Origin of the sequence: Siminovitchia sediminis (genome assembly GCF_042680885.1) — a bacterium.
GTDB lineage: Bacteria > Bacillota > Bacilli > Bacillales > Bacillaceae_C > Siminovitchia > Siminovitchia sediminis.
On record NZ_JBHUEO010000005.1, the window covers coordinates 115,344 to 173,014 of the forward strand.

The 57,671-nt window shown below is 42.1% G+C and carries 61 protein-coding genes and 1 pseudogene (2 of these 62 cut by a window edge); 49 read left to right on the plus strand and 13 right to left on the minus strand.

Going from position 1 to position 57,671, the window contains the following annotated elements; all coding sequences use genetic code 11:
* Both rnjA and ACFSCZ_RS03100 read right to left on the minus strand, forming a co-directional pair.
* On the minus strand, positions 1-899 hold the 5' portion of the coding sequence (rnjA, locus tag ACFSCZ_RS03095; RefSeq protein WP_380772280.1) for a ribonuclease J1. 769 nt of this gene lie to the left of the window's left edge; only the first 899 of its 1,668 coding nucleotides appear in the window; its start codon is at positions 897-899; its stop codon lies off the left edge, out of view.
* 3 nt (positions 900-902) lie between these two features.
* Positions 903-1,112, minus strand: a complete 210-nt coding sequence (locus tag ACFSCZ_RS03100) for a DNA-dependent RNA polymerase subunit epsilon (protein WP_380772281.1) — start codon at positions 1,110-1,112, stop codon at positions 903-905.
* 753 nt (positions 1,113-1,865) lie between these two features.
* Here ACFSCZ_RS03100 and ACFSCZ_RS03105 point away from each other — a divergent pair.
* Complete coding sequence (locus ACFSCZ_RS03105; RefSeq protein ID WP_380772282.1) at positions 1,866-2,657, plus strand: Cof-type HAD-IIB family hydrolase; 792 nt, start codon at positions 1,866-1,868, stop codon at positions 2,655-2,657.
* 194 nt (positions 2,658-2,851) lie between these two features.
* Here ACFSCZ_RS03105 and def read toward each other — a convergent pair whose 3' ends face one another.
* Positions 2,852-3,406, minus strand: a complete 555-nt coding sequence (def, locus tag ACFSCZ_RS03110; RefSeq protein ID WP_380772283.1) for a peptide deformylase — start codon at positions 3,404-3,406, stop codon at positions 2,852-2,854.
* A 148-nt stretch (positions 3,407-3,554) separates the two neighbouring features.
* Here def and ACFSCZ_RS03115 point away from each other — a divergent pair, with 148 nt between their 5' ends.
* The 11 genes and pseudogenes from ACFSCZ_RS03115 (at position 3,555) to ACFSCZ_RS03165 (ending at position 14,206) form a co-directional block, all read left to right on the plus strand.
* A complete protein-coding gene (locus ACFSCZ_RS03115) occupies positions 3,555-4,196 on the plus strand; it encodes a YkyA family protein (protein WP_380772284.1) in 642 nt (213 codons plus the stop codon).
* A 467-nt stretch (positions 4,197-4,663) separates the two neighbouring features.
* Entirely contained in the window at positions 4,664-5,779 is a 1,116-nt protein-coding gene (gene pdhA, locus ACFSCZ_RS03120; RefSeq protein ID WP_380772285.1) for a pyruvate dehydrogenase (acetyl-transferring) E1 component subunit alpha, read from the plus strand.
* A gap of 3 nt (positions 5,780-5,782) precedes the next feature.
* Complete coding sequence (locus ACFSCZ_RS03125) at positions 5,783-6,760, plus strand: alpha-ketoacid dehydrogenase subunit beta (RefSeq protein ID WP_380772286.1); 978 nt, start codon at positions 5,783-5,785, stop codon at positions 6,758-6,760.
* Positions 6,761-6,801: 41 nt separating this feature from the next.
* Positions 6,802-8,166 carry a dihydrolipoamide acetyltransferase family protein gene (locus ACFSCZ_RS03130; RefSeq protein WP_380772287.1) on the plus strand — a complete coding sequence of 455 codons (1,365 nt, stop codon included), beginning with the start codon at positions 6,802-6,804 and terminating at the stop codon, positions 8,164-8,166.
* A gap of 3 nt (positions 8,167-8,169) precedes the next feature.
* Entirely contained in the window at positions 8,170-9,579 is a 1,410-nt protein-coding gene (lpdA, locus tag ACFSCZ_RS03135) for a dihydrolipoyl dehydrogenase (RefSeq protein ID WP_380772288.1), read from the plus strand.
* A 359-nt stretch (positions 9,580-9,938) separates the two neighbouring features.
* Positions 9,939-10,193 carry a hypothetical protein gene (locus ACFSCZ_RS03140; RefSeq protein ID WP_380772289.1) on the plus strand — a complete coding sequence of 85 codons (255 nt, stop codon included), beginning with the start codon at positions 9,939-9,941 and terminating at the stop codon, positions 10,191-10,193.
* Positions 10,194-10,277: 84 nt separating this feature from the next.
* Entirely contained in the window at positions 10,278-11,093 is an 816-nt protein-coding gene (locus ACFSCZ_RS03145; RefSeq protein WP_380772290.1) for a polysaccharide deacetylase family protein, read from the plus strand.
* A gap of 183 nt (positions 11,094-11,276) precedes the next feature.
* Positions 11,277-12,228 (plus strand): annotated as a pseudogene (locus ACFSCZ_RS03150) (NAD(P)H-dependent flavin oxidoreductase).
* Positions 12,228-12,515 (plus strand): UPF0223 family protein, encoded by a 288-nt coding sequence (locus tag ACFSCZ_RS03155; protein ID WP_380772291.1) that lies wholly within the window; start codon positions 12,228-12,230, stop codon positions 12,513-12,515. The pseudogene ACFSCZ_RS03150 and the gene ACFSCZ_RS03155 overlap by 1 nt, the downstream one beginning before the upstream one ends.
* Positions 12,516-12,690: 175 nt before the next feature.
* Entirely contained in the window at positions 12,691-12,885 is a 195-nt protein-coding gene (locus tag ACFSCZ_RS03160) for a hypothetical protein (protein WP_380772292.1), read from the plus strand.
* Positions 12,886-13,402: 517 nt separating this feature from the next.
* On the plus strand, positions 13,403-14,206 hold the full coding sequence (locus tag ACFSCZ_RS03165; RefSeq protein ID WP_380772293.1) for an inositol monophosphatase family protein: 804 nt from the start codon (positions 13,403-13,405) through the stop codon (positions 14,204-14,206).
* Positions 14,207-14,271: 65 nt separating this feature from the next.
* On the opposite strand, the gene ACFSCZ_RS03170 is transcribed toward ACFSCZ_RS03165, so the two are convergent.
* A complete protein-coding gene (locus ACFSCZ_RS03170; protein ID WP_380772294.1) occupies positions 14,272-14,457 on the minus strand; it encodes a YlaF family protein in 186 nt (61 codons plus the stop codon).
* 116 nt (positions 14,458-14,573) lie between these two features.
* Between ACFSCZ_RS03170 and typA the strand changes: the two genes are divergently transcribed.
* On the plus strand, positions 14,574-16,412 hold the full coding sequence (typA, locus tag ACFSCZ_RS03175; RefSeq protein WP_380772295.1) for a translational GTPase TypA: 1,839 nt from the start codon (positions 14,574-14,576) through the stop codon (positions 16,410-16,412).
* An 80-nt stretch (positions 16,413-16,492) separates the two neighbouring features.
* Positions 16,493-16,855 carry a YlaH-like family protein gene (locus ACFSCZ_RS03180; RefSeq protein ID WP_380772296.1) on the plus strand — a complete coding sequence of 121 codons (363 nt, stop codon included), beginning with the start codon at positions 16,493-16,495 and terminating at the stop codon, positions 16,853-16,855.
* Positions 16,856-17,080: 225 nt separating this feature from the next.
* Here the strand turns inward: ACFSCZ_RS03180 and ACFSCZ_RS03185 are convergent, their stop codons facing one another.
* Together ACFSCZ_RS03185 and ACFSCZ_RS03190 are read right to left on the minus strand one after the other, a co-directional pair.
* Positions 17,081-17,281, minus strand: coding sequence for a YlaI family protein (locus ACFSCZ_RS03185; RefSeq protein ID WP_380772297.1), 201 nt, complete (start codon positions 17,279-17,281; stop codon positions 17,081-17,083).
* Positions 17,282-17,360: 79 nt separating this feature from the next.
* The gene (locus tag ACFSCZ_RS03190) at positions 17,361-17,948 is read right to left on the minus strand and encodes a YhcN/YlaJ family sporulation lipoprotein (protein ID WP_380772298.1); all 588 of its coding nucleotides are present in this window, start codon (positions 17,946-17,948) and stop codon (positions 17,361-17,363) included.
* 184 nt (positions 17,949-18,132) lie between these two features.
* On the opposite strand from ACFSCZ_RS03190, the gene ACFSCZ_RS03195 reads away from it, so the two are divergent.
* Positions 18,133-19,464, plus strand: coding sequence for a PhoH family protein (locus tag ACFSCZ_RS03195; protein ID WP_380772299.1), 1,332 nt, complete (start codon positions 18,133-18,135; stop codon positions 19,462-19,464).
* A gap of 31 nt (positions 19,465-19,495) precedes the next feature.
* On the opposite strand, the gene ACFSCZ_RS03200 is transcribed toward ACFSCZ_RS03195, so the two are convergent.
* Complete coding sequence (locus ACFSCZ_RS03200) at positions 19,496-19,990, minus strand: peptidyl-prolyl cis-trans isomerase (protein WP_380772300.1); 495 nt, start codon at positions 19,988-19,990, stop codon at positions 19,496-19,498.
* 221 nt (positions 19,991-20,211) lie between these two features.
* Here ACFSCZ_RS03200 and ACFSCZ_RS03205 point away from each other — a divergent pair, with 221 nt between their 5' ends.
* Together ACFSCZ_RS03205 and ACFSCZ_RS03210 are read left to right on the plus strand one after the other, a co-directional pair.
* Complete coding sequence (locus ACFSCZ_RS03205) at positions 20,212-20,499, plus strand: Fpa/YlaN family protein (RefSeq protein ID WP_380772301.1); 288 nt, start codon at positions 20,212-20,214, stop codon at positions 20,497-20,499.
* 178 nt (positions 20,500-20,677) lie between these two features.
* The gene (locus ACFSCZ_RS03210) at positions 20,678-21,886 is read left to right on the plus strand and encodes an FtsW/RodA/SpoVE family cell cycle protein (RefSeq protein WP_380772302.1); all 1,209 of its coding nucleotides are present in this window, start codon (positions 20,678-20,680) and stop codon (positions 21,884-21,886) included.
* 65 nt (positions 21,887-21,951) lie between these two features.
* On the opposite strand, the gene ACFSCZ_RS03215 is transcribed toward ACFSCZ_RS03210, so the two are convergent.
* Positions 21,952-22,932, minus strand: coding sequence for a COX15/CtaA family protein (locus tag ACFSCZ_RS03215; protein WP_380772303.1), 981 nt, complete (start codon positions 22,930-22,932; stop codon positions 21,952-21,954).
* Between the two features lie 484 nt (positions 22,933-23,416).
* On the opposite strand from ACFSCZ_RS03215, the gene cyoE reads away from it, so the two are divergent.
* The 7 genes from cyoE to ACFSCZ_RS03250 all read left to right on the plus strand — a co-directional run bounded on the left by cyoE (position 23,417) and on the right by ACFSCZ_RS03250 (position 30,118).
* A complete protein-coding gene (gene cyoE / locus ACFSCZ_RS03220) occupies positions 23,417-24,322 on the plus strand; it encodes a heme o synthase (protein ID WP_380772304.1) in 906 nt (301 codons plus the stop codon).
* A gap of 100 nt (positions 24,323-24,422) precedes the next feature.
* The gene (coxB, locus tag ACFSCZ_RS03225) at positions 24,423-25,496 is read left to right on the plus strand and encodes a cytochrome c oxidase subunit II (protein ID WP_380772305.1); all 1,074 of its coding nucleotides are present in this window, start codon (positions 24,423-24,425) and stop codon (positions 25,494-25,496) included.
* A 30-nt stretch (positions 25,497-25,526) separates the two neighbouring features.
* Positions 25,527-27,395: a cytochrome c oxidase subunit I gene (gene ctaD / locus ACFSCZ_RS03230; RefSeq protein WP_380772306.1), complete on the plus strand. Its 1,869-nt coding sequence runs from the start codon at positions 25,527-25,529 to the stop codon at positions 27,393-27,395.
* Positions 27,395-28,024: a cytochrome c oxidase subunit 3 gene (locus ACFSCZ_RS03235; RefSeq protein WP_380772307.1), complete on the plus strand. Its 630-nt coding sequence runs from the start codon at positions 27,395-27,397 to the stop codon at positions 28,022-28,024. Before ctaD ends, ACFSCZ_RS03235 begins: the two co-directional genes overlap by 1 nt.
* A gap of 3 nt (positions 28,025-28,027) precedes the next feature.
* Positions 28,028-28,360, plus strand: coding sequence for a cytochrome c oxidase subunit IVB (gene ctaF, locus ACFSCZ_RS03240; protein WP_380772308.1), 333 nt, complete (start codon positions 28,028-28,030; stop codon positions 28,358-28,360).
* 185 nt (positions 28,361-28,545) lie between these two features.
* Positions 28,546-29,457 (plus strand): cytochrome c oxidase assembly factor CtaG, encoded by a 912-nt coding sequence (gene ctaG, locus ACFSCZ_RS03245; RefSeq protein WP_380772309.1) that lies wholly within the window; start codon positions 28,546-28,548, stop codon positions 29,455-29,457.
* A 199-nt stretch (positions 29,458-29,656) separates the two neighbouring features.
* A complete protein-coding gene (locus ACFSCZ_RS03250) occupies positions 29,657-30,118 on the plus strand; it encodes a DUF420 domain-containing protein (protein WP_380772310.1) in 462 nt (153 codons plus the stop codon).
* 310 nt (positions 30,119-30,428) lie between these two features.
* Here the strand turns inward: ACFSCZ_RS03250 and ACFSCZ_RS03255 are convergent, their stop codons facing one another.
* The gene (locus ACFSCZ_RS03255; protein WP_380772311.1) at positions 30,429-30,788 is read right to left on the minus strand and encodes a YugN family protein; all 360 of its coding nucleotides are present in this window, start codon (positions 30,786-30,788) and stop codon (positions 30,429-30,431) included.
* A 187-nt stretch (positions 30,789-30,975) separates the two neighbouring features.
* Between ACFSCZ_RS03255 and ACFSCZ_RS03260 the strand changes: the two genes are divergently transcribed.
* From ACFSCZ_RS03260 to coaD, 10 genes are all read left to right on the plus strand, one after another.
* Complete coding sequence (locus ACFSCZ_RS03260) at positions 30,976-31,410, plus strand: CBS domain-containing protein (RefSeq protein WP_380772312.1); 435 nt, start codon at positions 30,976-30,978, stop codon at positions 31,408-31,410.
* Positions 31,411-31,663: 253 nt separating this feature from the next.
* Positions 31,664-32,731, plus strand: coding sequence for a CAP domain-containing protein (locus ACFSCZ_RS03265; protein WP_380772313.1), 1,068 nt, complete (start codon positions 31,664-31,666; stop codon positions 32,729-32,731).
* 76 nt (positions 32,732-32,807) lie between these two features.
* The gene (locus tag ACFSCZ_RS03270) at positions 32,808-33,218 is read left to right on the plus strand and encodes a YlbD family protein (RefSeq protein WP_380772314.1); all 411 of its coding nucleotides are present in this window, start codon (positions 32,808-32,810) and stop codon (positions 33,216-33,218) included.
* 18 nt (positions 33,219-33,236) lie between these two features.
* A complete protein-coding gene (locus ACFSCZ_RS03275; RefSeq protein WP_380772315.1) occupies positions 33,237-33,470 on the plus strand; it encodes a YlbE-like family protein in 234 nt (77 codons plus the stop codon).
* 358 nt (positions 33,471-33,828) lie between these two features.
* On the plus strand, positions 33,829-34,218 hold the full coding sequence (locus ACFSCZ_RS03280) for a hypothetical protein (protein WP_380772316.1): 390 nt from the start codon (positions 33,829-33,831) through the stop codon (positions 34,216-34,218).
* A gap of 158 nt (positions 34,219-34,376) precedes the next feature.
* On the plus strand, positions 34,377-34,823 hold the full coding sequence (locus tag ACFSCZ_RS03285) for a YlbF/YmcA family competence regulator (RefSeq protein ID WP_380772317.1): 447 nt from the start codon (positions 34,377-34,379) through the stop codon (positions 34,821-34,823).
* 25 nt (positions 34,824-34,848) lie between these two features.
* Complete coding sequence (locus ACFSCZ_RS03290) at positions 34,849-35,124, plus strand: YlbG family protein (protein ID WP_380772318.1); 276 nt, start codon at positions 34,849-34,851, stop codon at positions 35,122-35,124.
* 242 nt (positions 35,125-35,366) lie between these two features.
* Positions 35,367-36,752: a stalk domain-containing protein gene (locus tag ACFSCZ_RS03295; protein WP_380772319.1), complete on the plus strand. Its 1,386-nt coding sequence runs from the start codon at positions 35,367-35,369 to the stop codon at positions 36,750-36,752.
* A 290-nt stretch (positions 36,753-37,042) separates the two neighbouring features.
* On the plus strand, positions 37,043-37,615 hold the full coding sequence (gene rsmD, locus ACFSCZ_RS03300; RefSeq protein WP_380772320.1) for a 16S rRNA (guanine(966)-N(2))-methyltransferase RsmD: 573 nt from the start codon (positions 37,043-37,045) through the stop codon (positions 37,613-37,615).
* Complete coding sequence (gene coaD, locus ACFSCZ_RS03305) at positions 37,612-38,091, plus strand: pantetheine-phosphate adenylyltransferase (protein WP_380772321.1); 480 nt, start codon at positions 37,612-37,614, stop codon at positions 38,089-38,091. Before rsmD ends, coaD begins: the two co-directional genes overlap by 4 nt.
* Positions 38,092-38,098: 7 nt before the next feature.
* On the opposite strand, the gene ylbJ is transcribed toward coaD, so the two are convergent.
* On the minus strand, positions 38,099-39,307 hold the full coding sequence (ylbJ, locus tag ACFSCZ_RS03310) for a sporulation integral membrane protein YlbJ (protein ID WP_380772322.1): 1,209 nt from the start codon (positions 39,305-39,307) through the stop codon (positions 38,099-38,101).
* Between the two features lie 91 nt (positions 39,308-39,398).
* On the opposite strand from ylbJ, the gene ACFSCZ_RS03315 reads away from it, so the two are divergent.
* Complete coding sequence (locus ACFSCZ_RS03315) at positions 39,399-40,187, plus strand: patatin-like phospholipase family protein (protein ID WP_380772323.1); 789 nt, start codon at positions 39,399-39,401, stop codon at positions 40,185-40,187.
* Positions 40,188-40,191: 4 nt separating this feature from the next.
* Here ACFSCZ_RS03315 and ACFSCZ_RS03320 read toward each other — a convergent pair whose 3' ends face one another.
* The gene (locus ACFSCZ_RS03320) at positions 40,192-41,400 is read right to left on the minus strand and encodes a nucleotidyltransferase (RefSeq protein ID WP_380772324.1); all 1,209 of its coding nucleotides are present in this window, start codon (positions 41,398-41,400) and stop codon (positions 40,192-40,194) included.
* An 874-nt stretch (positions 41,401-42,274) separates the two neighbouring features.
* Between ACFSCZ_RS03320 and ACFSCZ_RS03325 the strand changes: the two genes are divergently transcribed.
* The 3 genes from ACFSCZ_RS03325 to ACFSCZ_RS03335 all read left to right on the plus strand — a co-directional run bounded on the left by ACFSCZ_RS03325 (position 42,275) and on the right by ACFSCZ_RS03335 (position 43,904).
* Positions 42,275-42,829, plus strand: a complete 555-nt coding sequence (locus tag ACFSCZ_RS03325) for a YceD family protein (protein ID WP_380772325.1) — start codon at positions 42,275-42,277, stop codon at positions 42,827-42,829.
* 29 nt (positions 42,830-42,858) lie between these two features.
* Positions 42,859-43,032, plus strand: coding sequence for a 50S ribosomal protein L32 (rpmF, locus tag ACFSCZ_RS03330; protein ID WP_380772326.1), 174 nt, complete (start codon positions 42,859-42,861; stop codon positions 43,030-43,032).
* A gap of 329 nt (positions 43,033-43,361) precedes the next feature.
* Positions 43,362-43,904 carry an RsfA family transcriptional regulator gene (locus tag ACFSCZ_RS03335; RefSeq protein ID WP_380772327.1) on the plus strand — a complete coding sequence of 181 codons (543 nt, stop codon included), beginning with the start codon at positions 43,362-43,364 and terminating at the stop codon, positions 43,902-43,904.
* 40 nt (positions 43,905-43,944) lie between these two features.
* Here ACFSCZ_RS03335 and ACFSCZ_RS03340 read toward each other — a convergent pair whose 3' ends face one another.
* Entirely contained in the window at positions 43,945-44,385 is a 441-nt protein-coding gene (locus ACFSCZ_RS03340; RefSeq protein WP_380772328.1) for a DUF4064 domain-containing protein, read from the minus strand.
* 42 nt (positions 44,386-44,427) lie between these two features.
* The gene (locus ACFSCZ_RS03345; RefSeq protein WP_380772329.1) at positions 44,428-44,916 is read right to left on the minus strand and encodes an N-acetyltransferase; all 489 of its coding nucleotides are present in this window, start codon (positions 44,914-44,916) and stop codon (positions 44,428-44,430) included.
* A 170-nt stretch (positions 44,917-45,086) separates the two neighbouring features.
* Between ACFSCZ_RS03345 and ACFSCZ_RS03350 the strand changes: the two genes are divergently transcribed.
* From ACFSCZ_RS03350 to ACFSCZ_RS03400, 11 genes are all read left to right on the plus strand, one after another.
* A complete protein-coding gene (locus tag ACFSCZ_RS03350; protein ID WP_380772330.1) occupies positions 45,087-45,299 on the plus strand; it encodes an acetyl-CoA carboxylase biotin carboxyl carrier protein subunit in 213 nt (70 codons plus the stop codon).
* A 25-nt stretch (positions 45,300-45,324) separates the two neighbouring features.
* Positions 45,325-46,863, plus strand: coding sequence for an acyl-CoA carboxylase subunit beta (locus ACFSCZ_RS03355; RefSeq protein WP_380772331.1), 1,539 nt, complete (start codon positions 45,325-45,327; stop codon positions 46,861-46,863).
* A gap of 102 nt (positions 46,864-46,965) precedes the next feature.
* Positions 46,966-47,889: a 2-dehydropantoate 2-reductase gene (locus tag ACFSCZ_RS03360; RefSeq protein WP_380772332.1), complete on the plus strand. Its 924-nt coding sequence runs from the start codon at positions 46,966-46,968 to the stop codon at positions 47,887-47,889.
* A 10-nt stretch (positions 47,890-47,899) separates the two neighbouring features.
* On the plus strand, positions 47,900-48,295 hold the full coding sequence (locus tag ACFSCZ_RS03365; RefSeq protein WP_380772333.1) for a DUF3397 domain-containing protein: 396 nt from the start codon (positions 47,900-47,902) through the stop codon (positions 48,293-48,295).
* Positions 48,296-48,386: 91 nt separating this feature from the next.
* Positions 48,387-50,015, plus strand: a complete 1,629-nt coding sequence (bshC, locus tag ACFSCZ_RS03370; protein WP_380772334.1) for a bacillithiol biosynthesis cysteine-adding enzyme BshC — start codon at positions 48,387-48,389, stop codon at positions 50,013-50,015.
* A 130-nt stretch (positions 50,016-50,145) separates the two neighbouring features.
* Positions 50,146-50,577 carry a division/cell wall cluster transcriptional repressor MraZ gene (gene mraZ / locus ACFSCZ_RS03375; RefSeq protein ID WP_380772335.1) on the plus strand — a complete coding sequence of 144 codons (432 nt, stop codon included), beginning with the start codon at positions 50,146-50,148 and terminating at the stop codon, positions 50,575-50,577.
* 45 nt (positions 50,578-50,622) lie between these two features.
* The gene (rsmH, locus tag ACFSCZ_RS03380) at positions 50,623-51,555 is read left to right on the plus strand and encodes a 16S rRNA (cytosine(1402)-N(4))-methyltransferase RsmH (RefSeq protein ID WP_380772489.1); all 933 of its coding nucleotides are present in this window, start codon (positions 50,623-50,625) and stop codon (positions 51,553-51,555) included.
* 32 nt (positions 51,556-51,587) lie between these two features.
* Positions 51,588-51,944 carry a cell division protein FtsL gene (gene ftsL, locus ACFSCZ_RS03385; RefSeq protein WP_380772336.1) on the plus strand — a complete coding sequence of 119 codons (357 nt, stop codon included), beginning with the start codon at positions 51,588-51,590 and terminating at the stop codon, positions 51,942-51,944.
* Positions 51,941-54,151, plus strand: a complete 2,211-nt coding sequence (locus tag ACFSCZ_RS03390) for a penicillin-binding protein (protein WP_380772337.1) — start codon at positions 51,941-51,943, stop codon at positions 54,149-54,151. The genes ftsL and ACFSCZ_RS03390 overlap by 4 nt, the downstream gene beginning before the upstream one ends.
* A gap of 92 nt (positions 54,152-54,243) precedes the next feature.
* Positions 54,244-56,157 (plus strand): stage V sporulation protein D, encoded by a 1,914-nt coding sequence (locus ACFSCZ_RS03395; RefSeq protein WP_380772338.1) that lies wholly within the window; start codon positions 54,244-54,246, stop codon positions 56,155-56,157.
* A 316-nt stretch (positions 56,158-56,473) separates the two neighbouring features.
* On the plus strand, positions 56,474-57,671 hold the 5' portion of the coding sequence (locus ACFSCZ_RS03400) for a UDP-N-acetylmuramoyl-L-alanyl-D-glutamate--2,6-diaminopimelate ligase (protein WP_380772339.1). The gene runs 263 nt beyond the window's last position; only the first 1,198 of its 1,461 coding nucleotides appear in the window; it begins with the start codon at positions 56,474-56,476; its stop codon lies off the right edge, out of view.

Sequence of the window (57,671 nt, forward strand, 5' to 3'; positions counted from 1 at the left end):
CTCCCCGTACATAAAATCGTAACTTTGTTGGCCGGGAGACGGTTCAATTGCTGTGTATTTATGAACGTGTCTTTTGGTGCACTGATATATCCCAATTTTTGCCCGATTTCAATAGCTGCTTCCATACTTCTGCCAAAAACTGCAATTTTCCGGTCATTCTTGACTGCCGCTTCCGTTACTTGCTGGAGCCTGTGAATATTGGATGCGAATGTCGCAAAGATGATCCGGCCATCAACCTTTCGAAAGATATCCTGAATGCTCGCTCCAACTTTTCGTTCTGACATTGTAAAATGAGGGACTTCCGCATTTGTACTGTCTGATAACAGGCAGAGGACACCTTCTTTGCCAATCTCAGCCATTTTAGTCAAGTTTGCCGGTTCTCCGACAGGGGTGAAATCGAATTTAAAATCCCCTGTATGAACAATATTTCCTGGTGGTGTTTTTACGACAATTCCATATGAATCCGGGATGCTGTGGGTTGTCCGAAAAAAACTGACAGAAGTTTTTCTGAATTTAATAACATCTTCTTCCTTGATCTCATGTAGTGTAGCTTTTCTTAACAGTCCATGTTCTTCGAGTTTGTTCTTTATCAAACCCATAGCCAGTTTGCCGGCATAAATTGGAATGTTAATTTCCCTTAACAGATAAGGAATGCCGCCGATATGATCCTCGTGCCCGTGTGTAATAAACAGGCCGCGGATTTTTTCTTCATTCTTGACGAGATATGTGTAATCGGGGATGACATAATCGATTCCAAGCAATTCGTCTTCCGGAAATTTAATACCGGAATCGATTAAAATAATTTCATCCTGAAATTGTATGCCGTACGTATTTTTTCCGATTTCGCCCAAACCGCCCAGGGCGAAAACAGCTGATTGATCATTTTTAACAAATTTCATACGTTACACAGTCTCCAGTCTAAAATTAGGACTGTTTTTCTCATACTCGAGATAGTCCCCATCCAACGGCTGAATGAACTCAATGTTAATTTGGCGGTCTTTTAGATGCTTGCGAACTGCGTGAGTGCTTTCAGCCTCGACAAACAAAACTTTCGTATTTTCCCGGACAGGCATTTCCGTCACACTGTCCTGATAGTACACTTTATAAATCATTTCTTTCTCTCCTTAATTCCGTGTTCGAATTCCAATATTCTCTATTATAGTAAAAAGCTTCATGGAATGCATGTTTTTCATGCAGCTTTCCGTTGATAAGTAAAGTAAGGTTATTACAGTCTATACAGGTCCTGCTCCGGCGGACTCATGTCCCTGTCAGCCATGTGCAGCAGTTAGAGGCGGAAAGCTCTGATAGCCTTCCATAGAAGCGTTAACTTTTTCAAAAATATCGCTTTCTATGCCTGCCGGAGCCCACCTTAAGTGCCGGGGGTATCGTCATTCCTATAATTCCTATCAAGTCTGAAGGAAGACAGCCAGATGGAATGAGCTTTCGCACATAAGTGATCTTGAAGAAATCTGTTCAGCTAATACAATAATTCTCTATAGCTTTATGTGGAGTAATGCCGGAATATGAAGGTATTCCTGATCTGCGGCTGGTACCTTGTGCACTTTACTGCGAGCAAATGTCGTATAATAAAAGAATAAGCCCTCCAGCAGCAGAGGGGCGTTAATAAAATTCATCATCAGGCAATCGTTTTTTTCTTGAGCAAATCTTTCCATTGTTTTAAAAGCTTGCGTCTTAGCTTCTTAAACATGGTTTGATCACTCCTTACTTCATATTTTAACCGATTTTTTTCAAAAGTAAAAGCTTTGTGGGTACAGGCTCCATTTTTTTGGATAGTTTATTATGTTTATTATATGCTAAAAGCGGAAAACTCTATCATGGATAACATTGGAATTGGATGTGTAAAAGTGAGCAAAATCGTATTTTTTGATATTGATGGTACACTATTGGATGAAGAAAAAAATCTTCCGTCTTCAACAAAGCAAGCCATACATACCCTGCAGCAAAATGGTGTGTATACAGCCATTGCCACCGGGCGTGCTCCATTTATGGTGACTCCTTTATTAGAACAGTTAAATATGCAATCCTATGTTAGTTTCAATGGCCAGTATGTCGTTTTTGAAGATGAACTCCTATCAGAAACGCCGCTCAACCAAGATATATTAAAGGAAATAGAGTGTACGGCAGTTGAACACGGCCATGCGATGGCATATATGAATGACCAAACATTAAAGACGAATGCCAAAGACAGTGAACGTGTAAGAAAAGCTCTTGGATCGCTTAAAATGACATACCCTGAGGTTGATCCTGAGTTTTACAAAAAAAGTAATATTTATCAAGCATTGCTGTTTACAAAAGAAAATGAAGCGGAATATTTGTCTGCTTTTCAGGAAGTGGACTTTATCCGATGGCATGAACTGTCTTTGGATATTGTCCCAAAAGGCGGGTCAAAGGCCAAAGGAATTCATCAGATGATTGAGCGTCTTGGTTTTAAAATGGAAGATGTGTATGCTTTTGGAGACGGGCTTAACGACATAGAAATGCTCCAGGAGGTTGGTATGGGGATCGCAATGGGGAACGCACATGAATCAGTAAAAAAACATGCAGACTTTGTTACAACACATGTAAATGAACATGGGATTGTAAACGGACTGAAAGAGGTTGGCCTTTTGGATTCCTCCTTTCAAACGATCCGTTGAAGAAATCCTATAAAAATCAAAACCGGGATAATAAAGCTATTGTGATAAGAATTCAGCGGACGGCCGGTGAGCCCCCTCGTGCTGTCGCACATGGGGGACTTTCCGAGTCCTTATTTATCTCTCAGGGGTATGGTTTTTTGCATGAGCATGCAGAATATGGTTCTGCTTCAACTTGCATACTGCAGTTCCAAGCTTTAGTTTTCGATAGGGATCGCCTTTTCCGTGAGTTGGAAGGGGTTTTCTTGATTGATATGGTCATAAAACATTACCCCATTTAAATGATCGAGTTCGTGCTGAAACACAATCGCAGGTATCCCTCGTAATCGAAGTTTGATTTCTTCCCCCTTTTTGTCGTAGCCTCTCACCGTAATACGGGCGTGGCGCAACACATAGCCTGGAATGGACCGGTCTACAGATAAGCAGCCTTCCCCTGATGTTAAATAAGATTTTTCAACCGAGTGGCTGATAATTTTGGGATTGATAAATGAATAATTAAATTCCTGTCCTTTCTCATCCGTGACCCGCATGACAAACATCCGCTTGGATACATTGATTTGCGGAGCAGCCAGACCGACTCCCGCCCGCAAGCCATACTTTTCGCTTATCTTGGGATCTTGACTGTTTATAAGAAATTCCTCCATGCTCTTTAAAATTTCAATATCTTCTGCAGCAGGCGGAATCGAAACTTCTTTTGCGACTTTCCGTAAAGTGGGATGTCCGTCCCTGATAATATCTTTCATTAACAGCATCGTGTGGCCTCCTATCTGATTCTCTTATTAGAAACAGTTTATCAAAATTGCAGTCCCAAATAAATGAACATTATTAACATAAAGTATGTTGTAAATTCCAGCTTATCCCATTATAGTAGAGACTATGGAATGATGGGAGGAATACCTTGTGAAAAGAATATGTATGGCTGCCCTGATGCTTGCCTCTATAACATTTATATCAGCGTGTGGAAGTCCGGAGGAACAAATACATAAACATCTTGAGGAAACCATTGTACTGGAAAAGGACTTTGAAGATCAGCAAAAACCATTAATGGAATTGGAACAAGAGGAAAAGGCCCTGTTTGATGAGATCATGTCACTGGGGATGAAACATTTTGACAAAATTACCTCTTTGTCAAATGAAGCCCTAGCTAACTTGGATAAGCGTGAAGAGCATTTGGCCAAAGAGGAAGAAGCGATGGAAGCTTCCAAAAATGAATTTGAAAAGATCGATGATGTACTAGATAAAATGGAAGATGAAAAGATTCAGGCAAAAGCCAAAGAACTTCAGGACCTGATGAATAAACGTTTTGATGCACATGGGCAATTAGTCAGTGCGTATAAGGACGTCATTCAAGAAGACCGGAAAATGTATGAAATGTTAAAAGATAAGGAACTGAAACATGAAGATTTGGAAGCGCAAATTGTCAAATCCAACGAGGCACAGGAAAAAGTACTGGAAGCAAATGAAAAGTTTAATGAATACACTAAAACCTTTAATGCAGAAAAGGAAAAGCTGTATAAAGAAGCTGGCATTGGTTCTGAATAAAGGTGTTGTCATGAGGAAACGTGAGATGGCGTTTCCTTTTTTTTGTTGAAATCACTTGCTATGAGGACCGTACAGAATCAAATTCCGGATAGGGAAGTTACCATGCCTTTGATGTTATGTACTATAACACTTTCTTCTTTTGGCTTTTTGTATAGTACAGATATTTTTATAATTATAATACAGTTTGATAATATGAACACCAACGTCCTGTCGAAAAATGCTAAAAACGTTAAATTCATTGACTTAAAGAAGGTTGTCATGTAATGTAAAAACCGAGATATAAATGTTGTATCATTAAACGGCTGAAATTCATTAATACAGATGGCAGCTGAGTAAAAAAATAAGGTTTTCTGGACACTTTTTGTGGAAAACATAAGGATAATCTGTAGCTTAGTGAAGTGTGCCGTTTGGGGTACTCTACTGAATAAATGAAAAAAAGCAAATAATAGGAAGGATTGGTGGTTAACATGGCTTCAAAAGCAAAGGCAGCTCAGTTCGATGCGGTTAAAACGCTGCAAAGCATTGAAGAGAAGTTTGAAATGGTACAAGTGTTAAATGAAAAGGGCGAAGTGGTCAATGATAAAATGATGCCGGACCTTTCCGATGAGCAATTAGTCGCATTAATGAGCCGTATGGTCTATACCCGAATTTTGGATCAGCGCTCCATTTCTTTGAACCGCCAAGGGCGTCTTGGTTTTTATGCACCGACTGCCGGACAGGAAGCATCGGCTATAGCTTCACAATTCGCGCTGGAAAAAGAGGATTTCATCTTGCCCGGATACAGAGATGTTCCCCAAATCGTTTGGCACGGACTTCCATTATATAAAGCATTCTTATTTTCAAGAGGACACTTTGTAGGGAACCAAATTCCCGATGGTGTCAATGTTCTTTCTCCGCAAATCATTATCGGTGCTCAATATGTACAGGCAGCCGGAGTTGCTCTTGGATTGAAGAAACGAGGAAAGAAGGCAGTGGCAGTTACATATACCGGTGATGGCGGTTCATCACAGGGCGACTTTTATGAAGGTATTAACTTTGCTGGCGCATTCGGAGCACCTGCTGTATTTATTGTTCAAAACAACCAATTTGCCATATCGACGCCGCGTGAAAAGCAGACGGCTGCCCAAACGATTGCACAAAAAGCTGTCGCTGCCGGTATGCCGGGAATTGTAGTAGACGGAATGGACCCGCTCGCAGTGTATGCGGCAGTGCGTGAAGCACGCGAACGCGCGATTAACGGCGGCGGACCATCCCTCATTGAGACCATTTGCTACCGGTATGGCCCGCATACGATGGCAGGAGATGATCCGACCAGATACAGAACATCCGATACGGACAATGAATGGGAGAAAAAGGATCCGATTGTTCGTTTTAGAACGTACTTGGAAGGCAAGGGCCTGTGGAACGAAGAAAAAGAAAATGAAGTCATTGAACAGGCGAAAGAGGAGATCAAGCAGGCCATTAAGAAAGCAGATGAAACGCCAAAACAAAAGGTGACAGATTTGATTTCCAATATGTTTGAAAAGCTTCCATCGAACTTACAGGAGCAGTATGAAATATATAAAGAGAAGGAGTCGAAGTAAGCCATGGCGCAAATGACAATGATTCAAGCAATTACTGATGCGCTCAGAACGGAGTTGCGCAACGACGAAAATGTGCTTGTATTTGGGGAAGACGTAGGGGTGAATGGCGGTGTTTTCCGTGCAACAGAAGGTTTGCAAAAGGAATTCGGAGAAGATCGGGTATTCGATACACCGCTGGCAGAATCAGGAATCGGCGGTCTTGCGGTCGGCCTGGCAGTACAAGGTTTCCGTCCTGTTCCCGAGATTCAGTTCTTTGGGTTTGTGTATGAAGTAATGGATTCCATAAGCGGCCAGTTGGCGCGTTTGCGTTACCGGTCAGGAGGTACATATCATGCTCCTGTAACCATTCGTTCTCCATTTGGAGGCGGTGTTCATACACCGGAGCTTCATGCGGACAGCCTGGAGGGCTTAATGGCACAGCAGCCCGGTTTAAAAGTGGTTATTCCGTCTTCTCCATATGATGCTAAAGGATTGCTCATTTCAGCGATACGTGATAATGACCCGGTCATTTTTCTTGAACACATGAAATTGTACCGGTCATTCAGGGAAGAAGTTCCTGAAGAAGAATATACGATTCCTCTTGGGAAAGCCGAGGTTAAACGTGAAGGTACAGATCTTTCCATCATCACTTACGGGGCCATGGTCCACGATTCCATCAAAGCAGCTGAAGCACTTGAAAAAGACGGGTATTCGGCAGAAGTCATCGACCTTAGAACCGTCAGCCCGCTGGATGTGGACACGATCATTCAATCAGTCGAAAAAACAAATCGGGCAATCGTCGTACAAGAAGCACAAAAACAGGCAGGAGTTGCAGCGAATGTTGTTGCTGAAATCAACGATCGCGCAATTTTGAGTTTAGAAGCCCCTGTGCTGAGGGTGACTGCACCGGATACCGTTTATCCTTTCTCTCAGGCAGAGCCGGTTTGGCTTCCGAACCACAAAGATATTATAGAGACAGCAAAGAAAGTACTTGAATTCTAATAAAGTTGCTATCAAAAGATGAATACAGGAGGGTGAATACATTGTCATTTCAATTTAGACTGCCTGATATCGGTGAAGGGATTCACGAAGGCGAAATCGTTAAATGGTTCGTGGAACCGGGCCAAAAGGTAGAAGAAGATGATGTGTTATGTGAAGTTCAAAATGATAAGGCAGTAGTAGAAATACCATCTCCCGTTGCCGGTACAGTTGAAGAAATACTGGTTAACGAAGGAGAGACGGCTATCGTCGGAGATGCCCTCATCAAAATTGATGCCCCTGGATATGAGGACCTTAAATTCAAGGGGGACAATGAAGAGGGAGAAGAAACAACGGAAGAAAATGTTCAATCAACTGCCGAAAGCGGACAAGATTTAAAGAAAGAAGAAGTGAAGACTGAAGATAAACAAGAGGCACAGCCCGAAACAACCGGTGCAGGTGCGCAGCCTGAATCTGCTGAATCGGAAAGCAGTTCCAATCAGCGAGTGATCGCAATGCCTTCTGTCAGAAAATATGCACGCGAGAACAACGTAAACATTCACGAAGTTACAGGTTCAGGAAAAAATGGCCGAATCTTGAAATCTGATATTGATGACTTTATAAGTGCACCTCCATCTACAGAAAAAAAAGCAGCAGCCAATCCAGAGGAGGCGCCTCCTCAAGAAAAATCTGCACCATCGAAAACAGTGGAAGTTCCGGAGGGCGCATTCCCGGAAACAAGAGAAAAAATGACGGGTATCCGAAAAGCCATCGCCAGGGCAATGGTCAACTCCAAACATACCGCACCGCATGTTGCGCTGCTGGATGAAGTGGATGTTTCCGCGCTTGTTGCACATCGCAAGAAGTTCAAGGCTATAGCTGCTGAAAAAGATATTAAATTGACCTATTTGCCGTATGTGGTAAAAGCCTTGGTGAGTGCATTAAGAGAATATCCTGCTCTAAATACGTCTCTGGATGATGAAACAGAAGAGATCATTCAGAAGCATTATTTCAACATTGGTATAGCGGCCGATACGGATAGAGGGCTGCTTGTTCCCGTGGTGAAACGTGCAGATACCAAATCGGTGTTTGCCATTTCCAAAGAAATCAATGAACTGGCAGATAAAGCCAGAACAGGAAAGTTGAGCCCGGATGAAATGCGAGGAGGCTCATGCACCATTACGAATATCGGCTCAGTTGGAGGACAGTGGTTTACGCCAGTCATTAATCATCCGGAAACTGCGATACTCGGAATCGGACGAATTGCGGAAAAACCAACAGTGAAAAATGGTGAAATTGTAGCCGCTCCTGTGTTAGCATTATCATTGAGCTTTGATCATCGGATTATTGACGGCGCAACCGGACAGCAGGCATTAAATCACATCAAGCGCTTGTTAAGTGATCCCGAACTTTTATTAATGGAGGCGTAGAGTATGGTAGTAGGAGATTTTCCAATTGAAACAGACACGATTGTCATTGGTGCCGGACCAGGCGGCTATGTAGCAGCCATTCGCGCAGCACAGCTTGGTCAAAAAGTAACGATTGTCGAAAAAGGAAATCTTGGAGGAGTGTGCCTGAATGTAGGCTGTATTCCTTCCAAAGCCTTGATTTCCGCATCGCATCGTTACCAAGGAGCCAAAAGTTCAGAAGACATCGGCATCACCGCGGAAAATGTTACACTTGATTTCGGGAAAGTCCAAGAATGGAAAGCTGGGGTTGTCAATAAATTAACCAGCGGTGTAGAAGGGCTTCTAAAAGGAAACAAGGTCGACATTGTAAAGGGTGAAGCCTACTTTGTCGATGAAAACAGCATTCGTGTAATGGATGAAAACTCTGCACAAACCTACACATTCAAGCATGCCATCATTGCAACGGGTTCCCGTCCAACTGAAATTCCGGGCTTTCAATATTCAAAGCGGGTATTGGATTCAACAGGTGCAATTAACTTAGATGAACTTCCGGAAAAGCTTGTTGTAATCGGCGGCGGATATATTGGAATTGAACTGGGAACAACGTACGCCAATTTTGGAACAGAAGTAACAATTATCGAATATGAAAAAGACATTCTTGGCGGATTCGAAAAGCAGATGACTGCGTTAGTCAAACGCAATCTGAAAAAGAAAAATGTAAATGTGATTACAAAAGCTGAGGCAAAAAGCGTGGAAGAAACGGAGTCCGGAGTGAAAGTAACCTACTCTTCAAAAGGGGAAGAACATACAATTGAAGCGGATTATGTTCTTGTTACCGTTGGAAGAAAGCCAAATACGGATGAGCTGGGGCTTGAACAAGTTGGAGTCAAAATGAATGACAAAGGCGTCATTGAAGTCGATAAGCAACGCCGTACAAGTGTTCCAAATATTTTTGCGATCGGGGATATTGTTGAGGGCCCGATGCTTGCCCATAAAGCCTCTTATGAAGGTAAAATTGCGGCAGAGGCCATCTCTGGACAATCCTCCGAAGTAGACTATCTGGGCATTCCGGCTGTAGTCTTCTCTGAACCTGAATTGGCTTCTGTTGGATATTCGGAACAGGATGCAAAAGATGAGGGGATTGAAGTGATTGCAGCAAGATTCCCATATGCTGCAAACGGCCGTGCACTCGCCCTCAATGAAACAGACGGATATGTAAAATTAATCACTCGTAAAGAGGATGGATTAATTATCGGCGGCCAAATCGCAGGTGCCAATGCTTCTGATATTATTGCAGAAATTGGACTGGCCATAGAATCAGGTATGACTGCAGAAGATGTAGCGATGACCATTCACGCTCACCCTACTTTAGGAGAAATGACGATGGAAGCTGCAGAAATTGCACTTGGAACACCTATACATGTCATGAAGTAAGAAATAACCCATGGAATCTTGGTTCCATGGGTTTTTCCATGCTGTATGGCCTAGATGTAAACAACTGTGTTGAGTTCAGCTCAGCACCTGTCGACCAGGACACATCATCCGGTGCTCCACATAATGGCATGTTCAACACAGAGGTTGGCCCCTGATATGCATGTATGCTCTTCATGATGTAATAGAGGCAAGCTGCTGAGCAGCGACTGCAAGGCTGACACATCAGCATGGGTATGTTCCTCCAGGCGCCGTAAAAGGTATGCCCCTGACGCTTTTGTTCATTCCGCGTAAAAGTATCTTAAGAGCTGCATATACTCTTACAAAGTAATGCGACTAGTTTTTAAAGTTGGTGAGATTGTATGAAAAAATATGTGGCTATGATCACCCAATTCTTTATTTGGAGCGGTTTTACAGTTGTGGAATGGCTGTCCGGAGACGACCGAATTCTTGCGAAGGCAACATTATTTGCCGTGTTTTTTTATCTGGCTTTTTTGCTTGGAAAAATGATTGTACAATCCAATAAAGTTGCAATAGTTGTTACAGTGGCAAGTTTGGCTGTGTATGGGGGAATTTATCTTTCATTAGATCTGCTGCAACACTCAACATTTTTGTAGTCAATAACAGGAGTCTATCATTGGATAAAAAAGAAAGGTATAATGGTAGATATCCAAATTTTAGCAGTTCGGAAGGGGAAGTTTATGAAAAAGTTTTTCATATTTCTGGCTGCTGTCTCGGTACTGGCAGCCTGCGGGGGAAACCCTGCAGTTCAGGAGGAAGATGAGCATCCAAAGAGGGAGGATTCACAGCAGCAACAAACTTTAAAACCTGAAGAAGCAGAAGAAGATTCAGCGGTTCCAGACGGTACGGAGAAGGGGGAGGATACACCGCAATACAGGTTAAATGATCAATACGCTTTGGAGCCCATTAGTAACGCAAATCCCAGGGTTGTTCTTTTAACCATTGATGATGCACCGGATCAGTTTGCATTGGAAATGGCAAAAACATTAAAAAAATTGGACGCGCCGGCTATATTTTTTGTGAATGGACATTTCCTTAACAGCCCTGATAAAGAAGAGATGTTAAAGGAGATTTATGATCTGGGGTTTTACATCGGAAATCATACATACTCCCATACGGATTTAACGACTTTGCCAGAAAAAAAGCAGAAAGAAGAAATATTATCAGTCAATGAAATAGTTGAAAAAGTAACTGGGGAAAAGCCAAAGTTTTTCCGTGCACCCTTAGGTCATAATACGGATTTTAGTGAGCAGGTAGTGAAGGAGGAACAGATGCTGTTAATGAACTGGACATATGGCTACGATTGGGAACCAGACTATATGACTGAGGATGGAATCGCAGATATCATGGTTAATACTCCGTATTTGCAAGACGGCGCCAATTTGCTTATGCACGACCGTGAGTGGACAAAAGATGGCCTGGAGCAGATCGTCACAGGGCTTCGGGATAAAGGCTATGAGATTGCAGATCCCGGATTAATTCAAATCAATGAATGATTTCCTATGAAGTTTTTTACTATTCAGCCTGATGCTTTGTTAAAATAGGGTCCTGTAAGTTCTTTAAGGAGAGTTGTAGAGACAAATTAAAAACGTTTATCAAGGGAGCATCCACATGGGAGCTCCTTTTATATTACAAAAGGTGAGACGAAGGCAAAGAACAAAAAGGAAGGGTGGATAGTAATGGAAAATTGGAAAACAAGAGTCACAGACATATTAGGCATTCAGTGCGCGATCATACAGGGAGGATTCTTGCTTATGCCGACTTGGCTTCTGCGGTATCCAATGCAGGGGGATTGGGACGAATTACAGCTATGTCATTGCCAATTCCTGATGCGTTAAAGAAAGAAATTAGAAAAACAAAATCGATGACAAATAAACCTTTCGGCATAAATTTTGCTATTGGCCAGCATGGACGCCCTTTCGAAGATATGCTTGAAGCTGCAATGGAAGAAGGGGTGGGAGCGTTATCTGTGACCGGCGGTAACACGGAAAAATTTTTCAAACTGCTGGAGGGAGTCCCTGTCAACAAGCTCGTTCTCGTTGCGTCCAAACGCCAGGCAGTTTAAGCTGAAGAACTTGGAGCTGTTGCTGTTATAGTGGTTGGACAGGAGGGAGGAGGGCATATCGGAAGAGAGGATACAGGGACGTTTGTACTCATCCCCGCTGTTGTCGACGCGGTCACCATTCCCGTTATTGCCGCTGGCGGTATTGCTGACGGCAGAGGGATAATGGCGGCCTTTTGCCTCGTAGCAAAAGGAAATAGAAACGGGCACAAGATTTATCTCCACGACTGAATGTGTTCACGCCTCTGAACAATACAAGCAGGCAATGATTAACAGCACTGAATTGGATACAGCAGAAATCAAAGAACATTGAAAGCCCCGGGTCGTGTAAATGCCACGCCATGGTCCAATCAAATTATCAAACTAGAACAGGCAGGGGCGGGATATGAGAAATAAAGCCGTATATAAGCGGAACAGCCAACAAAAGGTATATATACGAAGGAAAGCCGGAAGAAGGTTTCGGGTGGGCCGGACAAGCAGTCGCCTGATTCATGAAATTTGCACTCACGATTTGATCACATCGATGATCAAAGATGCGAAAAATACGTTTGAAATGGAGTGTTGATTAATGGAATATCAGTATCCTATTTCCCATCATTGGACAACTGAGGAAATTGTAGATGTCATACACTTTTTTCAATCTATTGAGCGAGCGTATGAGAAAGGAATTAACAGAAGTGAGCTGATGCAGGCTTACCGGCGTTTTAAAGAGATTGTACCGGGTAAAGCAGATGAAAAGAACATTTGTAATGATTTTGAAGAGGTGAGCGGCTATTCAGCATATCAGACAGTAAAAAAGATGAAGCAGGCGGAGGATGGCGAATTCCTTCGAATGCCAGAATTGGGCAAGGAATAACAAGTGTTTATTATTATCGACAGACGGGTAGTGATTAACTAAAGCCATTTATCGTAATAATTCAGCTGGGTAAGTGCACAATTTTGTTACCGGCAAACCGTCGGCAACATACGATATAGTAAGCGATTTGATAAGGTGAGCACTTGCATACTAATCCCGGAAGGAGTGTTTAATAATGAAGCAAGTCGTCAACACTTATCGAAAGAAGTCTATGGATAAACAGAAGCTTGCTGTTCTGCAGCTAGAATTGAACTATGAACTTGCGGTTTTATTTGATGCGATGCAGGAAAATGATGAAGATATGAAAACAAAAGCAAAACGCAAATTAGAAAGAATTCGCTCTGAATTGATGAAGATGGAAGCCTTATAAAATTGGATAGGAAACTTAATGAAATTGAGACGAACTCCATTCATGTTTTCATGAAGAAGTTCGTCTTTTTAAAAGTTAGGGTTTAACATGTTTATCTGCTATTTTATTTAAACCGCACGCATATTTTCGGGGTCAGATGACCAATGCCCTCGTTTAAAACCACGGGAAATCACTCCCACTTCTATATTTATTCCAAAACGACTCGTAACTGGAGCTTCGGCAGCACCACATAACCCGGGTTAATCTGCCTATGTTCTGCGCTTGCTGGAGACGGTCTGAGGCGGCTGTTGACAGCGGGCATGTGTCAGGCCTTTTGAGAAAGAAATAAATGATCCTGGGGGAGAAAAAAACAGGCAAGGAATGGCGTTGTCAACTCTCGTCAAACCTGTTAAGCTCCCATTATTTTCCCTTGTACCTGTCTCCAGGGATCTCAGCATTGCATTTTCTGATCATCGCTTGAAATGAACAACGATATTCAATAAGCTGTTAGGTAAGCATAGATATACGGAGGATACGAATGGAAAATTGGACGAGGATTGATCAACAGGTCAAATTGTGGCTTCAAGAAGCCGGTAATAAGATTGTCACTTCTTTTAAAACATCACCCGAAATTATGTACAAAACAAATCCGGATGATTTGGTAACAAATATCGATCAGGAAACTGAACAATTTTTTACAGATAAAATCAGAGAAGCGTTTCCTGGCCATCACATTTTAGGTGAAGAGGGATTTGGTGATCCATTGACAGACTTGGAGGGGATTGTCTGGATCATTGATCCGATTGACGGTACAACCAATTTTGTCCACCAGCAGCGCAATTTTATGATTTCCATAGGAATTTATGAAGATGGCTCACCGCGCTTGGGTTATGTTTATGACGTTGTATTTAAAGAACTCTATTATGCGAAGGCGGGGGAAGGGGCTTATTGGAATGACATGAAACTTCCTCCTTTGAAAGAGGTGCCGTTAGAGCAAGCGTTAATCGGCATTAATTCAACATGGCTTACTTCCAATCGGCTGCTGGAACCGAAAGATACATTGGTACCGCTCGTGAATGATGTCAGAGGGACTCGCTCCTACGGGTCGGCGGCCTTGGAATTTGTTTTTGTTGCTACCGGAAGACTGGATGCATATATAACGATGCGGTTGTCGCCTTGGGATTTTGCCGGAGGAAAAATTATTGTGGAAGAAGTAGGCGGCAAGGTAACAAATGTAAAAGGAGAGCCGCTGCATTTACTGGGAAAGAACTCGATTCTCGTCGCCCGTCCGGGGTTGCATGAAAAGATTATTCAGGACTATCTGTCAAAAGGTATGAATTAAAAAGACGGCTCAGCTGTGTGCTGGGCCGTTGCTGAATATGTTTTCAGGTTTAAAGCAACTTGTTACTATAATTTTCCCGACTCTTTGAACTTTTTCTTTGTGGCAAAACCATATCCCATCACTGCAATCAAAACGATAAGACAGATCATCATACCAAGTATACTCCCGGCACCGAGGGAAAAACCCGCTCCTATAATAGAAAACGCTGCAACGATAGCCAATATTAAAAAATTCCATTTTATGCCATTCACATTGTTCGCCCTCCTCATCCTTTTATTGTACAAAAAAATTAACTACTTGACCACTACTGTGATATAATTACTGAGTTATATGCAAACTTGCATTTATTCAGGCAGGAGGAACTACTTTGAAAACAAGAAACGATTTAAGAAATATAGCAATCATTGCCCACGTTGACCATGGAAAGACTACATTGGTCGATCAGCTTCTCAAGCAATCCGGCACTTTCCGTATCAATGAGCAAGTAGAAGACAGGGTGATGGACTCAAATGACTTGGAACGTGAGCGGGGAATTACAATTTTGGCAAAAAATACCGCTATTCAATATAAAGATACAAAAATTAACATTTTGGATACACCCGGACACGCTGATTTTGGCGGTGAAGTAGAACGTATCCTAAAAATGGTGGACGGCGTACTACTAGTTGTGGATGCATACGAAGGATGTATGCCGCAAACACGATTTGTATTAAAAAAAGCTCTCGAGCAAGACTTGACGCCTATCGTTGTAGTAAATAAAATTGATAAACCATTTGCACGGCCGGCGGAAGTCGTTGATGAGGTATTGGAGCTTTTTATAGAATTGGACGCAAACGATGAGCAATTGGAGTTTCCTGTGATATATGCTTCAGGGATTAACGGGACAGCAAGCCGTGAACCTGATCAGCAGGATGAAACGATGGAAGTTTTATACGAGACGATCTTGGGAAAAATCCCGGCACCGCCGGAGAACAGAGATGAACCGCTTCAGCTCCAGGTGTCGTTATTGGATTATGACAATTATGTCGGCCGGATCGGAATCGGAAGGATTTTTCGTGGAACCATTAAGGTCGGACAGCAAGTGGCCTTAATGAAACAGGACGGAAGCATAAAGCAGTTTCGTGTAACCAAGCTATTTGGTTTTTTCGGCTTAAAAAGAACTGAAATTCAAGAGGCATCTTCCGGAGACATTGTGGCGGTTTCCGGCATGGAGGATATTAACGTTGGAGAAACTCTTTGTCCTGTAGACTATCAGGATCCTCTTCCCATGCCAAAAATTGATGAACCGACTCTACAGATGACTTTCTCTGTGAACAACAGCCCATTTTCCGGCCGAGAAGGGAAATTTGTAACAGCTCGCAAAATAGAGGAAAGGCTTAAAACCCAGCTTGAAACAGACGTTAGCCTGCGGGTAGAAGAAACAGATTCTCCAGATGCCTGGATTGTTTCAGGCAGGGGAGAACTCCACCTTTCCATACTGATTGAAAATATGCGGAGGGAAGGTTTTGAACTTCAAGTTTCCAAACCGCAGGTGATTGTAAAAGAAATTGATGGTACCCTTTGTGAACCAATAGAACACGTTCAAATTGATACACCTGAAGAATATACCGGGAGTATCATTGAATCACTCGGTACCCGTAAAGGAACCATGCTCGATATGATGAACAATGGAAAAGGCCAGGTCCGATTAATCTTTCATGTCCCTGCAAGAGGACTTATTGGGTATAGAACGGAATTTATGTCTATCACACGCGGCTATGGAATACTGAATCATACCTTTGACAGCTATCAGCCTATGGCAGCGGGACAAGTTGGAGGCCGCCGACAAGGAGTGCTAGTTTCAATGGAAACCGGTAAAGCGACCACATACGGAATTATGCACATTGAAGATAGAGGTACTATCTTTGTTGAACCAGGTACGGAAATTTATGAAGGTATGATCGTCGGGGAGCATAACCGGGATAATGATTTGGCTGTCAATATTACGAAAACAAAACATGCAACAAACGTCCGGTCTGCCACGAAAGACCAAACGACAGTCATTAAGAGGCCGAAAATTATGTCCCTGGAAGAATCTTTGGAATACTTGAATGACGATGAGTTATGTGAGGTAACGCCTGAATCTATTCGCCTGCGAAAAACAATTTTGAACAAAAATGAACGGGAAAAAGCGGCGAAAAAGAAAAAGTTTGGTGAAATAGGTTAACCTGACATCAAAATATGATATGCTTATTTGGGATTCCTTTTTAAAGGAATCCCTTTCTAAAGGTTTAGGAGGTAGCAGGAATGAATTTCATGGGTAGTCTGTTTTTTGTTCTTGGCTTGACAAAAGCAGACCAAGCTGCAATTGACAGATTTTCTCCTTTTTTAAAGTTTTATTATCAACAGACCCAAAGTGCAGAAACAGCGAATTGGCTCATGTTCTTTACAATATTTGGATTATGTATTTTGGTGTATAAACTTGGTTTTGCCAAAAAACTTCCGCTGTTAAAATCAGCCATCATTTATATTTTTATGTTTGTTGGCTGTACGATGCTCACTTTTCTTGCAATCTTCCTTCCGATTGCAGAAGGATTGGTTATTGCAGCCTTAATCCTTATCATCTACAAAATCAGGCTAAATAAGGAGAAAAAAGCAGGAAACATTTAAAAAGACCTCAAACCGATTTGGATCGGCTTTCGGTCTTTTTGCTTTTACATAAAAAGAATCCGCTATTTCTTTAATGAACGCTACTCTTGGCTTTTCTAATTGTTCAGCTTCGGACGGCAGGGGCTCGAGGTCGCTTCGGTCCAGTCAATGAAGTCTGTAGAACGACTTCATATGTCTGGACCTCCAGCGCTAGTCGCCCCTGAGCAGGGGCCCTCCGCTTTTCCTTTAAAAATCCCTCTTTTTTCGCTTAAAGCTGTATAACTGAAATTGCCCGCTTGCAAATCTTGCTTTCGTTTTATCTTCGATTCTTTTATGGCATTCTTCACACATGTACGTATGAATCGGCCGATTTCTTAGTTTTTTTGCAAGGGGTGTGTCATTTTCCAGTTCTTGTTGTTTATCGCAAATGACGCATTGAACTTTCAAGCTGACCACCTCAGTTTAAGAATGAGTTATCCTCTTTCATTATAACATGCAGCCACAGCAGCTTGAATTGCCAGCATTATTATTTTTGTTCCCGTGATTCTTTCTCCTGTTCATTTTGAAGCTCCTGCCGGTCTTGTTTGTCCATCTCATTGTCCTGATTTTGCTGGGCATCTTGCGGGTTTTGGTGATTTTCCTGGGGCGGCAGCTCAGGCAGTAATCTTCCTGTAATATCAGCCAACTCGTTAATAATCCCCTGAAGCGGTCTACCGGCTTCCATATCCTGTCTTATTTCTTTTAGCCGTGCATTGATGTCCGGGTCAGCCACTACTAATGCTCCTTCTCCCAGTGGGTCATGTTTGATGCTTTCTGCCACAGCATATTTAATTGAACCCACTTTCGAACGGTCCAAATCTTTATCCACGTCTATTCCGATAACGGTATAGTCACCGGCTGCCACAGCAGTAGCATTCCTTACACCAGGCATATTCGAAGCGAGTCTGGCCAAGTAATCTGCACGATCTTCATCACTTACCCCGGCTGGATCCTCCTGATTCATTTCTGTTCTTGTCTGTTGAAGGGATGGCTGCATCTCTTGTTGAGGCTCATCGGCTTGTCCGCCGCATGCACCCAGAAGAAGAACTGAACAGAACCATATTGCTTTTTTCATTCGCAAATTCCTCCTGAAACCATGATGTCAGTTTTATTGATTTTTTATATTGTGCAATAAGAATTCTAACTTTATGCATGGATACATATATTTCAGACAAGAGCTGTCCCTGTACAATAATATCTAATGGAACCGGCCGATCTAAAGCATCATATGATATTAAAAAGGAGCAGGAGGCATCAATTTGACAAAAATTTACGTGTTAGATACAAATGTCTTGTTACAAGACCCCAACGCCATTTTTTCATTCCAAGACAACGAAATTATTATACCGGCCGTTGTGCTTGAGGAGTTGGATTCGAAGAAAAGATATATGAATGAGATTGGCAGGAATGCGAGACACGTTTCCAAATTGATAGACGGCTTCAGGGAAAAAGGAAAAATACATGAAAAAATCTCTCTTGAAAATGGGGGAACCTTAAGAATAGAACTGAACCATCGGTCTTTTCATCAGCTGCAAGATATATTTTTAGAAAAAACGAATGACAATCGTATTTTGGCGGTGGCCAAAAATATCGCAATTGAGGAAGAAAAGAAAGAGCAAGGAAAGCCGGTCATTATTGTAAGTAAAGATGCGTTATTGCGGGTAAAAGCAGATGCACTCGGATTGCAGGCGGAAGATTTTTTGAGCGATCGGGTTGTGGAGGTCGATCATTTATATACCGGCGTCCAAGAGGTATTTGTAAATATAGACGTATTGAGAATTTTTTATGAATCGGGAGAAATCTCAAGTTTGGATGTAACCAATCATCATGCCTTGTACCCGAACCAGTTTATCCTGATGAAGGATGTATTGGGGAGTTCTTCCTCAGGTCTCGGCATAGTGGACGAGAAGGGTACAAAAATCAGAAAATTGGTTACTCACTTTGAATCGATTTGGGGAATCAAGCCAAGAAATGTGCAGCAAACCATGGCTTTCGAGCTCCTTTTTCGTCCGGATATTCAACTTGTCACAATGATTGGTAAAGCCGGTACGGGAAAAACCCTATTGGCTCTTGCTGCAGGGCTTATGCAAACAGAAGATATGAAGAGCTATAAAAAACTGCTCGTTGCTCGCCCTATTGTTCCTGTCGGCAAGGATATCGGGTACCTGCCCGGGGAGAAGCAGGAAAAATTAAGACCGTGGATGCAGCCGATCTACGACAATCTTGAATACTTATTTAATACTAAAAAGCCTGGGGAATTGGATTCCATTCTCGCCGGGATGGGCTCCATAGAGGTTGAAGCCCTGACCTATATAAGAGGACGCAGCATTCCAAAGCAATTTATCATCATTGATGAAGCACAAAACCTTACAAAACATGAAGTAAAGACTATTTTAACAAGAGTCGGGGAGGGCAGCAAAATTGTCTTGATGGGGGATCCGCAGCAAATTGACCATCCTTATCTTGATGAATACAATAACGGTTTAACGTACGTACTGGAGAAATTTAAAGAAGTCAGTGCTGCAGGCCATATTAAACTCATCAAGGGGGAAAGATCCAACCTGGCACAGCTGGCAGCTGATATTTTATAAAAAAAACAGGCACCTTGGGCGCCTGTGACAACTATTCCACACGAAACCCCTTCACATGTTTTATGGGGTTCTCCTTATTGGAACCATCAGGATATAATACGTGTACCGGACCATCCTCAAGAAGGGGTTTTCCATCCTTGGAAAAAGCAAGAATTAATTCTTTTCCTTCGTCAATGGGCATTGAAACTTCATCAGCCGCTGTTTCTATAACCAGAACAGAAGCATCTTCTTCGGGTTCCGCATTTTCCAAAAAAGGTTTTAAAATAATACCGAATGAACCGGTCAGAACTTTAACCTTTTCAAATTTCCGCTCTGTTTTCAGGGTAGGCGGTGAAACAGCCCCTTCCTTTATGGCGCGGTCCCAATGCTTTGATGCAACAGTAAATTCCTCTTCTGTATCTCCTTCACCCTGATCCTTCTCAAAGTATGTATTCAAATCAATCCGCCGGTCGTCAAAGATCCACGTCCCTGCATCCAGCGTGATGGGATATTTGACTTTTCCCTTGATGGGCATGATTGTATTCATGCGAAAAACCTCCTTATCCACATTTGCTAGTATAACCCTAATTAATTAAAATGAAAAGTTAAAGCTCCAGGAAATATATCCTCCAACTGCTGCAAGCTGTATTTCCTATAGAACAGTTATTATTCAACAGGAAAAAACAGTGATCCCTTGCAATTTGAGGGGCTTAAAGGTAGAATTTAAAGATAGGATTGTCTATTTGTCCGGAGATAGGGGGATTAAATGTGTTGTCTGATACGAAGCTGAATCATCGGGAAAAAGCCTATGCTCTCCTGAAAGCAGATGCGGATAAAATACTGCGGCTGATACAGGTGCAAATGGACAACTTAACGATGCCTCAATGTCCTTTATATGAGGAAGTTCTAGATACGCAAATGTTTGGCTTTTCTCGCGAGATAGATTTTGCCGTCCGGCTTGGTTTGGTTGATGAAAAGGACGGTAAAGAACTAATTTTTTCATTGGAAAGAAAACTGTCTGCCCTGCATGAAGCATTTACTGAAAATGAAAAATAAAAGAGGCGCAAACAGCATACTTCTCACCGAACAGTAAGGCTCAAACAGTTCACCTGTGATTGTTTGAGTTTTTTTGTCTAATCGAATGATCGTACAGCAGCATGAGTTTTTCAGTTGGAAAACAAGAAGCTGTTATTCCTTGTTTTGTGAAATCTGAATGATAGATTGGATGAAAAGTATGTTTAAAAAAATATTAAAGTCATATGATTACTCAATCATCACCGTTTATTTACTGCTTTGTTTCTTCGGTTTAGTCATGATATACAGCGCCAGTATGGTAATGGCAGTACAGTATTATGGGTACTCTCCTGATTTTTTTTATCAAAAACAAAAAATTAATCTGGCATTGGCATTTGTATGTTTTTTATTTTTTGCTGTCTTTCCATATAAAGCATTCAAAAACAAAAAGTTTTTAATTATCATTACGGTATTGGCCATCCTTGGTCTGCTGGCAGTCGGATTATTTGGCCATGTAACCAACAATGCACAAAGCTGGATACAGATCGGCACAAGGAATATCCAGCCATCGGAATTTGCAAAGTTAAGTGTCATTATATACTTATCAGCTGTCTATTCGAAAAAACAGACATACATCAATCAGCTTGATAAAGGTGTATTGCCCCCGTTAATGTTTCTTATTTTTATTTGTTTCCTCATAGCCATAGAGCCGGATAACGGTACTGCTATGATTGTTTTTCTGGTTGGCATGATGATCATTATATGTTCGGGAATGAATTTTAAAACAATCCTCAAACTGGTCTTGCTGGGAATTCTTCTTTCTGCTATTCTTGCACCTTTTGTGTTGATCAAGGGAGATGAGATTTTCACAGAAAACCGCCTGGGGCGGATTACTGGTTTCCTGGATCCGTTCGGAACGGAACAAAAAGAAGGATTTCAACTGGTAAATTCCTATTTGGCTATTGGATCAGGTGGTTTGAAAGGTCTTGGGTTAGGGCAGAGTGTTCAAAAGCTTGGTTACTTGCCGGAAGCCCATACAGATTTTATTATGGCAGTCATAGCTGAGGAACTTGGGTTATTTGGAGTTGCTTTTGTTTTGTCAGCCCTTAGCTACATTGTCCTGCGAGGTTTTTACCTGAGTACGAGAAGCCGTGACCCGTTCGGCAGCATGCTGGCTATAGGTATTTCAGGTCTGATTGGAATCCAGTCTTTTATCAATTTGGGCGGAATTTCAGGATTGATCCCAATTACGGGAGTACCATTGCCGTTTATCAGTTATGGAGGATCATCTATTCTTGTACTGTCCATTGCGATGGGAATATTGACCAATGTAACGATGTTTGTCCGATACGAAGAAAGGTTCAAGGGTGAAAAGGCAGCACCGATTCCCCGCGAAAGGAAGCTCAAAGCTGCCTCTACGGATAAATGAATAAATACCAAAAAAAGATCTTGCACTGAGGGGCAAGATCTTTTTTTGCATGCAGCCGCATTTAATTAATGTGTAATCATCTTTGGTGATTTGATTTCCGTGTTCACCGCAGTGTTTGGATCTGGTTTGGCAACAGGGGAGTGATCTGATGCCTGCCTTGTGATAAGCATAATAAAGTAGCTTAACAGTCCAAACAAAAAGGTGATAAAAAGAGCATGTGCCAGCGCCACATATATATTCATGCTGGTAAGCACGACTGCTGCTCCGGCCGCAACCTGCAAAGAAACAAGAATAAAAGCGATGATCCATCCATTGACCATCAATTTTTGATCTTTATAATGCTTGATTGCCATCCACGTAATATAACCAATCCATACGAAAATAAGTCCTGCCAAGAAACGATGTCCCATTTGTATCCATTCATACATATTGTTTGGAAGAGAAAAAGGTGCAGCGTTCAGACAGAAGGGCCAATCCTTGCAGACGAGGCTGGCTTCCACATGGCGAACTAAAGCTCCCGTGTACACGACGATATAGGAATACACCGTTACACCGATTGTGTGAACCTTCATTTTTTTATCAAAGTGAATATTGGACGTATCAAGCTTTTCGTCCACTTCAAAGACCAATAATGTCAATAGGAATACCGAGGCAAATGAAATAAGTGAAATTCCAAAATGCAGTGCGAGTACAAAATCTGACTGTCCCCAGACAACAGCTGCTGCTCCGATTAAAGCCTGTAATATGAGAAAGAATACAGAAAGTACTGCAAGGGGTTTTGTTTCCCTTTTATGCCCGATAGCTTTCCAGGACCATACGGCAAGGATGACGACAAGAATAGCTGCGGTTCCTGAAACCACTCGGTGAGCCAGTTCTATAATCAGCTCGGGAGTGATATTTGTCGGTACCCATTGACCGTGGCACAGCGGCCATGAATCCCCACAGCCCATGCCGGAGTCGGTCTTTGTAACCAATGCACCTCCGAGAAGGACAAACAGCATGACAACTGTGGTCAGTACAGAAAACCATTTAAGATTCCGGTGCAAAATCTCACCCACTTATCCTTATATAATGTTTATCACTAGATTCAATTTCATATTCGATACTACATAAACCCATTTAAAAAAACAACCGACAAAATTGTTAACAATCTCGAAAAAGGTATAAACTTGAAAAAATACGCTGTTTTTGATAGTAATGGTATAGGAGTGTGGTGTTTTTTTAACAGAAAATTTATTTTTGATGACACACTTTGGACAAAAAAACGCACGAATGCAATATAAAAATCATTGAATTATATGATTAAATATATTGTTGAAGGCTGGTTCCCGAATATGGTTTAAACTGCACTGGCTTTTTACCCCTTGTATGCTACAATAGGTTGCGGTGGCTGTTTAATATAGAAGAAACGGGATAATAAATGAACAATTACCGAAACTTGTTACATAATGCAGGAAAACCATATGAAAATGGCTTATAGTAAGGGTGAAAAGTAATAATAATAGGGAAAGGAGACGAGCGGAATAAAATATGGAAAACAGTCGCCTTATATCTAAAGTGGAAGCTCCTGTTTCAACTGCCTGGTCGGAATTTATGGCTCTGATTAAAATCGGCATTGTTAATTCCAATTTAATTCCTGTTTTCACAGGGCTGTGGCTTGCACTTATATTTAATGGGCAGCATTTCCTCGGATCCTTGGATACTGTCATTTTTACATTGCTGGGTTCTGCCTTGATCATGGCAGGATCCTGCGCACTAAATAATTACATTGACCGTGATATCGATCCTATGATGGAAAGAACAAGGACCAGGCCGACAGTAACAGGCAGGATCAGCGGCGGCAGAGTCCTGGCAATTGGCTTCACTTTTGTGATATTGGGCTTAATACTCCTTTTCCTTACCAATGCAACTGCCGGTGGTATAGGTATTGTTGGGGTATTCAGTTATGTGGTCCTCTATAGTATGTGGGCAAAGCGGAAGCTTGTAAGCAACACAGTGATTGGAAGCATTTCTGGAGCGGTTCCGCCGTTGATTGGCTGGGCAGCAGTAGATCCAAGCTTGCCGGTGATGTCATGGATGCTCTTTCTCATTATGTTCATATGGCAGCCGCCTCATTTCTATGCACTTGCCATGAGACGGGCGGAAGAATATAGAGCAGCCGGCATTCCTATGCTTCCAGCTGTAAAAGGCTTTGCTAAAACAAAGCGCAGTATAATGATGTGGGTGGCACTGTTGCTCCCAATCCCGTTTTTCATGTTCGAGCTGGGCATACCTTTTGTGATTTTAGCCACATTGTTAAACATAGGTTGGCTTTTGTTGGGAATTGCTGGATATCTCATGAAAAATGAGATAAAATGGGCAACGCTGATGTTTGTTTACTCATTGAATTATCTGACCATCCTTTTTACTGCCATTGTTATTTTCGCAGTGATTTAGTCATCCTTGGGAATTCTTTCTTTTTAGAAGAAATCCATATAGAAAGACCCGGTGCTTGCAACCATCTTGATATTAAACGAAAGAGGGGTTTGATCGAATTATGAAACTATGGCTGCAAAAGTGGCGTCTAATATCAGTACTGGCGATTTTGGCGCTTGTGCTTTCAGGCTGCGGCGAGCCATTCCTATCCGCGCTTACTCCAGCAGGAGAAGTGGCTAAACAGCAATATGACCTTATATTGCTGAGCATAGGAATCATGACGCTGGTAGTAGTTGTTGTAATCATTATCTTTACATTTGCGATTATTAAGTTCAGACGCAAAGATGACAGAATTCCTAAACAGGTTGAAGGCAGCCACACGCTGGAAATTGTCTGGACTGTCATCCCGATTATCTTGCTTCTTATATTGGCTGTACCAACAGTTGCCGTTACGTTCAGCCAGGGGGATGTATCAGCGATTGATAAAGCAGATGCTGACGGTAACAGAGAAAATCTCGTTGTTAATGTCCGTGCCCATTTATACTGGTGGGAGTTTGAATACCCGGACCTTGGAATTGTAACCAGTCAGGACTTGGTTATTCCGACTGACCAGAAAGTTTACTTTCAATTGGAAGGTGCAGATGTTAAACACTCATTCTGGGTTCCGCCTCTTGGAGGGAAGCTTGATACAAACACAGATAACGTAAATAAATTCTGGCTGACAGTTGACAGTGACAAAGCTGAAGAAGCCGGAAATGTATTTTACGGTAAATGTGCCGAGCTTTGCGGCCCATCCCATGCTTTGATGGACTTTAAAGTAAAGGCTGTACCTCAGGCCGAATTTGAGGATTGGGTTGCAAACATGCAGAACCTTAAAGAGGAAGAGCCTGCAGCAACAACTGAACTTGCACAAAAAGGTGAAGAAATCTTTAATCAAAGCTGTATCACTTGCCATGCCGTATCACCAAGCAATGATACACCTCCAACAGCAAGAACGGCTCCAAACCTTGCAGGTTTTGCTGATCGGGAAACAATAGCCGGGATTCTTGAACACAACGAAGAAGAGTTGAAAAACTGGTTAAAGGATCCGGAGAAAATTAAGCCTGGCAACAAAATGACAGGTACGTATCCTGAATTGTCTGATGAAGATTTAGATGCTTTGACTGAGTATCTCATGGGATTAAAAGTTCAATAATGACTTGAAATTAAAAAGGGAGGTTTAATTGTGAGTACACTTGCTCAGAAAAGAAGTTTCGGAGCTGCTGTATGGGACTACATGACAACTGTAGACCACAAAAAAGTTGGTGCCTTGTACTTTGGCGCAGGGTTCTTCTTCTTTCTACTAGGCGGTATCCAAGCGATGATCATTCGTATCCAGCTTGCAGTGCCTAACAATGATTTTGTAAGTGCCGGAACGTTTAATGAAATGATGACAATGCATGGCACGAACATGATCTTCTTTGCAGCCATGCCGATCTTGATAGGTTTTATGAATGCGATTATGCCTCTCCAAATTGGAGCGAGAGACGTTGCTTTCCCATTTCTAAATGCTCTCGGCCTTTGGCTGTTTGTTTTGGGAGGCTTGCTGGTTAATATTTCTTGGCTTTTTGGCGGAGCGCCTGATGCCGGTTGGACTTCTTATGCATCACTTGCAATGAACTCAACCAGCCACGGTGTAGACTTTTATGTAACAGGTATTCAAATCTCTGGATTCGGTACATTAATGGGAGGAATCAACTTCCTTGTTACAATTATTAACATGCGTGCCCCAGGGATGACGTATATGAGAATGCCGATGTTTACATGGACAACATTTGTTACATCAGCGTTGATCTTATTCGCATTTCCTCCGCTGACTGTTGCGTTGTTCCTGTTGACGTTTGACAGAATGTTCGGCTCCAACTTCTTTAATGTAGCAGCTGGAGGAAACACGATTATCTGGGAACATTTCTTCTGGATCTTTGGACACCCGGAAGTATATATTCTGATTTTGCCTGCATTTGGTATTTTCTCTGAAATCATTGCTACATTCTCAAGGAAGAGATTATTTGGTTATTCATCCATGGTTTTTGCTACTGTGCTGATCGGATTCCTTGGATTTATGGTGTGGGCACACCATATGTTTACAACGGGTCTTGGTAATATTGCCAACGCGATCTTTGCTGTAGCAACAATGGCCATTGCAGTACCAACCGGAATTAAAATTTTCAACTGGCTCCTTACCATGTGGGGAGGAAGTATTCGGTTTACAACGCCAATGCTATATGCAGCTGCATTTATTCCGTCGTTTGTCATGGGTGGAGTAACAGGTGTTATGCAGGCAGTTGCACCAGCGGACTATCAGTATCATGACTCTTATTTTATCGTTGCACATTTCCACTATGTCATCATTGGCGGAGTCGTATTTGCGATTTTCGCTGCAGTGCATTTCTATTGGCCAAAACTCTTTGGAAGAATGCTTAACGAAACATTGGGTAAAATTACTTGGTTCCTCTTTGTTTTAGGATTCCATTTAACCTTCTTTATCCAGCACTTCTTAGGTTTGATGGGAATGCCGCGTCGTGTCTTTACATTTCTTGATGGCCAAGGCTTGACAACAGGAAACTTGATCAGCTCTATTGGAGCACTCACAATGGGTGCAGCCGTTGTTATATTGCTTATCAACGTTGTTGTTACAGCAGTTAAAGCTGAAAAAGTGGCAAATGACCCATGGGGAGACGGGCGTACAATTGAATGGGCACTCCCTTCACCGCCGCCATTCTATAACTTTAAGCAGCTGCCTTTGGTTCGTGGACTTGATGCTTATTGGCTGGAAAAAATGGATGGCAGAAAGGAAATGACCCCTGCTGAGCCTGTGGGTGATATTCATATGCCAAATGGTTCATTTATTCCATTTATGATCTCATTCGGATTCTTCGTTGCATCATTTGGGGCTATTTACAACCAAGACTATGCATGGGGTATTCCTGTATTAATTATTGGTTTGGCAATTGCCTTCGGTTCTATGCTCGTCCGCTCCTTAAAAGATGACCATGGCTTTCATATTCCTAAATCAGAATTGATGGATGATGATGAGAAAGGGGCTAAAGCATAATGGCAGTTGAACAGCAATTTACTCCGGAAACATGGCCGGAGACACCGGAGAGAGCTACTCTCGAAGGTAAAAATAAATTCTTGGGTCTCTGGTTTTTTCTTGGGGGCGAAACAGTTTTATTCGCCTCCTTCTTTGCCACTTATCTGGCCTTAAAAGATAAAGTTGGTTCACCAGATGATTTAGTTTCAACAGATATTTTTGAATTGCCGCTTGCATTTGCGATGACGATGCTTTTATTGACAAGTTCCATCACAAGTGTATATGCAATCTATCACATGAGAAACTTTGATTATAAAAAGATGCAATTGTGGTTTATCATTACCATTTTGCTCGGTCTTGGTTTCTTTGTATTAGAAATTTATGAGTTCTATCACTACACGACAGGATTAGGATTTGGATTTACAAGCAGTGCCTTTAGTTCAGCATTCTATACATTGGTAGGATTCCACGGAGGCCACGTCGTTTTTGGACTTGGATGGATTACCGCATTGCTGGTCCGTAACAGAAAACGTGGACTGAGTCTTTATAATGCGCCAAAGTTTTACCTGGCAAGTATCTATTGGCACTTTATTGACGTAGTCTGGGTATTTATCTTCACTGTCGTTTACTTAATGGGAATGGTGGGATAACGTATGGAAGATCAATACATGAATTCTGGAAATCCGCGTGTTGATTATGAATATCGCCGCAGAAGAAACAAGGAACATATGCGCCATCAGGTCATTTCCTTTGCCATCTCCATCTTTTTAACACTGGTGGCATTTGGAGCTGTTGCAGCAGGTTTTGACAAATGGTTTGTCATCCCGTTTATCCTATTGCTTGCAATAGTGCAAGTTATTTTCCAGTTATATTATTTCATGCATATGAGTGAAAAAGGCCACGAGGCAGTTCAGCTATTTATGTATGGAGGAGCCTTTATCGGTTTCGTAACGGTGTTAGCCTACGTGACAATTATCTGGTGGTAAAACATACTGTAAGCCAGCCGAATACTTTCGGCTGGCTTTTTGAGTGAAAAAATGGCACAACTCCATGGATCCTGCAAAATCCCAATGTTCATCAACTTGTCATGCCGCATTCATTGAACTGAAGAATTAGGCTAAGTATAATAAAAGATAGGATAGAAGAACCCTATAAAAAGAGGTGAAGGCTGATGCCTTTAAGTATATTTGGTTTTCGGGCCCTGTGGAGTCCCTATTTTCTGTTGTTTGTCCTTCTGATTATAGCTGCTTATTTTTTTTTGACAGTCAAAAAACGCCATCAGTTTAAAAATAGTGAACCCTTGAAAGCCAGTCAGGCGATTCTGTTTGTCACAGCCATGATTCTGATTTATGTGGTGAAAGGGTCACCGGTAGATGTAATGGCCCATATTATGTTTACTTTTCATATGGTGCAAATGGCATTTTTATATTTAGTTATCCCGCCCATAATTATTGCGGGAGTGCCTAATTGGGTTTGGATACAGCTGCTTGAAATCTCATGGATTGATAAGATCTTTAAGTTTTTCACAAAGCCGATGATCGCACTGGTCCTGTTTAATGGTTTATTTTCTGTGTATCATATTCCAATGGTCATGGACTTTGTAAAGATGAATATTTTTCTTCATGCGTTTTATACCATTGTATTGTTTATTCTTGGAATTTTCCTTTGGTGGCCGCTTATCAATAAGCTTCCCGGACAACATCAATTGCACGGCCTGAAAAAAATAGGGTATATCTTGGCAGATAGCGTGTTGCTTACACCGGCGTGCGGTTTGATTATTTTTGCACCCGAAGCAATGTATGCAACATATACAGACGGAGAGATGTGGATGAAGGCGATGGAACTCTGTGTCCCGGGCCCAACATTGGCCGGGTTAAGCATCAGCGGCCCCGAGCTGTTTACCGACATGCCTGCCCGAGAAGACCAGCAGCTTGGTGGAGTGGTCATGAAGATTATTCAAGAAATTGTTTTGGCGACCGTACTTGCGAAGGTATTTTTTGAATGGTACCGAAATGAGGCATCGGACGTTGATCCGGTTGATGAGAGTCTGCTTCAACAGCATGATCCTCGTCCAGCGGAGTAAGAGAAGAGAGAGGAGTCATCTCCTCTTCTTTTTTACGTTACGTTTTGGAGGCTATTTTAGCGAAAGAGAATTTGGCAGGGGAAAGCCAGGCATCTGGCCCCGGCACACTGTTAAGCCGGTTGCTGTAATTAGCATGAATCCTTGTGTTAGCCGTATGGGACAAGAGGCTTGCGTTTTTTATATAAGGGAGGAAACATACATGTCTGTTCCAATTTTACCGACCATCAGTACAGTTTGTATAGTCATCAGCGCTGTACTGGTTGCTGTCGGCTGGGGAAGAATTAAAAAGGGTCAAATAGAAAGTCATAAAAAATCTATGATTGCAGCAGCCGTTTTCGCCGTAATTTTCTTTATCATCTACTCCAGCAGAACGGTTTTTATTGGGAATACTTCCTTCGGCGGACCAGATAGTTTAAAAACTTATTACACAGTGTTTTTATTTTTTCATATATTATTGTCAACAACGGGTGCTGTGCTGGGGATCATCTCTTTATGGTCAGGCATGAAGGACAGACTGAACATTCATAGAAAGTTGGGCCCGGTGACAAGCACAGTATGGTTTGGTACTGGGATTACAGGCGTTTTAGTCTATTTGCTTCTCTATATTTTATACGATGGGGGAGAAACAACCTCATTAATTAAGGCGATTCTGGGTAACTAAAAAGCATGTCCGGTAAGAAACCGGCATGCTTTTTTAAGCTTCGTGCAGCATCGCGTTGAGTTGAACAAGCCTTTTCCGTACTGCTTGCCCAGGGGCGGTGTTTGGTGACGTACCGGACGTACCGCAGGAAAGCTGCTTATGTAAAACAACGAGGGGAAACTTCCATGCGAAAGCAACCGGCAGCTCGAAGTCTTCCAGCTTTTAAGTGCTGGAGCCGGGAGCAGATTCATAAATGATTCACAAGTCTGCCCGTTTATTTCTTCGCAGCAATTAAAAGAAAGGAACGCGGTCATACGCGTTCCTTTTCTATTTACTCAGCAAAAACTTCTACATCTTTTTTGATGGACTCAATAGCTTGTTTGCATTGCTTTACGAGTGCATCCGGAAACTCTTCACCTTCGCCGTACTCAACTCCATGAGGGTAATAATGTTTACCAAGAAGCGGCTCCATTAACTGAATTAATGCCCTGCCGCTTCCTACATCTCCCTCAACGGCATAGCCCGGGAAACGCAAATAATATGTACCTTCTTGAATTACAAATTTATGGTCATATGTCACTCTTTCATAATCCCACTGACCTGCCCGTATCATGCGGTGTTTTTCCATAATTTCATCAAGTCGATCTAAACTAATTTTAAACGATTCTAATCCGCTGTTTTCAAATTTCATGCTTATTTCCCTCCTCAGTAATTCAGACCGCTAGTATTATCCATCCTTTATAATAGTCGAAAAAACTTCTGCTTGCAACGAAATCAAAATAAAGTTCACGTATTGTCCATGGTTCGGTTTTGAATATTTTACAGAAAAGCGGTGAATATATCATTTGTATGATGTAAATGTTAAAGGAGGAATAGGGATGACTCAAATTAGGGATGTCATGACAAAAGAGGTAGAGACGTGTTCACAAAGTGACCGTATTTACGATGTAGCTTTGAAAATGAAAGAATGGGATGTAGGAGTAATTCCTGTAGTGGAAAACGATAGGCTCATGGGAGTGCTTACGGACCGGGATATTGTCCTGCGCTGCATCGCTGAGAAAAAGCCTCCGTCCTCCAAGGTTGAGGAAATTATGAGCGAACGTTTAATAACTGTCTCACCTGATACTACAACACAAGAGGCGACAAGACTGATGGCAAAAGAGCAAATCCGGCGGCTTCCAGTTGTGGAAAACGGCAAGCTTGTCGGTATCGTAGCACTTGGGGACCTGGCTGTAAGAGATTTGACTGACAGCCTGGCAAAGCAAGCCTTATCGGAAATATCAGAAGATGATGGAGAGCAAGCCCTTCATTAAGAACAGCCCAAGGAGGCAGCCGGAGTCGACTGGATGAGGTGATATGGCTTAGGGAGTTCAGTTCTACAACCCTTAGCCAAGAATCTGCTTCCATTTAAATATTATAACTTCCGAAGACTCAAAAACCGAATCAGATCCTATCTCCCATAGAAAAAAACCCTGAAAATCAGGGTTTTTTTCTATGCCCCGTGTATATTCAGTTTAAAGGAAATGTTATAATATAACCTGATACTTAATGCCTGGAGAGAAGGGGATGACATTGCGTACTTTTTTTAGAGTATTCATTATTTCGGCTATACTGCTGATCTTCAGCTTCTACTTCTATTCCCCAGAAGAGATAGGCCCCATAATAGATGATTCGAACTCTCTTCCTCCAAAACCTGATTATAATACATCGATTCCGCTTAACGGTATGCAATATACGGATAAACAGCCTGCCAGTGGTCTTGGTTCATTTATCGGGCGTACAGAAAAAGAGTTTATTGACAGTTTCGGAGAGCCAGACAGAAGGGAGCCTTCTGCCTATGGATATGAATGGTGGATTTATAATGAAGATCTTGATACGTATTTGCAGGCCGGCGTGCAGGATGGAATGGTTGTCACTGTGTATGCCGCAGGAAAGAATGTCAATGTTGCACCATTTAAAATGGGGCAGTCCATAGAAAATATACACCGTTCTACGGTGCTGGAGACAGAGTTTGTTGTAAATATTCAGGATAATACGTATCGTTTTGAATTATCCGAGGAAGATTTAAATATTCGGCCGCTCATTCAGCTTGGTGATATTTTTGCACAGCTTTCTATTGATAAATTTACAGGTTCTCTGTTCAGTGTCAGATTTTTGGATAAACAAACACTGATCAGCCATCGTCCTTATGAGCTGGTTTATCGCGGCGACTTGATAGAGCCGGAGAAACCCGAGGAAAGTCAGTGGTTACCAATAGAACGAGGCAGTGAGCAGCAAATATTTGATATAACAAACAATGCGCGGGTTGCTTTGGGTCTTCCGCCGCTGCGCTGGGATGAAAATGTAGCCTCGGTTGCGTACGAACACAGTAAAGATATGAGTGAGAATGATTATTTTTCACATGAATCACCAGACTTTGGGGATTTGGCGGCACGACTGGAGAAAGGGAAAATAGATTTCCGGACTGCAGGAGAAAATATTGCTGCGGACTATGTTGATGGTCCTGCAGCAGTCGAGGGCTGGCTCAATTCCGAAGCACACCGGGAAGCTCTTTTGGATGAAGACTATACGCATATTGGGATTGGGGTTTACAAGAAAAAATATACGCAAAATTTCATCACACCAGTGAACTGACAAGGATGATGATCTGTGATGCACATACGCTACCACCTTTCATACAATACTACGAGGATAGTATTGAGGTGATGAAATGATGACCGGGAAACTTCATCCATCCGTCGAAGAGTTTAAAGCATTTGTAAAAGAGCATCCCAGCCTCATAAAATTGGTCAGGTCCAATGAATACAACTGGCAGGAATTGTACGAGGAATGGTATCTGCTGGGCCCGGATGATCCAAAATGGAATCCGTATAAGCAGGGAAATGTGCCCCGTACCAACAAGTCAAATGAAAAAGATGAAGATGATAAAAGATGGGTACAGCAGCTCACCGGTATGTTAAAAAAAGTGGACCCCCATCAAATGCAACATCACCTTCAAAATTTGAGCCAAGCTATTGGTGCCATTCAAGGTGTTTTGTCGCAGTTCCAAGGGGCCGGACAAGAAAGTCCTCCTCAGCAAATTCAAACTCCTGGCAATCCTTTTTTATTTAGGAAAGATTGAGAAAGGAGATAGAAAAACATGAGGACGGAATTGATACAATACATTTATTCAAAACATGATCTGAAGAGATTTATTCGTGAGCAGCCACAATGGTACCGGACACTTTCCCGGAACCCGGAATTGCTGGAGAGATTTGAAATTGCGTCGAGCCATTATTTTGAAAAAACCATACCGCATCGAGTTCAAAAGTTTTCTCAGGGGGTCCAGATGGCATCAATGATGATGGGGATGCTCCAAGCCATAAAATCATAAGAAGAACACATATAAAAATGATGTGTTCTTCTTTTTTTGGATTAAATAAGTATCAAATACAGCTCATATGGCTGATCAGTGTTCGATCCAGTCCGAAGATACGATGTCCCAGTGCAGCCGAGCAGCAGGGATTTTGCAGCTTGAGATGGAGGGCGCGTCCAAGTTTGGAATATGAGTGTCTAAGCTTTTTCGAAACAGCGGCTGCTACATGAAACATCATCAAGGATTATAAAAAATCTCAAATGTGTCGGTATGGCTGCTGAAGACATCTTTATATGTGCCGGGCTTTTCGCCTTGCTCTTTTATGATGAATGAACCTCAAGCTTTGGAGAAAGCTAATGGTTAAGGAGTGATGAAGATGACGATAAGAAAATTGTTGGCCTGCCTTTTAACAGCTTTGATTATGACCGGATGTGCTCAAAAACCCGAGCCCGAAGCAGAAAAGGTGAAAGCCATGGAAGCGGAGGAAGTATCTGAGGAGAAGTTAACCGTACGTCATCATGTACAGGGAAACTCATTGTATGTCGAATGCTTCGTTCCTGACATTTCTTTTTCAGCTAAACAATCCGGAAAACAATTGGGAAAAGTCCTTTTATATATTGATGGCCAGTTGTACAATGAATATAGTACCGCAGCTTTTATGGTGAAAAATTTACCGAGTGGCGCTCATACTTTTACGGTCGAAATTGTAAACAAGGACAATCGTCCCCTTGGGATGAGCCGGGATTTTACCGCGACGATCGAATAAATACATGTGAAGGCAGTGTTCAATTGGTATATTGCCGGGCTTCCTAAAGAAAGTTGGCAGGAGAGTGAAGCTTCTCAAGGAGCCAGTATCTGCTGCTGCACAAACTGGTATCGCCACAATGGAGGAAACATGATAAAATAAAGCTGGAGGTGAGCTCTGTGCTTGCTACACTCGAGAGAGTCCAATTAATCGATCATGCGGAAATGTTAGGTGAAATGATCAAACAAACAGATTTAGCCGAGCGTTACCGCCTTTATTATCATAAATTGCAAGAAGACCCTGATACAAAGAGGAAAATAGCAGCATTCAACGAAATGAAAGAAAAGTATGAAGAGGTTCAAAGGTTTGGCCGCTATCATCCGGATTACCTGCAAGTAACGAGACAGACAAGAGCGCTCAAGCGGGAAATGGACATGGATGAAAATGTTGCCGGCTTTCGGAGAGCAGAACATGAATTGCAATCCTTGCTGGATCAGATCGGTGTGATTATCGGACAGGCAGTTTCTTCCAATGTGAAAGTGGTTACCGGTAATCCGTTTTTTGAAACAGGTTCTGCCTGCGGCGGCGGCTGCGGCAGCGGCGGTGCCTGCGGCTGTTCGGCATAAAAGGATGTTATAAAGGGGAACAAATATGTTTATCAAAAGACAAGGGCTAATCGTATGGTTTCAGCACATGAAAAATACCAAAATGCTCAAACGCTTTGGATATGTCCACTTCGTTTCCAAAAGAATGAAATATGCAGTTCTGTATTGCAATCAAGACGAACTGGATGAAGTGTCGGAAAAATTGGCTTCCCTGCCATTTGTAAAAAAAGTGGAACATTCATACAAGCCTTTTTTGAAGACAGAATTCGAAAACGCAAAGCCCGACAAGGCGAAAGAGTACGACTATAGAATTGGTCTTTAAAAGCGGCCTCCGGGCCGCTTTTCTTTAAGCTTGAACATGGCAGATTGAGGCGCCATGTGCCGTGGGAGGTAAATGGCCAAAGGGAGCGACTGTTGAGCTCTCCTTAACTCTGCAAGAAATTTTAGATGATTCTTTGATGAAATTTCCTGTTTTTTCCTGGAGGTTGAATCATCAACATTCGTTTAATACTTGCCGTTCAGGCTGGGTACCTTGGATTTTTTACTCATACGGGAGACAGAAGAATGATGAAAAAGATCAGGCGGTTTTTTCTATTGCTTGTAATGATTATCATCTGCATCTTGCTGTTGCAATGGAAGGAGTATTCGTCAAAAGACGCTTCAGATTTACCAGGCATACATCAAACGATAAAATTAACACATCTAGATCAAACCTTACATGTTATACAAACCATTCATAATCTTCCACCAGGGCATTTCCATATCCATTCTCCCGCACAGGCTGAAAATTTGACCTGTCAAAATCAAGACAGAGAGAAATGCAACTGGACTAGAAATAACCAGTTCATCAATAATGATGAACAGACGATTATATTCACATATGATCTGAAAGTTCCAAAGCAATCCTCCGATTTTATGCTGGATGAGTGGGCGGTGGAAATAAAAGAATTTCAAACTCATTTCACCCGGATACAACTTACGGAAAAACAACCGGATAAAGGCAGTTGGGCTGCCAGTGCAGAATTAGCCGGAAAAGAGAGAATGGATGCGATTGATTACTATGTTTTCGAATCAGCTGACAGGATCCCTTTTCTTTTATGGACAACAGAAGAGCTTGTCTATCAAAAGCAAAATCACCGCTTGGCTATTTATTCAAGTGATCCTGAGATGATAGAAGAAGAAGTGTTTGAGAAACTGGTTCCGGATGAGAATGTCTATATGGTGATAACCGGACACATTAGCAAGTTGACTCAACATGGAAACTTAATTCTTGTCCCGGCAAGTAAAAAAGGGGTGGAGCAGACAGTAAGACTGCTTCTTGAAGAGCAGCTTGCTTTTAGAGAAGATATACAATGGCTTACAGATTTAGCGGGCTCTCTTCTTGCCGGTTATGAAACGCAAAATAATCAATTAGAAAGCATGCGCGAAACCTTGGTGGATACCCTTACTGAAGAGCAGTTGAATCGTTGGCTGAATCATATACTTGCTGAAAAAGAAGAGGTAACTCCTGAGATGCTCGATGCATGGCTTTGGGAAACTGCAAACATCTCAACGGATTTCTTTCAACAAAATGCCTCGCTGCAAAGCCCCATCTATTCACTATATACATTTGACGGGCGCGAAGTATATATAGGAGGAAAAAAAGCTGGGGATATAAAGATTCTCCAGCAAAACAACCGCACCTATATTTCTTTTTTTCCATTGACTGAAAGGCTGGGGTACCGGACTCTCAAGCCTGCAGGAAATAAAGAAATCAGAATTGAAAAAGACGGAAATACCTATCATTTTACGTTTGAGAAAAAAGTTTTTACTCTAAATGGCAGACAATATGGTTTTCAGCATAATCCATTTTTGATTCAACAGGAATCTGTCTTTTTGGATATGGCTGCCCTTCCTGATTTATTTGAACTACAGGTCGCAGAGAATGAAAAAAAAATACTCATTCAGTAAAAAACCCTGCAGATATTCTGCAGGGTCCTTCTATTTTCCGTAAAAACGGATAGAAGGCAAAGGGAGAGGAGAAACCGGAGGAAGAACTTATGGGGAAGCGTAAGTCTTCTCCGCGGTTGGCAACAACATCTGCTGCGATGTTGTTAGTTCTATTATCACCTGAAATGGACGTTTTATACATATCTTTTACTTTCGGTTATCCTGTCTCCTCAGGGGACTTCCCGATATAGATTGTCAAAAGTATTTGTGGTAGTATTAAAAGACGAAAAACAGGATAAATGGTGAAAAATATGAGGATTGTATCTGGAAGTTGCCGAGGAAGAAAACTAAAATCAGTTCCGGGAAAGTCAACCAGACCCACAACCGATAAAATGAAGGAAACGATATTTAATTGGATTGGCCCTTACTTTCCCGGTGGATCCTGTCTGGATTTGTTTGCCGGAAGCGGAGGTGTCGGCCTGGAAGCATTAAGCAGGGGAATGGATTTCGCCATATTTGTAGACAAAAGCAAACAGGCTATCCAGACAATAAAATCAAACGTTTCTATATGCGGCATGGAAGATAGATGTGAGATCTACAATAATGATTCTGATCGCGCTTTAAAAGCCATCATCAAAAGGGGCATACAATTTGATTTCATATTTCTCGATCCCCCTTACCAAAAGCAGAAATTGCAGTCCCTGCTGCAGCTCATAGAAGACCATTCAGTGATGAAAGACTCAGGATATGTCATTTGTGAACATGATACTGGGGTGCCGCTGCCTGACAAAGTCGGGAACTTGAAGCAGATCAAGAATGTCAGCTATGGCATGAGTCATTTAACCTTGTATTTGTACTCGGAACTGGAGGAGAACGAAATATGACGAGGATTGCAGTATGTCCGGGAAGTTTTGATCCGGTGACCAATGGGCATTTGGATATTATTCGAAGAGGAGCAAAGGTTTTTGATGAAGTGTATGTTGCTGTATTGACCAATTCTTCGAAAAAGCCTCTATTTTCAACGGAAGAAAGAACGGAGCTCATCAGGAAGGTAACCAAGGATATCAAGAATGTTAAAGTAGATTCATTTAACGGCCTTCTTGTTGATTATGCAAAAAGTATTCATGCCGATGCAATAATAAGGGGGCTCAGGGCTGTTTCGGATTTTGAATACGAGATGCAAATTACTTCAATGAACAGGGTTTTGAATGAAAATATTGAAACATTCTTTATTATGACGAATAACCAGTATTCCTTTTTAAGCTCCAGTATCGTGAAAGAAGCTGCTAAATACCATGCGGATATATCTGAGCTGGTTCCTTGGGAAGTTGAAAAAGCATTAAGAGAAAAATTTACGTAATACAGGTTTAATCTTTCCATACGATTTGTTGTACATAGAACAAAATACATATGAATAACATAGCAATGGTAAATACAGGTCCTATTTGCTTCAGCCATTGGAAAAGGATGTCCCACCACATCGTATGCTCTTGTAAAAATACCGGGATGGACGCAGCTTGTTCACTCAAAAATTTTCGCTCGAAAAATGGCCAGCAAAGAAAAGTCAGAATACCTGATATAAAACCGTGAAGAACGCGGCCAATAAAAAAAGGATAAAAACGAATATCTGTAGGTGCAAGGATACTTGCTACTTGCGCTTGGACGCTGAATCCACTAAAGCCTAGAATAAAGCTGGCAACGATTAATTGATGCATTAGACTGGCATCTGCTGCCTGACTGGCCATCTGGTTACCCAGAGTTATTTCAAACATCCCTGCAATGGAAGGAATACTCAATGAAACCGGTAATTGAAAGATGATGAGTACACCTTCTATCAGTTTGGCCAGAAAAGATGTAATATGCAAATCAAATAGAAGTTTATTAAAAACTGAAAACAAAATGATAAACCCGCCGATCATAAGCAGTGTGTGAATGGAGGAGATGACCGCATCTCCAAGCAGCTGGCCGATCGGCTTTTGATTTTTCAGCCTCGTTTGATGGAGGGCTGACAACGCTTCGGCAATAATGGAACGTTTTTGTTTCTTTTCTCTGATTAAGTGCTTCGTTCCAAAATTTCGCATCATGATGCCCACTGAGAAGTTTCCGATATAATGCGAGAATGCCAGCAGAAACCCTAACGCAGGGTTTTGAAAAAATCCAACTGATACAGCTCCAAAAATAAAAAGCGGGCTTGAACAATTGGTGAATGATACAAGCCGTTCAGCTTCATCCCGTGTAAGCTGGCCTTCCTGTCTGAGCCGGGCCGTAATCTTGGCGCCTGCCGGAAACCCGGATGCCATCCCCATTGCCCAGGCAAATCCCCCAACTCCCGGAACTTTGAATAATGGTCTCATAAATGGTTCCAGCAAGACACCCAGGAACCTGACTACGCCAAACCCGATGAGTAGTTCAGAAAGTACAAAGAAGGGAAAAAGAGAAGGAAATACAATTTCCCACCACATATTTAAACCTTGAACAGATGCTTCAAAAGATTTTTCAGGTAATAGAACCATGGACACAGCCATGAATGTCACGATTGCAGCAAGAGAAAGTGTTTTGATTTTTGATAAACTCAAAGTCAGACCTCCTTGTCCAAGGGACCCTACATAATCAATATACTCATAGGCAGCTTGTTTAGACCATAAAATGGTGATGGAGGCGGTGATAATGACAACACCAAAAATAGGCCTTGCACTTGGATCCGGAGGAGCAAGAGGCTTTGCACACCTTGGCGTATTAAAGGCCATGAAAGACCACTCCATCCCGGTTGATATGATTGCCGGCAGCAGCATGGGGGCTTTAGTTGGCTGTTTTTATGCCTTTGGTCACGATATTGATCGACTAATTAAACTTTCAACAGCCTTCAAGAGACAGTATTATATAGACTTTACTGTTCCGAAAATGGGATTTATTGCCGGGAACAGGGTGAAGAATCTTATTCGGCTGTTTATGCAGGGAAAAAGGCTGGAGGAGCTTGATATTCCTGTAGCAGTGATCGCTACCGATTTACAGTCAGGTGAAAAAGTGGTGTTTAAGGAAGGGCCTATCCCAGAGATCGTAAGAGCAAGTATTTCAATTCCCGGAGTATTTATTCCGGAAAAAATAAACGGCCGGATGATGGTGGATGGGGGAGTGACAGACAGGGTTCCTGTTTCAGCAGTAAAAGAGATGGGGGCGGATATTGTAATAGGAGTAGATGTTTCGGTCGTAAACAAGCGGGCGGAAATTTTGACAGTATATGATGTGATTATGCAAAGTATAGATATTCTTCAGATGGAAATTTCTGCGGCACGAAAGGTGGAGTCAGACATAACCATCGTACCCCCGGTAGAACATTTAAGTGCAAAAGCTTTTAAGAATATCGACGAAATTATCCGCATAGGGGAAAAAGCCACTCTTGCAGCCATTCCTTCGATCCGAAAGACTATACAAGAGTGGCAAAAGCATTATTTTTAAAAAATCAGGTCATGATGGGCGGCTGGGCGTATTCCAATGTAAACAGTCGATCTCGTTTCGTTTCGGACAAAGCCTGTGAATAGACAAGTGCAGCCTTTCTGTCCAGCCTGAGCAAATCTTCCGGAAAAGAAGAAACAGTTGAAACAATGGGAAGAGAGACATCTTTCTTTACTTTATTCAAATAGGCCCTTCCCCCGGCTGAAATACCGAGGAGACGGATATATTGAGGTTTATTTCCTGCTGTTTCCATATCTTTTTTGGTGGTGTTAGTCAAGATGTGAACACAAATTCTTTGGAGTCTGGTCCATGTATACCGTTTGGTTTTGACCCTCTCCATAAATGAGCGGAAACTGGAAGACTTTTCAGCCGCCTTTTGTAAACGATAGGGAAGTCCTACCTCAATATCATACATGTTATTCATCTCGTCTTCATTCATCGTCAGGAGCCGGTATTGCAAATACGGCCAATAATCTTCCCATTCATGCCAATGTAAGTAGGATTGATAATAAGCCTCCATTTCAGCATACGTTGTTTCGGGAATATAAGGGCGGATGCTTTCCAAATGTCCATTTTCTCTAATCAGCTTACGGATGGAGGTTGCACTCGCAATTTGATCATCGTGAATATGGTCGTCATCGTGCTCAGCTGTATGGCGTTTAACCGTATAAAAGTGTATATCGGAATTCAAGCGGTTGGCAGCATGTATGTAATGATACCCTAATATATTATTGGGTCTTGTTAAATCGACCGTGTCTTCCTTTTTACCCAGAGCTCCAAAAGCAAGAGCCAGTGCCTTGGGATAACTGACCCCCTGTTTAATGAAATGCCGGATGTATTGATTATAGGTGTCTTGATTTTTTTCTAAAAAATCTACTGTTTTATAAAAAGAGTGAATGGTACCTGACTCGCTGCCAAAGCAAATGGATTGGCAATGTAGTGCGTCCAGAATAGCAACAGACCCAGAAGCGAAAATTTCTGCTTTTTGGACAGCAAAAGGATAAGGAATTTCAACAACAACGTCAGCTCCGGCGTTCAAGGCCATCTTCGCCCTTGTCCATTTTGAAACTATGGCAGGTTCACCTCTCTGCAAAAAATTTCCGCTCATTGCAACGATGACTATATCACTGCCTGTCATTGCTTTAGACTGGTTTAAATGGTAAAGATGGCCGTTATGAAATGGGTTATACTCAGCTATGACTCCGACACTCTTCAAAGATAATCCCTCCTTGTCTGTTTTTATGAATAGAAACCTACAATTGTTCGACAGAATGTCTTAGTGCCGTTAATGATATGCAGCATGATAGATCGAGATTGGGTTTTTGTATGTATAAGAATGTTGAGCCGGCAGCTCATGGGCTCACGGATCAAATAAGCAGGGACCCTTATGGGGTCCACACTCGTAAATGCCGCTGTTCAACCTCAACGCAAAGCTTAATAAACATGGCTGCTGCACATTCGGAATAAAGTCCTTGCTCTTTTGTGTGCTTTACGGTTTTATCTTATCCGGATTCTTCTTGTACTTGTCCCCTGAAGGGCATGCCTGCCACTTTTCTTAATAATACTTGATTTATATACAAAAGGTAAGAGGAGAAAGATCTCCTCTTCTGATTAGTCCTCGTCTCGGTGGTAGCCATGCCCATAATGTCCGTGATGACCATGGTGCCCGTGATGACCATGGTGCCCGTGATGACCATGGTGCCCGTGATGTCCATGATGCCCATGATGGTACCATGGCGGCCGGCCATAATATTGCCCGTATGGGTAACCTGGGCGAGGGTAGCCTCCTCCCATGGGATAACCTCCTCCCCAAGGATACCCCCCTCCATATGTGGGATAGAATTGCCTGTTTCCCATCTCCAACAGAAATACACCCCCTCGTCAGATATATCAATACTCTATGCTTAACATCCAACATTGCCAGTACTACTGCCCACTCAAGGGAGTTATTTGTCATATGGAGTGTTCAACTATCTCATTTAAGGGTACAGTAATAATAATGTGAAAAACTCAAGGTCTGTAAAGAAGATTATATTGACAAACTGTATGTGCACAGCTATAATTACTTTTGTTGCCTAGAGGTGATATAAATGAAATGGACCGTTGCCGAATTACTTAAATATCGGAATGAGACCATGATGTTCGACAAGCACGTTGATCTTGCACAGGATCTAAAAAAAGCTGATCCGGAAATCCGGAAGGCTTCATTAATCCATGTAGAGGGAAGAGCAGATGTGGATACGAATAAAGCTTCCTTCCATCTGCATATTTCGGGTACACTAACGCTTCCCTGTGCCAGAACATTGGTTGATGTTAATTATCCCTTGGACATTCATTCCGTGGAAACCTTTTTATTAAAGCCGCTTGACTACGATCATCAAGAAGACGAAGACATTCATGAAGTCGAAGGCGGTGTCATCGATTTAACGCCAGTCGTATATGAGCTGGTGTTATTGGATGTTCCGATTCAGGTCATTTCACCGGAGGCTGAAAATGACTTATCTATGCCGCAAGGTCCAGACTGGAAAGTCATGACAGAAGAACAACTTTTTGAAGCGAGAGACCGCGAAAAGAAAAAGGTGGATCCCCGCCTGGCAGATTTGGCAAAATTGCTTCCAAAAAACGAAAATGAGAATCAAAAATAAGATATGATTGTCTAAGGAGGTGGGAACAAATGGCAGTACCAAAAAGAAGAACGTCTAAGACTGTGAAAAGACAGCGTCGTACTCACTTTAAACTGCATGTACCTGGAATGGTTGATTGCCCAAATTGCGGTGAAAAGAAACTTGCCCATCGTGTTTGCAAAGAGTGCGGAACATACAAAGGAAAATCAGTGGTTAACGATTAATTAAAAAGAACAGTAACATCGGCGGAGAAAACATTGTTTCTCCGCCTGTTTTTTTTGAAATGCAAAAAGTTTGGATGCGTGCTCCTTGGCAGGACCTGCTGAAGAGGAAAGATGTAAGTACCCGATTGAAAGTGATCCCAAAATCCTGACTTTGTTTTTTCTGAAATTAATAGAGGTTTTTATGTTTTTCCTCTTTTATCAGAGGTCATATATATTTCCATCCACTTATAAGAGAATTTGATTGCAGCTCCTTGAGTTTTTTTATATCGCTATAGTCTATCTTTTCTAGTAGTTGCATATGTATGTGTTAAAAAGCGGGAGTGATGTAAATGGGAACGGGTAGACAGGATGCGTGGACCATTGAGGAAGATAGACTGCTGGCAGATCTGGTTCTTTCACATATAAGGGATGGAAGTACACAATTGAAAGCTTTTAAAGAAGCAGCTGCCCAATTAGCCAGAACACCTGCAGCATGCGGATTTCGCTGGAATTCATTTGTTCGAAAGAACTACCAGGATGAAATTGCTGCTGCCAAACAACAACGAAAAAAGATCCAAAAAACTAGTCCTTTCATGGAGAGTGGAACAGGCAATGGGGAAAGTCCGCAACTAGAACGGTTATCTATACAAGACATCATTACGTATTTAAGGGGCCTGCAGGATGATCGTGAGGAAAATCATCTGTCGTACAGCGCAGTCAAAGAAGAGAACAGAAAACTTAAGCACACGATTGATCAGTTATACGAAAAGTTGGAAGAAACACAAAAAAAATATTCCCAGCTTCAGGCGGAGTATTCCAATTTGCTGTCCATCATGGATAAAGCAAGAAAACTGGCCGATCAAGCAGCCAGGAAAGAGACTAGTGATGTTTAGTGATTTCAAAAACTGAACGGGCCGGCAAGCGGCCCGATATTTATTCTATACCAGAATCAGGTGCATCCGGTGGAGGTTTGCGGACCAGGGACATTATTCCAGCAATTAAATAAAGAATGGCCGGCAGAAAGCCAAATCCAACCGAGATGACGCCAATGGAGACACCTGCAGCAATAAACATCCATCCGGCAAGCTTCGGATTCTTATTTCCTTTAATACGAATGACTCCGATCAGTCCAAGGAGCATGCCGATTAGAGAAGCAATGACCAAAGCCCAGCCATAACTTGCCAATCCTTCCATGACTAACGATAACTCATCAGATGTCAGCTGGGCTGCAGGATTTGCGGCCAATTCCTCAGTCATTAACATCTTAAATTCCTCAGATTTATTGGCCCATATAAAAGATCCTCCAAAAAACAACAGAATTCCGCTGGTGATGATCCCTATAATTCCCAATACCATTTCAGCGGTACGTTTCAAACAAAAACCCCCTCATACAAGCATGAGCTGAATTTTGTAATTCTATGAATCCTCCTGGCTGAGCTTTTGCTCACTGACTCCAGCTGGGAACCAGACCAAAGGGTTTTCACCAAGGTCCCTTTCAACGTCATATTTAACAGCCTGAAAACCCATCATTTCAAAAAAGGTACGGGAATTTAATCTTGGATTTGTCTTAATAGGCATATTATAGCTCTTTGCATATTCGACAAGTTTTGTCCCATAACCCCTCCCGCGGAAATCTGGGAGGACTTCAAGCTTCCAAAGTTCCAGGTAATCTTGAGGAGGGTCAAAATATTGGTCGAATCTTGCATCTCTTTTATAGAGACTCATACGTGCGGCTAACTGGTCACCGAAGTAAATTCCATAAAAAGGAGAATCCAAATCATCTTCAATAATGTTATCTTGCAAGTCTTCCAGCATAGATAACTCTTGTGCACCATATTCCTTAAATTTCTTGAACTCCTCAAGCGTCTTATAGTTGATTCTTAGTTTTTTTACTTGTTCAGTCATTATATTCAACCCCTCACACCCTTTTATGTAAATTTAATTCAATTATATAACAAAGCCCAAAAAATTTCAGATATAATAAAACATAGGAAGCGGTTTCACTGAGAACGCTTCCAGTATTGTGGACAGTCATTTACCCATTGAGAACTTGGATAGAAAGCGGAGGGATAAAGATGAAGGAAATTCTGGCGACTATGGCGGGGACAGTGTGGAAAATCGAAGTGAGTCCCGGAGAAAACATTTCGGCGGGACAGACTGTATTGATTTTAGAATCGATGAAAATGGAAATACCCATTGAGAGTCAGGAAGCCGGAACCATAAAAGAAGTGAACGTCTCTACCGGCGATTTTGTCAATGAAGGTGACATTCTTTTTATTCTGGAATAAATGAACTCAAGGGAGAGGTTTACATATGGGAGACAATCAGGACCGGGATCTGTTGAAAAACAGAAAGAATACGGTGCGTGCGGGCGGCAGCCAAAAGTACCATGACCGTTTAAAACAGCAAAAAAAATTGTTTGTAAGAGACCGGTTGTCCCTATTATTCGATAAAGGGTCCTATGAGGAAGACGGATTATTTGCTAATTACGAAACCGGCAGCTTGCCGGCTGATGGTGTTGTGACAGCAATCGGCAGAGTGAATGGACAGAAAGTTTGTGTAATAGCCAATGACTCAACCGTAAAAGCGGGCTCATGGGGTGCCAAAACTGTGGAAAAAATGATTAGAATGCAGGAAACTGCTGAAAAGCTTAAAGTTCCACTTTTGTATTTGGTCGATTCGGCAGGTGCCCGGATTACGGATCAACTGGAAATGTTCCCCAACCGCCGGGGTGCAGGCAGAATTTTTCATAATCAAGTAAAGCTGTCAGGTATGATTCCGCAAGTGTGTATATTATTCGGCCCTTCAGCCGCGGGAGGCGCGTATATTCCCGCATTTTGTGATGTAGTGATTATGGTAGATAAAAATGCGTCTATGTATTTGGGGTCACCCAGAATGGCTGAGAAAGTAATTGGAGAAAAAGTAAGCCTCGAAGAAATGGGCGGGGCACGAATGCATTGTACGGTAAGCGGCTGTGGAGACATTCTTGTACAGTCTGAAGAAGATGCAATCAAAGAAGCAAAAAACTATCTGTCTTATTTTCCGGCAAATTATACAGAGAAACCAATGGGTCATAAAGGGAGAATAGCCAGGGCAGGAAGAAGGCTTGAACAGATCATTCCCAAACATCAGAATGCCCCGTTTGATATGTATGAGGCCATTGATGCTCTGATTGATGAAGGAAGCTTCTTTGAAATAAAGAAACTATTTGCACCTGAGCTGATTACAGGATTTGCCAGATTTGATGGGAAAGCGGTCGGGATAGTGGCGAATCAGCCAAAAGTGAAAGGCGGCGTTCTATTTGTGGATTCCGCTGATAAAGGAGCAAAATTTATCCAGCTATGTGACGCATTCCATATTCCCTTATTATTCCTGGCAGATGTCCCTGGTTTCATGATCGGCACAAAGGTTGAAAGAGCAGGGATTATCAGGCATGGAGCAAAATTGATCGCTGCAATGAGTTCAGCTACTGTTCCCAAAATTTCGGTGATTGTCAGAAAAGCATATGGAGCAGGGTTGTACGCCATGGCCGGACCCGCATTTGATCCGGACGTCTGCATCGCTCTTCCCACTGCCCAGATTGCTGTGATGGGACCGGAAGCTGCTGTCAATGCTGTCTATTCCAATAAAATAGAAGCAATTGAGGATCCGGAAGAACGGCGGTCGTTCGTATTGGAAAAGCAGGAAGAATATAAGAAACATATTGATATCTATCAGTTGGCATCTGAACTGATTGTTGATGAAATTACGGAACCTGATGACCTGCGCAGGGTTTTAATTGAACGTTTTTCATTCTATGATTCGAAAGATGTTGTTTTTAGCAGGCGCAAACACCCGGTATATCCTGTGTGATCACCATCAAAAAGCAAATCAAAGAAATGTCACGGTTCCTCTTTTTATAAAGAGGAATTTTTATAGGCGAAAAAAGCTTCATTTGCTACAATGAAAACATTGATGAAATATGATATCGGGTGTGATGATGATATGCTGGTTGGTATTATTGGAGGAGGTTCTATCGGGCTCCTGTTTGGAGCCTATTTGGGACAGGAACATCCTGTAACGCTATTTACAAAACGGGAAGAACAGGCACAGGGGATTAAAAAAAATGGTATTTTTCTGTACAGTCCTGAAAAGGAGGGGCGGGCTGTCCAAGTAAATGCGAGTTTTGAAAAGGAAAGTCTTACGGAGCAGGATGTCATCATTGTGGCAGTTAAGCAATACGATATGCCGGAATTAAAACCACTGCTCCTGTCCATTCCCAAACATATTCCTTTATGCTTTGTGCAAAATGGGATGGGTCATCTTGACATGTTACATGGCTTGCCGCATGAAACAATCATTGTCGCCACGGTGGAGCACGGTGCTAAAAGGCTGGATGATCAATCTGTTTCCCATAATGGGGCAGGGAGGACAAATTTGGCTCTATTTAAAGGACATGCCAATTTACCGGAGATCTTTCCGCAATGTACAGATCCACATTTTCCTGTCACAGTTCATAACGACTATTATACGATGATGATAGAGAAGCTGGTGGCAAACGCTTTAATTAATCCATTGACCGTGGTTTTCCGCGTAAAGAATGGACGTCTGGTTGAAAACCCGTATTATTATGCCATTTTAAAATTAATGTTTGAAGAAATTTATTCCATTTTCCCGTCAGGAAATAAGGAACAGTCATTTGATCAGGTTTTAAGAATTTGTACCAATACAAAGAATAATACTTCATCGATGTTGTCTGATATACAGGCAGGCAGAAAGACGGAAATTGATGCTATTCTGGGATACATCTTAAAAGTTGCAGAAAGAAAAGGGGTTAAGCTCCAAACGGTCCAAATGATTTATGTAATGGTTAAGGGCATAGTACTAGAAAGGAGTTGAAAGACCTGAAGTGGGAACGTTTTTATCATCTGCAGCCGCAATATTTATTACGCTGCCGATTCTTTTTTATGTATTGATATTTACGATTGTCAAACAAATGACACGGAATCACCGAAAAGCATTAAATGCAGCAATCTACTCGACTACATTTATTTTGATTTTCTCGGTACACTTCTTGGTAGTCACGATTTGGGAGAACTCCTATTTGTTTGTGATCATCCTGTTTATGCTAATTACTGCTGTTTTTTTCACCATCCTTCATTGGAAAACCAGAGAGGAAATCATTTATAAAAAGGTATTTGCAGGATATTGGCGATTGAACTTTCTTTTGTTTTCGTTTTTTTATATTGGCCTTATCATATTTGGAGTTATTACAAGAGCCAAAGATTTAATTTTCAATGTTTAATGTCTTACATGAAAGCAGGAAAATATCTTTTGGATATATAGTTTGCTATACTTCTTTTTAATGGAATTAGGTGCAGAAAGGGAGTACATAGATGGAATTGGCACATGCGGAATTTTTGGCAACCAACCGTTTCGCTTCTCTATATATGGAAAACGAGGAATCTGTCAAGGATTTCTTTCATTATGATATACAAGATGAAACAGTTTTTACCCGGCGATATGAAGACCTTATGAAAAGGGAATTTGACCGGAAGGGCATTGCTGATTGTATACAGCAATATATGAAGAAATACCCGGCGTCTCAAGCGGTGGAGGAGTCATTGGGGAAACTGAGACAGCCGGATTCCACCGTGGTTATAGGAGGACAGCAGGCAGGCCTGCTTACAGGCCCCCTGTATACCATATATAAAGTGATCTCCATTATTGTTCTGGCAAAGCAGCAGGAAGCCCATTTAGGAAAACCGGTTGTTCCAGTTTTTTGGGTAGCCGGTGAAGATCATGATTACTTAGAAATTAATCATGTATATGCCTTTTACCATGGCCAATGTAAAAAGAAAAGTTACCGTGAAACTGTTTCCGGGAAAAAAATGGCATCCCATATAGAATTTAATACACAAAAGATGAAGGCATGGATCCGCGAAGTATTTTCTCATTTTGGGGATCGCTCCCATACAAAAGAAGTACTTTCTTTTCTGGATGAAGCTGTTATCAATACGCGAAGTTTCACAGAGTTTTTCTCATATATACTGATGCATTTCTTTAAAGAATATGGTTTGCTTTTGATTGACTCAGCTGATCCACAATTAAGGGTTTTGGAAAAACCCTTTTTTTCCAGGATCCTTGACCAACGCCAAGAAATTACAGATGCCATTTTATTGCAGCAGGAAAAAAAACATAGCTCAGGTTTTGCCAGTACCATAGAAATAGATCGACATGGGTCAAATGTTTTTTATTATCATCATCAGGAACGGGAATTATTGGAGTTTGACCCGGCAGAAAACACGTTTGTTAATAAAACTGGTGAATTGTGTTTTACCCCTGGTGAACTGCTTGATCTGCTGGAGTCTCATCCGGAACGTTTCAGCAATAATGTGGCCACCCGTCCTCTCATGCAGGAATGGCTGTTTCCGACACTGGCCTTTATTGCCGGACCGGGAGAAATTTCTTATTGGGGAGAGCTGCTCTCGGCATTTGAAGTGGTAGACAGCCAAATGCCTCCCATCATCCCCAGATTGAACATGACCTTATTAGATAAACGAACGGAAAGTGATATGGAGGAATTACAACTCTCTATCGAAGATGTTATGAGAAATGGGACGGCCGAAGAAAAAGCCCGGTTTCTTGCATCGGTTCAAGATAATGAATTTGAGGCCATGATTGCAGAAGCAAAAATGGAACTTGAAAAACGGTATGAAGTCATTACTGAAAAAGTTGGAGAGATGGACCGCGGGCATGTGGCACTTGCACAAACGAATCTTCAAATGCATGTGAGACAGCTGGAATTCCTGCAAAGGAAAGTGGAAGACAGCATAAAAAGAAAGCATGAAGCTATTTTGGAAAAATATGACCGTATAGAACATGTCATCTTGCCGGAAGGCCAGCCGCAGGAAAGGATATGGAATATATTTTACTTTATTAACGAATATAGCATGAAATTTATCGATGATTTGCTGACTTTGCCGTATAAATTTGACGGCAGACATCAAATCATCAAATTATGAGCCTGCTTCTATAGAAGCAGGCTTTTTTTTATCGAAAATAGCGGATAAAAAGCTTGGACAATTACTAAAAAAGAGTGGTGGCAAGTGGGGGATTGTGGTACAGTTATTATAGAAAGTGGGGGCAAAGGTCATGTTCATGGGTGAATACCAACATAACATAGATGCCAAGGGCCGGTTAATCGTGCCTGCCAAATTTAGGGAGCACCTGGGAGAGAACTTCGTCATAACCCGGGGCTTGGATCAATGTTTATTCGGCTACCCGTTGGACGAGTGGAAACAGATTGAAGAAAAATTAAAAGCCCTGCCACTGACAAAAAAAGACGCACGTGCCTTTACCCGTTTTTTCTTTTCGGGAGCAGTAGAATGTGAATTGGACAAGCAGGGCAGAGTGAACTTGCCTGCTTCACTGCTTGGATACGCAAAATTAGAGAAAGAATGTGTCATATTAGGGGTATCCAATCGATTTGAGATTTGGAGCAAAGATTTATGGGAAGACTATTTCTCAGAATCAGAACAATCCTTTGCAGAAATTGCCGAGAATATGATTGACTTTGATATTTAAACAATCTTGTACAATGGTTAATGAATTTGGATGGTGAATGAAATAGTGTTTTCCCATACGACAGTTTTGCTCAAGGAAACAGTCGGCGGACTGAATGTTAAGCCGGACGGTATATACGTTGATTGCACACTGGGAGGAGCCGGCCATAGCTCTTATCTATTGTCACAGCTATCACAGGGCGGCAGGCTGATTGCCTTTGATCAGGATGAGACTGCTATAGCCAACGCAGAAAGAAAGCTGGAGGAACATAAAGACAAACTGACTCTGGTAAAGAGCAACTTTAAACATTTGGCTGAGGAACTCGCAGCATTAGGAATCGAAAAGGTCGATGGTATTCTATATGATCTGGGAGTTTCCTCTCCGCAATTAGATACTCCTGAACGCGGATTCAGCTATCAACACAACGCTCCGCTTGATATGAGAATGGATTTGGATGGTGAGATTACAGCCTTTGACGTAGTCAATGAATGGCCGTATGAAAAGTTAGTGAGGATTTTCTTTCAGTATGGGGAGGAAAAGTTTTCTAAGCAAATTGCCAGGAATATTGAGTCTGAAAGAAAGAAACAGCCGATACGTACAACCTTTGAATTGGTGGATATCATCAAGGATAGTATTCCGGCTCCCGCCCGAAGAAAAGGGGGCCATCCGGCAAAGAGAATTTTTCAGGCTATCCGGATTGCAGTTAATGATGAATTGAAAGTTTTTGAAGACTCGTTAAAACAAGCAATTGCATGTTTGGAACGAGGGGGAAGAATCAGCGTGATTACTTTCCATTCTTTGGAAGACCGAATTTGTAAACACGTATTTAAAGAGGCCAGCGAAGGGCCGGCACTTCCGCCGGGTTTGCCAGTCATTCCGGATGAATATAAACCTTTGTTAAAGCTGGTCAACAGAAAGCCGATTGTCCCGACGGAAGATGAATTGGAAGCCAATCATCGTGCAAGGTCGGCAAAACTTCGAATTGCAGAGAAACTATAGAAGAGACTTTATAGAGAAATGGGGAGTGAAAAATGAGCAACCTGGCCCGCCAATTGCAGGAAAACCAAAGCATTCAACCAAAAGACGTTCAAGTTCAGAAAGTCCAGAGACATGTGAAAATTAGTCCGGGTGAAAAACTGTTGTTTTTATTGCTGGCTGCGTTTATAATTTTTATGTCAGTAAAAATCCTTTCGGTTCAGGCAGATATTTATGAAGTGAACAAGGAACTTCAGGAAGTAGAAACAGCTATACAAAATCATGAAAAGATCACCAGTGACTTGGACATGCAAGTCGATGAACTTAGCAGATATGAACGGGTTTGGAAGAAAGCCAATGAATTGGGCCTGAACTTAAATGAGAATAACGTTAAGGTTGTTGAAAACAGATGAATGTTCAAAAAAAAAATAGAAATATAGGAGCAGCACTGTTATTTTTAATATTCGGGCTGCTTTTTTTTATTTTGACCGTAAGATTTATTACGATTCAATATACCGGAGAAGTAAAAGGACAGCCTCTGGCTTCCAAAGCATCGCAACTGTATATGCGTTCAGATGTACTGAAAGCCAAGAGGGGCACCATTTATGACCGGGAAGGGGAAGTGATTGCCGAGGACTCGGCGTCTTATACACTTGTGGCCGTGTTGGATGAAACGCTCACCACAGACCAGGAGAATCCAAACCATGTGGTGGATCCCCGAAAAACTGCAGCAAAGCTGGCGGACTATATTTCACTCAGCGAGGAAGAAATCTATCGGCTGCTGACGAAAGAAGGAAGGAAACAAGTTGAGTTTGGCCCTGCCGGACGCGACTTATCCCATCAGGTCAAAGAAGAAATAGAAAACCTGGATTTGCCTGGTATCGGCTTTAAAAAAGATACAAAACGCTTTTATCCCAACGGAGTGTTTGCCTCCCATTTAATCGGCTATGCTCAAAAAGAAGAAGCTGACGATAAGTCATCCAAAATTACAGGCCAGGCAGGCTTGGAAAAGAGCTATGATGAAATGCTGAAGGGCGAAGATGGGGCGATCCGTTACAAGGGAGATGTATGGAATTACATTTTACCTAATTCGGAGAAACAAATTGATGAGCCGAAACACGGAAAAGATATGTACTTAACCATTGATAAAAAGATTCAAACCTTCCTGGAAGACGCAATGAATAAGGTGGATCGGGAATATTCACCCAGCAAAATCCTTGCCGTTGTGGCAGATCCAAAAACGGGTGCGATCGTTGCTATGGGACAGCGCCCCACTTATCATCCGGCAACTCGGGAAGGAATTGAAAAAACATGGCATAATGAAGTGGTTGAAACTACATTTGAACCAGGATCCACGATGAAAATCTTCTCTTTGGCTGCGGCTGTTGAAGAAGGGGTTTTTAATCCAAATGCTAAATTCAAATCCGGAAAGTACTACTTGGATAAAAAACAGCCCCCCATCAATGACCATAATCAGGGAAGAGGTTGGGGCACCATCACTTACCTTGAAGGTGTACAGCGCTCTTCCAACGTCGCATTCGCGTATTTGCTGGAAAAGATGGGAACAGACAAATGGAAACAGTATATGGACAAATTTCACTTTGGCAAAAAAACCGGAATTGCTCTTCCAAATGAGGCCAGCGGTAATATTTTATATAATTGGCCGATTGAAAAAGTGACGAGTGTGATGGGACAGGGAACAACAGTCACGTCCATGCAGATGATTCAAGCTGCAACGGCTATTGCCAATGACGGAAAAATGATGCAGCCCTATGTTGTTGATAAGATTATTGACCCGGCCAGCGGGGAAGTAACAAAAACAAAGCCGCAAGTGAGCGGACAGCCGATAAGTCCCGATACGGCCATAAAGGTACGGGATATATTGGAAACGGTCATCACTTCTGAGCATGGGACAGGAAGACAATTTTATCAGCTTGATGGATATTCGGTCGCCGGTAAAACAGGTACGGCGCAGATTGCCTCTCCTGGCGGCGGATATTTAACAGGCAGGGAGAATCATATCTTTTCATTTTTGGGAATGGCACCAAAAGAAGATCCGGAATTGCTGATGTATGTAGTGGTAGAAAAGCCGAAGTTAGAAATGGATGAAAATGGAGCTTTGCCTGTATCTGAAATTTTTAAACCAGTGATGCAAAGCAGTCTCCAATATTTAAATATTGAACCGCAGAAGATGGAAGAGACGAGGGTGACTGAATTACCTGATCTGACCAAAATGACGGTCCAGGAAGCCAAAGACTATTTAAAAGAAAAAGGATTATCGCCTGTCGTCATCGGAAATGGGGATAAAGTTACCGATCAATCACCCAAGCGTAAAGAAACGGTGATGGAAGGAGAAAAGGTAGTGATCCGAACAAATGGCAAGCTCTCCATGCCGAATGTGACCGGGTGGTCGAAAAGAGATGTATTGAAGGTTGCCAACTTGGCGGAACTTCAAATCAATATGGTAGGAACAGGGTATGCAACGAAACAAAACATCAAGCCTAATGCTCCTATAACTCCGGGAGAACAACTTGTTGTCAACTTTGCCACCCAAACAGAAATATTGGAACAGCAAAAAGCAAAAAAAGAAGTCACAGATACTGAAGCACCGCTTAATTAATAAGTAAGCTTCTGAATCATATAGAGCGATTGGTCTATTCAGACAGAAAAGGACATATAGTTGAACGAGCCGTAAAAAGAGGAGGGCCTTTTGTGAAGCGGGTTTCAACTGTTACAGTCAGGAAAAGACTTTCCTATTTTCTGTTGATGGGACTGATCGTTTTTTTAATCATTGATATACGGCTGGGTTATGTCCAGTTTGTACTAGGGGATGATTTATCGGAACGGGCGAGGGATTCATGGAGCAGGAACATTCCCTTTGAACCGGAACGCGGAAAAATTGTGGATCGAAATGGCGTTGCAATTGCAGAGAATAAAAGTGCCCCGACCGTTTATATTGTACCCAGGCAAATTGAAGATCCGCCGGAAGCAGCAGAAAGACTTGCGGCTGTTCTGAATGTTTCCAAGGAAAAACTGTACAAGCATATGACAGCTAATTCTTCTATAGAAAGAGTTCCTGAAGGCAGAAAAATTTCATATGAGAAAGCAAGGGAAGTCCGGGCATTGAATATCAAAGGAGTCTATATAGCGGAAGATTCCAAGCGCCATTATCCATTTGGAAGTTATTTATCCCATGTATTGGGTTTTACAGGCATCGATAATCAGGGATTGATGGGTCTTGAACTTTATTATGATGAAGAGCTTCAGGGGAAGAAAGGTTCCGTTCAATTTTTCTCAGATGCCAAAGGGAAAAGAATGCCCGATATGTCTGACGATTATGAAGCGCCGGTAGATGGATTGGATCTCAAGTTGACCATCGACACAAGAATCCAAACAATTATGGAAAGGGAACTCGATAATGCGGAGGCAACGTTTAATCCGGATGGAATTGTAGCCATTGCAATGGATCCGAATAATGGTGAAATTCTTGCGATGTCAAGCAGGCCGACATTTGATCCGGCAGAGTTTCGGGACGTTCCTCAGGAAATCTATAATCGGAATTTACCGATCTGGAGTACGTATGAGCCTGGTTCTACCTTTAAGATTATTACTCTTGCTGCGGCTTTGGAAGAAGGCCTGGTTGATTTAGAGCATGACCACTTCCATGATCCGGGTTTTGTAAAGGTGGGCGGTGCTCATTTAAGGTGCTGGAAAAAAGGGGGGCATGGGAGCCAGAGTTTTTTAGAGGTGGTTCAAAATTCCTGCAACCCCGGGTTTGTTGAACTGGGAGATCGTTTAGGAAAAGAAAAGCTGTTTGATTATATTAAAGGATTTGGATTTGGTCAAAAGACAGGCATTGATTTGGCAGGAGAGGGTACTGGCATATTGTTTAATATGGACCGCGTGGGACCGGTGGAGCAAGCTACTACCTCTTTTGGCCAAGGGGTGTCAGTAACTCCCATCCAGCAGGTCGCTGCTGTAGCTGCAGCTGTAAACGGTGGAACGTTATATCAGCCGTACATTGCCAAGGAGCTTGTGGATCCTGTAACCGGTACAGTTGCCATGAGAAAGGCACCTGTAGCAAAACGGCAGGTTATCTCTGAAGAAACGTCCAAGGAGATCCGCCATGCACTTGAAAGTGTAGTAGCACAGGGTACAGGAAAGAATGCTTTTATAGATACGTACAGAGTCGGAGGGAAAACAGGTACAGCCCAGAAAGCCAAGGACGGACGATACCTGGAAAATAACCATATTGTATCGTTTATTGGATTTGCCCCGGCGGACGATCCCCAGATGGTTATATATATTGCTGTGGATAACCCAAAAGGGACGATTCAATTTGGTGGAACGGTGGCAGCCCCTATTGTGGGTAAAATAATGGAAGATTCCTTGCGGGCTCTAGATGTAAAGCCAAGAAAGAACCAAATTGAAAAAGAGGAGAATTGGCTGGATCCCAAGATGGTAACGGTACCCGACTTGAAAGGAGCAACCAGGAAAGAGCTGCTGCATCAAATGCTTAATCTTCGGCTGGAAGTCAGCGGAGAAGGTTCCAAAGTGGTTCAGCAGGCACCCGATCCGGGTGTTAAAGTGGAAGAGGGTTCAGTTATCAGGGTTTATATGAAATAAAAAACACTTCACATTGGTGAAAGTTGGTACCCAAAAATCTACCCGAATTGATCACCGGGTAGATTTTTCGAATGAAAGGAACTATTCTGCACGATGACTGGCATATAGATGTTATCGGTGGATTTTTCATATGAAACGGGTCAAGTATCTTCTTTGGGTTTTTCCGGAACTTTTGCTGTAAAGGACACCAAACCGAGTATTATATGGTTTCCGAATATGGTAAAATGGTTGCTGATCAAAAAAAATTAGAGATTTATAGAAAAAGGGCATTACGATTACTTCATTAGTATTATCGAAATAGAAAGGACTTGTAAGAATGAAGCTTCATACACTGTTAAACGCCTTGCCGCTTGTAAAGCCAACAAGCGAGAATCCTGAAATTACATGTATTGTGAATGATCATAGAAAAGTAGAGCAGGGTGCACTGTTTATCTGTATCAAAGGCCATACGGCCGACGGCCATCAATTTGCCAAAGAAGCAGCTGAACAGGGAGCCTCTGCCATTCTCTCTGAAAAACACATGGATCTGCCGGTCCCTGTCGTTGTAGTAAGAGATACAAAGTACGCCATGGCAGTATTGGCTGATACATTTTATCAGCATCCTACCTCCCAATTGCACTTGGTCGGAATAACCGGTACCAACGGAAAAACAACGACCACTTTTATCCTAGATGAGATTTTTAAGGAAGCCGGGCAAAAAACTGGACTGATCGGCACAATCAGCATGAAAATCGGTGACCGGGTGATTGAAACAAAGAACACGACACCAGATACGATCGTATTGCAGGAAACCTTTGCTGATATGGTCAGTCATGGGGTAAATGCCGCAGTGATGGAAGTCTCTTCCCATGCACTCGTCCAGGGAAGGGTCAACGGCTGTGATTTTGATGTGGCTGTCTTTACTAATCTGTCTCAGGACCATTTGGATTATCATGAAACGATGGAAGAATATCAGCGTGCAAAAGGCCTATTATTTACCAAGCTCGGCAATACTTATGCCACCCCAAAATTTGCTGTGATTAATGCAGATGATCCGGCTGGAGGTCAATTTATAGCTGACACTTCGGCACATGTGGTGACCTATGGAATCGATCATCCTGCTGATTTTAGTGCCGAGCACCTGAAGATAGGCAGAACCGGTACAACATTTACTCTTTCCTCACCTGAAGGAAAGACAGAAATAGCGCTGAAGCTGATGGGAAAGTTCAGCGTATACAATACACTTGCTGCGATAGCGGCTGGGTATGTATCGGGAGTGCCGCTTGAAACGATCATTCGAACAGTAGAAAAGGTACACGGTGTTCCCGGAAGGTTTGAAAGTGTAGACGAGGGACAAGATTTTTCTGTTATCGTAGACTATGCCCATACACCTGACAGTTTGGAAAACGTATTGAAAACGATTGGGGAGTTCGCCGGAAAAAGGGTATTTGCGATTGTCGGGTGCGGAGGTGACCGGGACCGTACAAAGCGTCCACTGATGGCTAAGGTTGCTTGCGACTATGCAACTGACCCTA

Bases quoted from the DNA above. Each gene is read 5' to 3' on its own strand.
- ACFSCZ_RS03270 (WP_380772314.1), top strand. From the start codon at position 32,808: ATGATGACCGGGAAACTTCATCCATCCGTCGAAGAGTTTAAAGCATTT.
- ACFSCZ_RS03160 (WP_380772292.1), top strand. From the start codon at position 12,691: ATGAAGCAAGTCGTCAACACTTATCGAAAGAAGTCTATGGATAAACAG.
- ACFSCZ_RS03200 (WP_380772300.1), bottom strand. From the start codon at position 19,990: ATGAATACAATCATGCCCATCAAGGGAAAAGTCAAATATCCCATCACG.
- ctaF (WP_380772308.1), top strand. From the start codon at position 28,028: ATGGAAGATCAATACATGAATTCTGGAAATCCGCGTGTTGATTATGAA.
- ACFSCZ_RS03345 (WP_380772329.1), bottom strand. From the start codon at position 44,916: ATGACTGAACAAGTAAAAAAACTAAGAATCAACTATAAGACGCTTGAG.
- rpmF (WP_380772326.1), top strand. From the start codon at position 42,859: ATGGCAGTACCAAAAAGAAGAACGTCTAAGACTGTGAAAAGACAGCGT.
- def (WP_380772283.1), bottom strand. From the start codon at position 3,406: ATGCTGTTAATGAAAGATATTATCAGGGACGGACATCCCACTTTACGG.
- ACFSCZ_RS03265 (WP_380772313.1), top strand. From the start codon at position 31,664: ATGACATTGCGTACTTTTTTTAGAGTATTCATTATTTCGGCTATACTG.
- ACFSCZ_RS03155 (WP_380772291.1), top strand. From the start codon at position 12,228: ATGGAATATCAGTATCCTATTTCCCATCATTGGACAACTGAGGAAATT.
- mraZ (WP_380772335.1), top strand. From the start codon at position 50,146: ATGTTCATGGGTGAATACCAACATAACATAGATGCCAAGGGCCGGTTA.
- ACFSCZ_RS03255 (WP_380772311.1), bottom strand. From the start codon at position 30,788: ATGAAATTTGAAAACAGCGGATTAGAATCGTTTAAAATTAGTTTAGAT.
- ACFSCZ_RS03350 (WP_380772330.1), top strand. From the start codon at position 45,087: ATGAAGGAAATTCTGGCGACTATGGCGGGGACAGTGTGGAAAATCGAA.
- ACFSCZ_RS03290 (WP_380772318.1), top strand. From the start codon at position 34,849: ATGTTTATCAAAAGACAAGGGCTAATCGTATGGTTTCAGCACATGAAA.
- ACFSCZ_RS03280 (WP_380772316.1), top strand. From the start codon at position 33,829: ATGACGATAAGAAAATTGTTGGCCTGCCTTTTAACAGCTTTGATTATG.
- coxB (WP_380772305.1), top strand. From the start codon at position 24,423: ATGAAACTATGGCTGCAAAAGTGGCGTCTAATATCAGTACTGGCGATT.
- ACFSCZ_RS03140 (WP_380772289.1), top strand. From the start codon at position 9,939: ATGAAAAAATATGTGGCTATGATCACCCAATTCTTTATTTGGAGCGGT.
- rsmD (WP_380772320.1), top strand. From the start codon at position 37,043: ATGAGGATTGTATCTGGAAGTTGCCGAGGAAGAAAACTAAAATCAGTT.
- coaD (WP_380772321.1), top strand. From the start codon at position 37,612: ATGACGAGGATTGCAGTATGTCCGGGAAGTTTTGATCCGGTGACCAAT.
- ACFSCZ_RS03125 (WP_380772286.1), top strand. From the start codon at position 5,783: ATGGCGCAAATGACAATGATTCAAGCAATTACTGATGCGCTCAGAACG.
- cyoE (WP_380772304.1), top strand. From the start codon at position 23,417: ATGGAAAACAGTCGCCTTATATCTAAAGTGGAAGCTCCTGTTTCAACT.
- ACFSCZ_RS03190 (WP_380772298.1), bottom strand. From the start codon at position 17,948: ATGAAAAAAGCAATATGGTTCTGTTCAGTTCTTCTTCTGGGTGCATGC.
- ACFSCZ_RS03355 (WP_380772331.1), top strand. From the start codon at position 45,325: ATGGGAGACAATCAGGACCGGGATCTGTTGAAAAACAGAAAGAATACG.
- ACFSCZ_RS03360 (WP_380772332.1), top strand. From the start codon at position 46,966: ATGAAATATGATATCGGGTGTGATGATGATATGCTGGTTGGTATTATT.
- ACFSCZ_RS03145 (WP_380772290.1), top strand. From the start codon at position 10,278: ATGAAAAAGTTTTTCATATTTCTGGCTGCTGTCTCGGTACTGGCAGCC.
- ACFSCZ_RS03335 (WP_380772327.1), top strand. From the start codon at position 43,362: ATGGGAACGGGTAGACAGGATGCGTGGACCATTGAGGAAGATAGACTG.
- pdhA (WP_380772285.1), top strand. From the start codon at position 4,664: ATGGCTTCAAAAGCAAAGGCAGCTCAGTTCGATGCGGTTAAAACGCTG.
- ACFSCZ_RS03180 (WP_380772296.1), top strand. From the start codon at position 16,493: ATGAATTTCATGGGTAGTCTGTTTTTTGTTCTTGGCTTGACAAAAGCA.
- ACFSCZ_RS03390 (WP_380772337.1), top strand. From the start codon at position 51,941: ATGAATGTTCAAAAAAAAAATAGAAATATAGGAGCAGCACTGTTATTT.
- lpdA (WP_380772288.1), top strand. From the start codon at position 8,170: ATGGTAGTAGGAGATTTTCCAATTGAAACAGACACGATTGTCATTGGT.
- ACFSCZ_RS03275 (WP_380772315.1), top strand. From the start codon at position 33,237: ATGAGGACGGAATTGATACAATACATTTATTCAAAACATGATCTGAAG.
- ACFSCZ_RS03260 (WP_380772312.1), top strand. From the start codon at position 30,976: ATGACTCAAATTAGGGATGTCATGACAAAAGAGGTAGAGACGTGTTCA.
- bshC (WP_380772334.1), top strand. From the start codon at position 48,387: ATGGAATTGGCACATGCGGAATTTTTGGCAACCAACCGTTTCGCTTCT.
- ftsL (WP_380772336.1), top strand. From the start codon at position 51,588: ATGAGCAACCTGGCCCGCCAATTGCAGGAAAACCAAAGCATTCAACCA.
- ACFSCZ_RS03165 (WP_380772293.1), top strand. From the start codon at position 13,403: ATGGAAAATTGGACGAGGATTGATCAACAGGTCAAATTGTGGCTTCAA.
- ACFSCZ_RS03295 (WP_380772319.1), top strand. From the start codon at position 35,367: ATGATGAAAAAGATCAGGCGGTTTTTTCTATTGCTTGTAATGATTATC.
- ACFSCZ_RS03235 (WP_380772307.1), top strand. From the start codon at position 27,395: ATGGCAGTTGAACAGCAATTTACTCCGGAAACATGGCCGGAGACACCG.
- ACFSCZ_RS03315 (WP_380772323.1), top strand. From the start codon at position 39,399: ATGACAACACCAAAAATAGGCCTTGCACTTGGATCCGGAGGAGCAAGA.
- ACFSCZ_RS03210 (WP_380772302.1), top strand. From the start codon at position 20,678: ATGTTTAAAAAAATATTAAAGTCATATGATTACTCAATCATCACCGTT.
- ACFSCZ_RS03325 (WP_380772325.1), top strand. From the start codon at position 42,275: ATGAAATGGACCGTTGCCGAATTACTTAAATATCGGAATGAGACCATG.
- ctaG (WP_380772309.1), top strand. From the start codon at position 28,546: ATGCCTTTAAGTATATTTGGTTTTCGGGCCCTGTGGAGTCCCTATTTT.
- ACFSCZ_RS03100 (WP_380772281.1), bottom strand. From the start codon at position 1,112: ATGATTTATAAAGTGTACTATCAGGACAGTGTGACGGAAATGCCTGTC.
- ACFSCZ_RS03250 (WP_380772310.1), top strand. From the start codon at position 29,657: ATGTCTGTTCCAATTTTACCGACCATCAGTACAGTTTGTATAGTCATC.